At 63.5% G+C, this 46,131-nt stretch carries 44 protein-coding genes and 1 pseudogene; 18 read left to right on the top strand and 27 right to left on the bottom strand.

The window, feature by feature from the left end:
- The 7 genes and pseudogenes from ABT23_RS05680 to cheZ all read left to right on the top strand — a co-directional run.
- Positions 1 to 265: pseudogene (locus ABT23_RS05680) on the top strand (hypothetical protein); the annotation flags it as partial.
- A gap of 55 nt (positions 266 to 320) precedes the next feature.
- Positions 321 to 1,985 carry a PAS domain-containing methyl-accepting chemotaxis protein gene (locus ABT23_RS05675; RefSeq protein ID WP_296632403.1) on the top strand — a complete coding sequence of 555 codons (1,665 nt, stop codon included), beginning with the start codon at positions 321 to 323 and terminating at the stop codon, positions 1,983 to 1,985.
- A gap of 143 nt (positions 1,986 to 2,128) precedes the next feature.
- A complete protein-coding gene (locus ABT23_RS05670) occupies positions 2,129 to 2,998 on the top strand; it encodes a CheR family methyltransferase (protein WP_296632400.1) in 870 nt (289 codons plus the stop codon).
- Positions 2,995 to 3,603 carry a chemoreceptor glutamine deamidase CheD gene (gene cheD / locus ABT23_RS05665; RefSeq protein WP_296632397.1) on the top strand — a complete coding sequence of 203 codons (609 nt, stop codon included), beginning with the start codon at positions 2,995 to 2,997 and terminating at the stop codon, positions 3,601 to 3,603. The genes ABT23_RS05670 and cheD overlap by 4 nt, the downstream gene beginning before the upstream one ends.
- A 31-nt stretch (positions 3,604 to 3,634) precedes the next feature.
- Positions 3,635 to 4,708, top strand: a complete 1,074-nt coding sequence (locus tag ABT23_RS05660; RefSeq protein ID WP_296632393.1) for a chemotaxis response regulator protein-glutamate methylesterase — start codon at positions 3,635 to 3,637, stop codon at positions 4,706 to 4,708.
- Between the two features lie 101 nt (positions 4,709 to 4,809).
- Entirely contained in the window at positions 4,810 to 5,208 is a 399-nt protein-coding gene (gene cheY, locus ABT23_RS05655) for a chemotaxis response regulator CheY (RefSeq protein ID WP_296632392.1), read from the top strand.
- Between the two features lies 1 nt (position 5,209).
- Entirely contained in the window at positions 5,210 to 5,884 is a 675-nt protein-coding gene (cheZ, locus tag ABT23_RS05650; RefSeq protein WP_296632389.1) for a protein phosphatase CheZ, read from the top strand.
- 83 nt (positions 5,885 to 5,967) lie between these two features.
- On the opposite strand, the gene fliR is transcribed toward cheZ, so the two are convergent.
- The 13 genes from fliR to fliF form a co-directional block, all read right to left on the bottom strand.
- Positions 5,968 to 6,753, bottom strand: a complete 786-nt coding sequence (fliR, locus tag ABT23_RS05645; protein WP_296632387.1) for a flagellar biosynthetic protein FliR — start codon at positions 6,751 to 6,753, stop codon at positions 5,968 to 5,970.
- Positions 6,754 to 6,769: 16 nt separating this feature from the next.
- A complete protein-coding gene (fliQ, locus tag ABT23_RS05640; RefSeq protein ID WP_296632384.1) occupies positions 6,770 to 7,039 on the bottom strand; it encodes a flagellar biosynthesis protein FliQ in 270 nt (89 codons plus the stop codon).
- Between the two features lie 22 nt (positions 7,040 to 7,061).
- The gene (gene fliP, locus ABT23_RS05635; protein ID WP_296632381.1) at positions 7,062 to 7,820 is read right to left on the bottom strand and encodes a flagellar type III secretion system pore protein FliP; all 759 of its coding nucleotides are present in this window, start codon (positions 7,818 to 7,820) and stop codon (positions 7,062 to 7,064) included.
- On the bottom strand, positions 7,810 to 8,229 hold the full coding sequence (fliO, locus tag ABT23_RS05630; RefSeq protein WP_296632380.1) for a flagellar biosynthetic protein FliO: 420 nt from the start codon (positions 8,227 to 8,229) through the stop codon (positions 7,810 to 7,812). Before fliO ends, fliP begins: the two co-directional genes overlap by 11 nt.
- Positions 8,226 to 8,627, bottom strand: a complete 402-nt coding sequence (gene fliN, locus ABT23_RS05625; RefSeq protein ID WP_296632378.1) for a flagellar motor switch protein FliN — start codon at positions 8,625 to 8,627, stop codon at positions 8,226 to 8,228. The genes fliO and fliN overlap by 4 nt, the downstream gene beginning before the upstream one ends.
- Positions 8,620 to 9,621, bottom strand: coding sequence for a flagellar motor switch protein FliM (fliM, locus tag ABT23_RS05620; RefSeq protein ID WP_296632375.1), 1,002 nt, complete (start codon positions 9,619 to 9,621; stop codon positions 8,620 to 8,622). Before fliM ends, fliN begins: the two co-directional genes overlap by 8 nt.
- 13 nt (positions 9,622 to 9,634) lie before the next feature.
- Positions 9,635 to 10,132, bottom strand: a complete 498-nt coding sequence (fliL, locus tag ABT23_RS05615; protein WP_296632373.1) for a flagellar basal body-associated protein FliL — start codon at positions 10,130 to 10,132, stop codon at positions 9,635 to 9,637.
- Positions 10,133 to 10,258: 126 nt separating this feature from the next.
- Positions 10,259 to 11,503, bottom strand: a complete 1,245-nt coding sequence (locus ABT23_RS05610; RefSeq protein WP_296632372.1) for a flagellar hook-length control protein FliK — start codon at positions 11,501 to 11,503, stop codon at positions 10,259 to 10,261.
- Positions 11,504 to 11,518: 15 nt separating this feature from the next.
- On the bottom strand, positions 11,519 to 11,968 hold the full coding sequence (gene fliJ, locus ABT23_RS05605) for a flagellar export protein FliJ (RefSeq protein ID WP_296632371.1): 450 nt from the start codon (positions 11,966 to 11,968) through the stop codon (positions 11,519 to 11,521).
- 26 nt (positions 11,969 to 11,994) lie between these two features.
- Positions 11,995 to 13,401 carry a flagellar protein export ATPase FliI gene (gene fliI / locus ABT23_RS05600; RefSeq protein WP_296632368.1) on the bottom strand — a complete coding sequence of 469 codons (1,407 nt, stop codon included), beginning with the start codon at positions 13,399 to 13,401 and terminating at the stop codon, positions 11,995 to 11,997.
- Positions 13,401 to 14,039 carry a flagellar assembly protein FliH gene (locus tag ABT23_RS05595; RefSeq protein WP_296632363.1) on the bottom strand — a complete coding sequence of 213 codons (639 nt, stop codon included), beginning with the start codon at positions 14,037 to 14,039 and terminating at the stop codon, positions 13,401 to 13,403. The genes fliI and ABT23_RS05595 overlap by 1 nt, the downstream gene beginning before the upstream one ends.
- Positions 14,032 to 15,030, bottom strand: a complete 999-nt coding sequence (fliG, locus tag ABT23_RS05590; protein ID WP_026240991.1) for a flagellar motor switch protein FliG — start codon at positions 15,028 to 15,030, stop codon at positions 14,032 to 14,034. Before fliG ends, ABT23_RS05595 begins: the two co-directional genes overlap by 8 nt.
- Complete coding sequence (gene fliF, locus ABT23_RS05585) at positions 15,023 to 16,660, bottom strand: flagellar basal-body MS-ring/collar protein FliF (RefSeq protein ID WP_296632407.1); 1,638 nt, start codon at positions 16,658 to 16,660, stop codon at positions 15,023 to 15,025. The genes fliG and fliF overlap by 8 nt, the downstream gene beginning before the upstream one ends.
- Positions 16,661 to 16,888: 228 nt before the next feature.
- Between fliF and fliE the strand changes: the two genes are divergently transcribed.
- Positions 16,889 to 17,248, top strand: a complete 360-nt coding sequence (gene fliE, locus ABT23_RS05580; RefSeq protein ID WP_296632360.1) for a flagellar hook-basal body complex protein FliE — start codon at positions 16,889 to 16,891, stop codon at positions 17,246 to 17,248.
- Positions 17,249 to 17,386: 138 nt separating this feature from the next.
- Here fliE and ABT23_RS05575 read toward each other — a convergent pair whose 3' ends face one another.
- The 12 genes from ABT23_RS05575 to ABT23_RS05520 form a co-directional block, all read right to left on the bottom strand.
- Positions 17,387 to 18,346, bottom strand: coding sequence for a chemotaxis protein (locus ABT23_RS05575; protein ID WP_296632358.1), 960 nt, complete (start codon positions 18,344 to 18,346; stop codon positions 17,387 to 17,389).
- A gap of 45 nt (positions 18,347 to 18,391) precedes the next feature.
- Positions 18,392 to 19,159 (bottom strand): flagellar brake protein, encoded by a 768-nt coding sequence (locus tag ABT23_RS05570; protein WP_296632356.1) that lies wholly within the window; start codon positions 19,157 to 19,159, stop codon positions 18,392 to 18,394.
- 5 nt (positions 19,160 to 19,164) lie between these two features.
- Positions 19,165 to 19,458 (bottom strand): EscU/YscU/HrcU family type III secretion system export apparatus switch protein, encoded by a 294-nt coding sequence (locus ABT23_RS05565; protein ID WP_296632354.1) that lies wholly within the window; start codon positions 19,456 to 19,458, stop codon positions 19,165 to 19,167.
- Positions 19,445 to 20,503: a flagellar hook-length control protein FliK gene (locus tag ABT23_RS05560; RefSeq protein ID WP_296632352.1), complete on the bottom strand. Its 1,059-nt coding sequence runs from the start codon at positions 20,501 to 20,503 to the stop codon at positions 19,445 to 19,447. Before ABT23_RS05560 ends, ABT23_RS05565 begins: the two co-directional genes overlap by 14 nt.
- A 28-nt stretch (positions 20,504 to 20,531) precedes the next feature.
- A complete protein-coding gene (locus ABT23_RS05555; RefSeq protein ID WP_296632350.1) occupies positions 20,532 to 20,861 on the bottom strand; it encodes a flagellar protein FliT in 330 nt (109 codons plus the stop codon).
- 13 nt (positions 20,862 to 20,874) lie between these two features.
- On the bottom strand, positions 20,875 to 21,309 hold the full coding sequence (fliS, locus tag ABT23_RS05550) for a flagellar export chaperone FliS (protein ID WP_296632348.1): 435 nt from the start codon (positions 21,307 to 21,309) through the stop codon (positions 20,875 to 20,877).
- A gap of 76 nt (positions 21,310 to 21,385) precedes the next feature.
- Entirely contained in the window at positions 21,386 to 22,807 is a 1,422-nt protein-coding gene (gene fliD / locus ABT23_RS05545) for a flagellar filament capping protein FliD (RefSeq protein WP_296632346.1), read from the bottom strand.
- 15 nt (positions 22,808 to 22,822) lie between these two features.
- Positions 22,823 to 23,191, bottom strand: coding sequence for a flagellar protein FlaG (locus ABT23_RS05540; RefSeq protein ID WP_296632344.1), 369 nt, complete (start codon positions 23,189 to 23,191; stop codon positions 22,823 to 22,825).
- A 53-nt stretch (positions 23,192 to 23,244) separates the two neighbouring features.
- A complete protein-coding gene (locus ABT23_RS05535) occupies positions 23,245 to 23,961 on the bottom strand; it encodes a flagellin (protein ID WP_296632341.1) in 717 nt (238 codons plus the stop codon).
- 167 nt (positions 23,962 to 24,128) lie between these two features.
- Positions 24,129 to 25,712 (bottom strand): GGDEF domain-containing protein, encoded by a 1,584-nt coding sequence (locus tag ABT23_RS05530; RefSeq protein ID WP_296632337.1) that lies wholly within the window; start codon positions 25,710 to 25,712, stop codon positions 24,129 to 24,131.
- 174 nt (positions 25,713 to 25,886) lie between these two features.
- The gene (locus tag ABT23_RS05525) at positions 25,887 to 26,534 is read right to left on the bottom strand and encodes a response regulator transcription factor (RefSeq protein ID WP_296632333.1); all 648 of its coding nucleotides are present in this window, start codon (positions 26,532 to 26,534) and stop codon (positions 25,887 to 25,889) included.
- A gap of 36 nt (positions 26,535 to 26,570) precedes the next feature.
- Positions 26,571 to 28,037 (bottom strand): PAS domain-containing sensor histidine kinase, encoded by a 1,467-nt coding sequence (locus ABT23_RS05520; protein WP_296632330.1) that lies wholly within the window; start codon positions 28,035 to 28,037, stop codon positions 26,571 to 26,573.
- 140 nt (positions 28,038 to 28,177) lie between these two features.
- Here ABT23_RS05520 and amrB point away from each other — a divergent pair, with 140 nt between their 5' ends.
- The 3 genes from amrB to ABT23_RS05505 all read left to right on the top strand — a co-directional run bounded on the left by amrB (position 28,178) and on the right by ABT23_RS05505 (position 31,369).
- Positions 28,178 to 29,545 (top strand): AmmeMemoRadiSam system protein B, encoded by a 1,368-nt coding sequence (amrB, locus tag ABT23_RS05515; protein WP_296632327.1) that lies wholly within the window; start codon positions 28,178 to 28,180, stop codon positions 29,543 to 29,545.
- 85 nt (positions 29,546 to 29,630) lie between these two features.
- Complete coding sequence (gene amrS, locus ABT23_RS05510; protein ID WP_296632324.1) at positions 29,631 to 30,725, top strand: AmmeMemoRadiSam system radical SAM enzyme; 1,095 nt, start codon at positions 29,631 to 29,633, stop codon at positions 30,723 to 30,725.
- Entirely contained in the window at positions 30,722 to 31,369 is a 648-nt protein-coding gene (locus ABT23_RS05505) for an alpha/beta family hydrolase (RefSeq protein ID WP_296632321.1), read from the top strand. Before amrS ends, ABT23_RS05505 begins: the two co-directional genes overlap by 4 nt.
- 38 nt (positions 31,370 to 31,407) lie before the next feature.
- On the opposite strand, the gene ABT23_RS05500 is transcribed toward ABT23_RS05505, so the two are convergent.
- Positions 31,408 to 33,198, bottom strand: a complete 1,791-nt coding sequence (locus tag ABT23_RS05500; protein WP_296632318.1) for an SLC13 family permease — start codon at positions 33,196 to 33,198, stop codon at positions 31,408 to 31,410.
- Positions 33,199 to 33,323: 125 nt separating this feature from the next.
- Here ABT23_RS05500 and ABT23_RS05495 point away from each other — a divergent pair, with 125 nt between their 5' ends.
- Genes ABT23_RS05495 through ABT23_RS05480 form a run of 4 tightly spaced genes read left to right on the top strand, consistent with a single transcriptional unit; the run spans position 33,324 to position 40,161 of the window.
- Positions 33,324 to 34,052 carry an ABC transporter ATP-binding protein gene (locus ABT23_RS05495; RefSeq protein ID WP_296632315.1) on the top strand — a complete coding sequence of 243 codons (729 nt, stop codon included), beginning with the start codon at positions 33,324 to 33,326 and terminating at the stop codon, positions 34,050 to 34,052.
- 3 nt (positions 34,053 to 34,055) lie between these two features.
- Positions 34,056 to 36,608, top strand: a complete 2,553-nt coding sequence (gene mgtA, locus ABT23_RS05490; protein ID WP_296632312.1) for a magnesium-translocating P-type ATPase — start codon at positions 34,056 to 34,058, stop codon at positions 36,606 to 36,608.
- Complete coding sequence (locus tag ABT23_RS05485) at positions 36,605 to 38,974, top strand: ABC transporter permease (protein WP_296632310.1); 2,370 nt, start codon at positions 36,605 to 36,607, stop codon at positions 38,972 to 38,974. Before mgtA ends, ABT23_RS05485 begins: the two co-directional genes overlap by 4 nt.
- A gap of 14 nt (positions 38,975 to 38,988) precedes the next feature.
- A complete protein-coding gene (locus tag ABT23_RS05480; RefSeq protein ID WP_296632308.1) occupies positions 38,989 to 40,161 on the top strand; it encodes an HlyD family efflux transporter periplasmic adaptor subunit in 1,173 nt (390 codons plus the stop codon).
- 3 nt (positions 40,162 to 40,164) lie between these two features.
- Here the strand turns inward: ABT23_RS05480 and ABT23_RS05475 are convergent, their stop codons facing one another.
- Positions 40,165 to 40,791, bottom strand: coding sequence for a phosphoribosyltransferase family protein (locus tag ABT23_RS05475; RefSeq protein ID WP_296632305.1), 627 nt, complete (start codon positions 40,789 to 40,791; stop codon positions 40,165 to 40,167).
- 291 nt (positions 40,792 to 41,082) lie between these two features.
- Between ABT23_RS05475 and ABT23_RS05470 the strand changes: the two genes are divergently transcribed.
- The 3 genes from ABT23_RS05470 to ABT23_RS05460 all read left to right on the top strand — a co-directional run.
- Complete coding sequence (locus tag ABT23_RS05470; RefSeq protein WP_296632302.1) at positions 41,083 to 41,952, top strand: efflux RND transporter periplasmic adaptor subunit; 870 nt, start codon at positions 41,083 to 41,085, stop codon at positions 41,950 to 41,952.
- Between the two features lie 40 nt (positions 41,953 to 41,992).
- The gene (locus ABT23_RS05465) at positions 41,993 to 43,102 is read left to right on the top strand and encodes an efflux RND transporter periplasmic adaptor subunit (protein WP_296632299.1); all 1,110 of its coding nucleotides are present in this window, start codon (positions 41,993 to 41,995) and stop codon (positions 43,100 to 43,102) included.
- A gap of 15 nt (positions 43,103 to 43,117) precedes the next feature.
- The coding region (locus tag ABT23_RS05460) for an efflux RND transporter permease subunit (protein WP_296632296.1) at positions 43,118 to 46,131 on the top strand (3,014 nt) is incomplete at its 3' end.

Genomic DNA, 46,131 nt, shown 5'->3' with positions numbered 1-46,131 from the left:
GCAGAACGCTGCTTTGGTCGAAGAGGCTGCGGCTGCGGCCGAGAGCCTGCAGGACCAGGCGGGCAAGCTGGCCGAGGCGGTGAGCGTGTTCAAGCTGGAATCCGCTGCGCAGGCCTACAGTCGGCCGGCCGAATTGCCGATATCGAATGGCAACGTGGCCAGGCTGCCGGCCGCCCAGAAACGCACGTCGCCCAAGGCGGTGCAGCTGGCGCGTCCGAAGAAGCTTGCAGCCGGCGGCGGCAATGACGAATGGGAAGAATTCTGAGCGGTGGAACGGGAGAGCGAAGCGCCGCGACCAAACCTAAAAAAGGAAAAAAGCAATGCGATCCAACCTGCCTGTCACCAATACCGAATACGTCCTGAAGGACCATGAGACGCCGACTTCGAAGACGGATACCCACGGCAGAATCACCTTTGTCAACCGGGATTTCGTCAATATCAGCGGCTTCAGCGAGGACGAGCTGATCGGCGCACCGCATAACATCGTGCGCCATCCCGATATGCCGGTCGAGGCGTTCGCCGATTTATGGAACACACTGCGGAGCGGCAAGGCTTGGACCGGGCTGGTGAAGAACCGGTGCAAGAATGGCGATCATTATTGGGTGGAAGCCAATGTGGCACCGATCGTCGAGAACGGCACGGTCGTCGGCTATACCTCCGTTCGCAGCAAACCCAGTCGTGATCAGGTGCAGGCAGCGGACAGCGCCTATCGTGCGATCCAGGCTGGCGATTCGACGCTCGAAATCCACGACGGCGAGGCAGTCAAGCGTTCCTTCGTCCAGCGCTGCCGCCTGCTGAAGAATCTGTCGCTGAAGACCATGCTGGCCATCGCCGCCGGGTCGGTCGGTGCCCTGTTTGCCGGGATCGGCATTCTGGCCTGGCTGGCGACGACCGGCGACGGCACGTCCTACCTGAACTGGCTGATGGCGATCTCGATACTGGGAGTGCCGCTGGCCGTGGTGTTCGGGGTGCTGTCCTATCGCAGCGTGGTGGTGCCGCTTGAGCATGTTCGAGAGGAAATCGACCGGATCAGTTCGAGCGATCTGACCGGACAGATCGAGGCCAAGGGGATCGTCGAGCTGGCCAGGCTGATGCAGTCGTTGCGCATCCTGCAGATCAACACCAAGTGGCTGGTCGGGCAGATCAGGGAAAGCACCGATCTGGTGAATTCGGGCGCAAGCGAAATTGCATCGGGCAATGCAGATTTGTCTGCGCGGACCGAATCGCAGGCCTCGAGCCTGGAAGAGACGGCCTCGTCGATGGAAGAGCTGACCAGCACTGTCAAGCAGAACGCCGAGAGTGCACATCATGCGAGCAAGCTGGTTTCCTCGACGGCGGAGATTGCGGTCAACGGTGGGGACGTCGTCGGCAAAGTCATCCACACCATGGGTTCGATCAAGGACAGCTCACGGAAGATTGCCGACATCATCGGCGTCATCGACGGCATTGCCTTCCAGACCAACATCCTCGCCTTGAACGCAGCGGTCGAAGCCGCGCGTGCGGGCGAACAAGGCCGCGGCTTTGCCGTCGTCGCCTCCGAAGTGAGAAACCTCGCCCAGCGTTCGGCCGGCGCGGCCAAGGAGATCAAATCCCTGATCGAGGATTCGGTTGAAAAGGTCGAGACCGGCAGGAAACTGGTGGACGAGGCTGGCGAGGCGATGGAAGATATCGTGACCTCGGTGCAGTTGGTGGCCGATATCATCGGCGGAACCGCGACGGCGAGCCAGGAACAGAGTGCCGGCATCGAGCAGATCAACCAGGCTGTCGGCCAGATGGACGAGATGACGCAGCAGAACGCTGCACTGGTCGAAGAAGCTGCGGCTGCGGCCGAGAGTTTGCAGGATCAGTCGATGAAGCTTGCCGAACTGGTCAAGACCTTCAAGCTGGTCCGGGCAGGACAGCGGTCAAATGGCGGCCGCCAAGCCCCAGCAGCCATGGGACAATCCCGTCCCCAGCCCGCCGCGGCAGAAAGCCTGGCAGCGTAGACGGATAGACGGTTGGATGACACCCGTTGGATGCGTCCGACGGGCGTGGCGTGTGACGGAATGGTCCAGAACAGGGAAATCGGGCTTGATTTGATTCGTGCGTTCAGCCTGGAACGCAATATAGATTGGACGCGCATTTCGACATGAAGCCTGTATTGAAGACTCCGCCTGACAGCGCCAAGGTATTTTCATTCACTCCGCGCGATTTCTCCCGGATACGGGCGTTGATCTACCGGCAGGCCGGAATTGCGCTCACCGACAGCAAGCAGGAGATGGTCTATAGCCGCCTGGCGCGCCGCCTCCGGGCCAAGGGGCTGAACTCCTTCGAGGAGTATCTCGACGAACTGGAAAACGGGCGCGACAGCGACGAATGGGAGGCGTTCACCAATGCGCTGACGACCAACCTGACCTCGTTCTTCCGCGAGGCGCATCACTTTCCGATTCTCGCCGAGCATATGCTCGGCATGAAAGCGCCGCTTTCGATCTGGTGTTCGGCCAGTTCGACCGGCGAAGAGCCGTATTCGATCGCCATGACGGTATGCGAGGCATTCGGAACGCTCACGCCGCCGGTCAGCATCGTGGCCACCGACATCGATACCAATGTGCTCGAGACGGCGGCGAACGGCGTGTATCCGATCGATCGCATCGACAAGATGGCGCAGGAGCGGATCAAACGCTTCTTCCAGCGCGGCAAGGGCGAACGTTCGGGTCTGGTGCGGGTGCGCCCCGAACTTCGCCAGCTGATCACGTTCAAACCTCTCAATCTGCTGGCCAGCAGCTGGCCGGTCAGCGGGCCGTTCGACGTGATTTTCTGCCGCAATGTGATGATTTATTTCGACAAGCCGACACAGAGCCGGATTCTGGAGCGCTTCGTCCCGCTGATGAAGCCGGAAGGGCTGCTGTTCGCGGGGCATTCCGAAAACTTCATGTACGCGTCCGACGCCTTCAAACTGCGCGGCAAGACGGTGTATGAACTGAATTCCCGCCATGCCGGCGCCAGGAAACACGCATGAATCCTGCCATCGAAGAGCAGCTTGCGACCAATCTGTATTACGACCGGACCTTCGATTGCGAAGCCGCCAAGATATTGCCTGGCGAGTATTACTTCACCAATCGTCCCATGCTGATCGTTACCGTGCTCGGCTCCTGCGTCGCGGCGTGCATCCGGGACAAGGTGTCGGGAATCGGCGGCATGAATCACTTCATGCTGCCGGACGGGGGCGGCGATGCCGGCACTCCGATGTCGGCATCGATGCGCTATGGCGCATATGCCATGGAGGTGCTGATCAACCAGCTGCTCAAGGCAGGCGCCCGTCGCGACAATCTCGAGGCCAAGGTGTTCGGCGGCGGCAACGTCCTTCGCGGCTTCACCAGCATGAACGTGGGCGAACGCAATGCCCAGTTCGTACGCGATTTCCTGAAGGCGGAAAATATCCGTGTGGTGGCGGAGGACCTGAACGACGTGCACCCGCGCAAGGTGTATTTCTTTCCGCAGACCGGCAAGGTCCTCGTGAAGAAACTCAAGCAACTCAACAATTACACGCTGGTGAAACGCGAGCAGGACTACGCGAGCCGGCTTAAGACCAATGAGGTGGTCGGCGAGATCGATTTGTTCTGACCGCCGACAGGGATGAGACCCGGAATTTAGCATGACGAAAATCAAGGTTCTGATCGTGGATGACTCGGCGCTGATCCGCGGCGTGATGAAGGAGATCATCAACAGCCAGCCGGACATGGAGGTCGTGGGCGTGGCCCCCGATCCGCTGGCGGCGCGCGATCTGATCAAGCAGACCAACCCGGACGTCCTGACGCTGGATGTCGAAATGCCGAAGATGGACGGTCTGGAGTTTCTCGAGAAGCTGATGCGCTTGCGCCCGATGCCCGTGCTCATGGTGTCGACGCTGACCGAACGCGGCTCCGAAATCACCATGCGGGCGCTGGAACTGGGAGCGGTGGATTTCGTCACCAAGCCCAAGATCTCGATCCAGAGCGGCATGCTGGAATACACCGACCTGATCGCGGAGAAGATCCGCATCACGTCGCGGGCCCGGATCAAGCAACGCACCCCAGGCTCCGCCCCGACGCATGCAGCGGGACCGCTGGCGCCGTTGCGCAATCCGCTGACCAGCAGCGAGAAACTGATCATCATTGGCGCCTCCACCGGCGGTACCGAAGCCATCAAGGATTTCCTGATCCAGCTGCCCTCCGATTGCCCGGGCATCCTGATCACCCAGCACATGCCGGAAGGTTTTACCCGTTCGTTCGCCAACCGGCTCGACAAGCTGTGCAAGATTTCTGTCAAGGAAGCCGAGGGCGGGGAACGGGTGCTGCCCGGCCACGCCTACCTCGCGCCAGGGCATTCCCATCTGACGCTGGTGCGCAGCGGCGCCAACTACATGACCAAGCTCGACCAGGGGCCGCCGGTCAATCGCCATCGTCCCTCTGTCGACGTCCTGTTCCATTCGGCGGCCGTCAGCGCGGGCAAGAATGCGGTCGGCGTCATCCTCACCGGGATGGGCAAGGACGGCGCAGCGGGGATGCTGGAAATGAAAAAGGCCGGGGCCTACAACCTGGCGCAGGACGAGGCGTCGTGCGTGGTGTTCGGCATGCCCAAGGAAGCCATTGCCAGCGGCGCCACGCACGAGGTGGCCCCGCTGCACGAATTGCCGGGCCGGGTGATGGAATTTTTTGCGGCGCATGGCAACCGCGCGATGCGGGTGTAAACGTCCGTTTATACCCGTTGCGCAGGCGGATTTCGCGCTTAAGTTTGACGCCGCAATGCCGATTAATCCAGTAACAATGAACTGCACCAATGGAGTACTGCATGGCCGATCCGAACACGAAATTCCTGGTTGTCGACGATTTTTCCACGATGCGCCGCATCGTGCGTAATCTGCTCAAGGAACTGGGATACTCCAACGTTGAAGAAGCGGAAGACGGTGCCGACGGCCTGGCCAAGCTGCGTGCCGGAAATTTCGATTTCGTCGTGTCCGACTGGAACATGCCGAACATGGATGGCCTGACCATGCTGCAGAACATCCGTGCCGATGCCGCCCTGTCCAAGCTGCCGGTCCTGATGGTGACGGCCGAGGCCAAGAAGGAAAACATCATCGCTGCGGCGCAGGCCGGCGCCAGCGGCTACGTCGTCAAACCTTTCACCGCGGCCACACTCGACGAGAAGCTCTCGAAGATATTCGAAAAACTCGACAAAGCGGGAGCCTGACGTGGAAACGCAATTCGTCGGCTCCGCTGTAGCCGTGACCGTGCCGCACGCCGCGAGTCCCGAGGGTTGCGAGTCGGAGGAAATGCTGGCGCGGGTTGGGCAGATTACCCGCACCCTGCACGACAGCCTGCGCGAGCTTGGCCTGGACAAGGTACTGGAAAAGGCGACGACGGACATTCCCGACGTACGGGAACGCCTCAACTACGTGGCGCGCATGACCGAACAGGCAGCACAGCGTGTGCTCAACGCCACGGATGCGGCCATTCCCATGCAGGAACGCATCGATGCGGGCGCCGACGAAATCCTGAACGGCTGGCAGGCCGCCTTCAAGGCGCCATTCTCGGAAGCCAATTACCGCGACATGGCGACCATGACCATGCAATGCCTGGCGGACATGCGCAACGACACCAGTGCAACCAAGCAGCAGTTGCTGGACATCATGATGGCGCAGGATTTCCAGGATCTGACCGGGCAGGTGATCCGCAAGGTGACCGACCTTGCGCACAACCTGGAACGGCAACTGGTGCAACTGCTGATCGACTATGCGCCAGCCGAAGTGAAACGGGAATCCAGCAGCGGCCTGCTCAACGGACCGCAGATCGATCCCACGAACAAGAGCGATGTGGTAGCCGACCAGAGCCAGGTCGACGATCTGCTCGACAGTCTCGGTTTCTAAAACCTTTCGGAGTTTCCGGATTCAAGCGCCGGTCTGCAGGGAATCCCTGCAGACCGGCGTTTCCGTTTCGCCCACCCTGCCTGCTAGGGATGAAGCGCCCGGATGACTGCCGTCGTAGCCGCGAAGCCGTTCCGGAACATGTGCTCGAACTGGGGCGTGAAGTAGGGCAGGGTGATGTCCAGCGCAATCAACCCCACTCCCAGGGTGATGGGAAAACCGATCGCAAAGATATTGAGCTGGGGCGCCGAGCGCGTGAGGATGCCGAGCGCCAGGTTGGTCATCAACAGGATGGCGATCAGCGGCAGCGCCAGTTGCAGGCCGACGGAAAACACGACGGAGCCATAGTTGGCGACGCTGTAGAAACCTGCTGTCGAGAGCGGCTGCGGACTGATAGGCAGGCTCTTGAAGCTCTCGACGAGAATGCCCAGCAGCAGCAGATGCGCATTGACCGCGAGAAACAGCAGCGAAGCCAGGAGATTGAAGAACTGGGAAATCACGATCGTCTGGCCCGCGCTTTGCGGATCGAAGAAAGACGCAAACCCCAGGCCCATCTGCAGTCCGACGATTTCGCCTGCCGCCTCGACCGCGGCGAACACGATGCGCATGATGAAGCCGATCGCCATGCCGATGAGCAGCTGCTGGATCAGGATGAACAGGCCGTGCCAGGAGCCGAGTCCAACATCGGGCATGGGCGGCAGGGTGGGAGCGATGATCAGCGCGATGAATACGCCCAGGCCGATCTTGACGCGTCGCGGTACCGAGCTGTGGCCGAATACCGGCGCCACCATGATCAGGCCCAGGATGCGGGTGAGGGGCCAGATGAAGCTGATCAGCCAGGCGTTGAGCTGGGCATCGGTGAGGCTGATCATGGATTTCTGCGGGAGGTCAGCCGATGAGACTGGGAAGGTCAGTCAATACCCGTCGCATATAGTCGGTCATGACCGTCAGCATCCACGGGCCAGCAATGGCGAAGGTCGCGAGTACGGCGATGACCTTGGGAATGAACGAGAGGCTGGCGTCGTTGATCTGCGTGGCAGCCTGGAAGACGCTGACGATCAGGCCGACTACCAGGGTGACCAGCAGGACAGGGGACGCCACCAGGATGGTCATTTCCAGTGCGGTGCGGCCCAGGGTCATTACGCTTTCGGGTGTCATGGCGTGTCTCGTCGGGATCGGGTTAATAGAAGCTCTGCGCCAGCGAGCCCAGCAACAGATTCCAGCCGTCCACCAGGACGAACAGGATGATCTTGAAGGGCAGCGAAACGATGGCGGGCGACACCATCATCATGCCCATCGCCATCAGGATGCTGGCGACGACCATGTCGATGATGAGGAAGGGAATGAACACGGCGAAGCCGATCTGGAAGGCGGTCTTGAGTTCGCTGGTGATGTAGGCCGGGATCAGCACGCGCATCGGCACGTCGGCAGCGGTTTTCGGCGCCGCCGTGCCCGACATCTTCACGAACAGGGCGAGATCGGTTTCGCGCGTCTGCTTCATCATGAATGCGCGCAGCGGCACGGCGCCCTTGTCGAGCGCCTCGCCCATCTGGATACGGTTCTCGGAAAGCGGCTGATAGGCTTCGGTGTAAATCTTGTCCAGGGTCGGCCCCATCACGAACAGGGTCAGGAACAGCGCCAGGCCGATCATCACCTGGTTGGGCGGCGACGACTGGGTGCCCAGCGCATGGCGCAGCAGCGACAGCACGATGATGATGCGGGTGAAGCTGGTCATCATCAGCAGCGCGGCCGGCAGGAAGGACAGCGAGGTGAGCAGCAGCAGGGTCTGCAGACTCAGCGTGTAGGTCTGGCCGCCGCCGCTGGGGGTGCTGGTGAAGGCGGGCAGTCCTGCGCTCTGCGCCAGTGCCAGCGAGGGCAGCAACAAGGCGAACAGCATGAGCAGTGCATGCATCGTGCGGCGATGCAACTTATTTTCCACGACGTTTCTCGATCAGATGCTGCAGGCCTGCCGCAAAGCTGGTGTTGAGGGACGGGGCGGCCGCGGGTTGGATTTCGCCGCGGGGCAGGGTCATCAGGGCATTGACGCTGCCCGGTGCCACGCCGACCACGAGCCACGATTCGCCGACTTCGACCACCACGACCCGTTCACGCGCGCCGACGGAGGCGCTGCTGATGACGTGCAGTACGTTGGATGCCCCGCCGCGGGTGACGCCGAAACGCTTGGCGACCCAGGCCGTGGCGGCAATCAGGAGCAATACGGCGACGAGGCCGATGAATACCTGGAGCAGGCTGCCGGCGGCCGAGACCGCAGGCGCCGGCGCGACGGCATCGGCGGCATGCGCCAGGATCGGCAGGCTCGACACGACGCTTGCGGCGAAACGCTTCATTTGTTGAGTTTCCGGATCCGCTCGGCCGGTGTGATGATGTCGGTGAGACGCACGCCGAACTTGTCGTTGACCACCACCACTTCGCCCTGCGCGATCAGGCAACCGTTGACCAGCACGTCCATCGGCTCGCCGGCCAGTCCGTCGAGTTCGACCACCGACCCCTGTGCCAGCTGAAGCAGGTTCTTGATCGCGATCTTGGTCCGCCCCAGTTCCACCGTCAGAAGGACCGGGATGTCCAGGATGAAATCGATATCCTTGGCCAGTCCGCCCGCAGCGGCGTTGCCCGACAGTTCCGGAAAGATTTCAGGACTCGACTGCACGGCCGCAGGCGTGGCCTGTTCGGCCATGGCGGCCGCCCAGTCGTCTTCAGCGATGGTTTGGGTGATGTCTTCAGACATGTTGATCTCCTGTTTGCGGGTCGTTCGTGCTGGTCGACAACAGTTTCTCGACCCGCAGAGTGTATTGACCGTTGAACTTTCCGTATGCGCATTCCATGACCGGGACGCCGTCCACCTTGGCTTCGATCGTTTCGGGGATGTTGAGCGGGATGATGTCGCCCACTTTCATGTCGACGATGTCGCGCAGGCTGATAGCGGCCGTGCCCAGGTCGGCGACGATCTCGACTTCCGCCATCTGGATCTGCTGCCGCATGAGGCGGATCCAGCGCTTGTCGACTTCCAGGTTTTCGGCCTGCAGGCTGCTGGTGAGCAGATCCTTGATCGGTTCGATCATCGAATAGGGCATGCAGATATGCATTTCGCCGCTGATCTGGCCGAGCTCGATGGCGAAAGTGACCGCCACCACCACTTCGTTCGGGGTGGCGATGTTGGCGAACTGGGTGTTCATTTCCGAGCGGATGAATTCGAACTCGATCGGGTAGACCGGCTCCCAGGATTTCGAATAGGCCTCGAACACGATGTTCAGGATGCGCTGGATGATGCGGTGTTCGGTCTGGGTGAAGTCGCGTCCTTCGACGCGGGTGTGGAAACGCCCGTCGCCGCCAAACAGGTTGTCGACCATGAGGAAGACCAGGTCGGGGTTGAAGATCATCAGGGCCGTGCCGCGCAGCGGCTTGAATTGCACCAGGTTGAGATTGGTGGGCACGACCAGGTTGCGGATGAACTCGCTGTACTTGGATACCCGCACCGGACCGACCGAGATCTCCACGCCGCGCCGCAGGAAATTGTAGAGGCCGATCCGCAACTGGCGTGCAAACCGTTCGTTGATGATCTCGAGCGTCGGCATCCGGCCGCGCACGATGCGTTCCTGCGTGGCGAGATTGTAGGGACGCGCGCCCGAATGCTCCTCTTCGACCGGCGCCTCGTCGACTTCGCCGGTCACGCCTTTCAGCAGCGCGTCGACTTCGTCCTGCGAAAGAAAGTTGTCGGCCATGGATGGGGTCTTCTTACTGGATCACGAACGTGGTGAACAGGACGTCGTCCACCTGTTGCGGTTTGCCGTTGGGGTCGAACGGCAGCTTCATCTGCGCCAGGATTTCCTGCGCCAGCTTTTTCTTGTCGTCCGGCGTGACCAGCTCGTCGGCCTGCTTGCTGGAGAGCAGCGTCAGCAGACGGCTGCGGACGCGCGGCATATGCAGCTTGATGTCCTCGACCTGGGCCGGATCGGCCACCTGCAGCGTGATATCGGTCTGCAGATACTGTTCGCCTCCCTGGAGATTGACGGTGAAGGTTTCGAGCGGCAGATACACCGGGGGTTTGGCCGGCTCGGCAGCCTTTTCCTTGGTGTCATGCGCACCATGCATGAAGAACCACGCGCCAGCACCGCCGCCGCCCAGCAGGACCACGAGGGCGCCTGCGATGATGAACAGCTTTTTCTTCGATTTCCTGACCGGAACGGCTTCCTCGGCTTCGGATGATTCGACAGGTACGGCGGGTGCGGCCATTGTTGCTTTCCTCTACATGTGCAATGGGGGGCAGATGTTTGTCATTATGAAAAGGAACATGCGTCTTCGATTCGGTAAAAAGAGGGGGAAAAGGGACGCATATCGTGTGATGTCGCGCCTGTCCGGTCAGGCGAAGGTATCGACCAGACCGCGCCCGGATTGACGGATCGGCGTCTGAACGGCCTGGAGGCCGGCCGATGCGGCATGGTCGGCGCCGGAGAACGGAAGCGCGATGCGTTGCGGCTGACGGTCGGGCGTACTGTTTTGCTGCGGCGTATCCGCGCTGACCGTCGCCTGCCCAAGCTGGATGCCGGCGTCGTTCATCATTTCGCGCAGCCGCGGGAAGGCGGATTCCAGCGCCTGGCGTACTTCGGGCTGGGCCGAGAAAAAGCTGGCCGTGGCCTGGTCGTTGGTGACGTGCACCACAATCTGCAGCGGCCCGAGGTTGGGCGGGTTGAGCGTGAGCGAGGCGGTTTGCTGGGCGCCCGATGCCATCCACACCAGTTTTTCGCCCAGCGCCTGGCCCCAGGCCGTCGTTCCGACGGAGGGGGCCAGGCGGGAGGACGCGTCGGCTGGTGCGAGCTGGGTGTCGATCGATGCGTGCGGAGTCGTCCGCAGTGCAGGATTGCTGACGATATCCGGCAGTAGGTCGCCCGTCTTCACGGCGTCGGCGTGCCGGGCTGCCGCCAGCTGTCCCTGGAACGCGGCGGCTGCATCAGTCGGAGTGGCCGTCCGTGCGGCCCCGGCTGCAGCATGTGTGTCTTCCTGGCCGACAAGACGCGGGTCGAGTTTCTGCGTGCCGCGTTCGCTGCCGGCCTGGCGGGCATCGTGTTGCGCGGCTTGTTGCACGGTCTGCGTGAGCGGAATGGCGCGGCCCTTGCGGGCATCCTGGGCGGATATGCCCGGTGCGCCCAGGGCAGGGACGGCCGACGCACCGCGGTCGGATGCCGTTTCCGGAACGGCGCCTTCCGCGGCGGCGGCCTTTGTCCCGACGGGGACCACCGTCGGCTTGAATACGTCCGGGCTGATCGGCAGACCAAGCAGGGTTTCCGGTGCGACCGTGGCCGCCTCGGCAGCGTCCGTCTCACCTTTCTTGTCATGGTCACGTTCGGTTTTCCCGTCCGCCTTGGCCGTCTGCGTGGAATCGGTCTTGCCTTCGGCCGCTCCGGCAGGGCGGGAAGCGGCCGGATCCGGCTTCGCGTCGGCATGGCTGCTTTCCTGGGGCGCGTCGCTTTTGCGGGTCTGGGCGATCTCGCTGGACAGCACCTGGCTGAATGGAACGTCCGGCGTACTGGCGTCTGCCGATTTTCCGGCCTGTGGCGCGGGCTGAACGGCATTGCCGGACGTGGGATTCATGGGGGTCGCATTCATGGTGTCGGTCCTGCCTCAGGAAGGGGTTCTTTTGTGTTGCGAGCGCCGGGCGGCATGCTCGTCGTTCTGCTTCTGGTCGCGCCACAGCTCGCGGCGTGACTGTTCCTTGTTCGCGCGTTCGGCCAGCGTGACGAAGGACATTTTCTTCTGCTCGCAGGCCTGCCAGGCGGCACGCGCCTGGGCAATCCGCAGTTGGGTGTCGTTGACGACCTTCTGCTGGCCCGAGATGGCATGGTCGAGCTTCTGCATGAACATCTGGAAGTTGTTGAAATGCGTCGTACTGATCCCGCTCGTCAGGTTGCTCTGACAACGCTCCGCATAGTCGTTGCGGTACTGCAGCAGCAGATCGAGCTTTTGCACCGCTTCGTCGCCGACGCGCAGGGCGAGGCCCAGCTGCTTGGCGGCCTCGTCGGTTTCCTTGTGTGCCAGGTCGATCAGGGTGTTGAGAGCGGAAGGAGACGCCATTCAGTGTGCTCGATTCGTCGGAAGGGTTATTGGAACAGGGCGGCGAGATCGGCCAGGCTTTCCTGGACGTCGGCGCGTTCGTGGATGGCCTGCTGCAGAAAGGCCTCCATGCCGGTTTGCAGCCGGATGGCCTCGTCCAGCAGCGGGTCGGTGCCGGCCGCGTAGGCGCCGACGTTGATCAGGTCGCGGCTGCGCTCGTAGCGCGAATAGAGCTTCTTCAGGCGGCGTGCGAGCTGCTGCTGTTCCAGCGTCGTGATGCTGTGCATGGCGCGGCTGATCGACTGCTCGATGTTGATGGCCGGGTAGTGCCCGCTCTCGGCCAGCGAGCGATCCAGCACGATGTGGCCGTCGAGAATGGCGCGTGCGGCGTCGGCGATCGGATCCTGCTGGTCGTCGCCTTCGGTGAGCACGGTATAGAAGGCCGTGATCGAGCCGCCGCCCGGCTTGCCGTTGCCGGCACGCTCGACCAGCGCCGGCAGCTTGGCGAATACCGATGGCGGATAGCCCTTGGTCGCGGGCGGCTCGCCGATCGCCAAAGCGATCTCGCGCTGCGCCATGGCATAGCGGGTGAGCGAATCCATGATCAGCAGCACGTTCTTGCCCTGGTCACGGAAATGCTCGGCGATCGAGGTGGCGTACGCTGCGCCCTGTAATCTCATGAGCGGCGGCGTGTCGGCCGGCGCGGCCACGACCACGGCGCGCGCCAGGCCTTCCTCGCCGAGAATCTGCTCGATGAATTCCTTGACCTCGCGGCCGCGTTCGCCGATCAGGCCGACCACAATCACGTCCGCGCTGGTGTAGCGCGCCATCATGCCGAGCAGGACGCTCTTGCCGACGCCGGAGCCGGCGAAGAGGCCCATGCGCTGGCCACGGCCGACGGTCAGCATGCTGTTGATGGCGCGTACGCCGACATCGAGGATGTCGGTGATGGGGGCGCGCGCCAGCGGGTTGGCGGCGCGATTGTTGAGCGGCGCGGTAGCCGAGGCGTGGACGGGGCCGAGACCGTCGAGCGGACGGCCGCCGCTGTCGAGCACGCGTCCCAGCAACCCCTCGCCGACCGGCAGATGGCGGGTACGGTCGCTGGGCCGCCGGCGCGGATGATTGACCTGGCCGGCACGGGGCAGGGTGGGAATGACCTCCACCGGGAACACGCGTGCGCCGGGCACGATGCCCTCGACGTCGCTTTGCGGCATGAGGAACACATGATCTCCCGCGAATCCCACCACCTCGGCCTCGAGTTGCGAACCATTGGGCAGCGGCACGGTGCAGGCGCTGCCGACCGGCAGTTTCAGTCCGACGGCTTCCATCACCAGCCCGGCCACCCGGGTGACGCGGCCGGATATCTGCATGGGTTCAGCGATCGCCAGCAGTTCCCCGCAGTCCTGCAGGTAGGCCTTCCAGCGGGTGCTGTGGGCATGCATGTCCCTATCCATCAGGCGGCAAGCCAGTCCGAATTCTTGCTGAGCGCTGCGGTCAGACGCTGCCAGCGGGTGGGCAGCGAGGCATCGATCTGGTTGCTGGCCGTTTCCACGCGGCAGCCGCCAGGTTCGAGCTGCCCGTCGTCGGCAAGTTGCCAGCCCATTTTTTCGAGTTCGTCGCCGATCCGCTCCTTGACCAGCAAGGCATCGGCCGGATTCAGGAACAGCAGGGCCGGTTGGTGCAGAACCGGCAGGTAGCGTACCGCTTCCTTGACGATGGGAATGACCAGCTCGGGGCGGATCGCCAGCGCCGATTTCAACAATGCACGGGCCAGATCGATCGACAGGTCGAGAATTTGCTGGGAGATGATTTCATCAGCCTGGGCGACCTCGGTCGAGAAGGTGTTGGCCAGATCGTGCAAACGGGCCGCTTCGCGGGCGGCCTCCTCGCGCCCGGCGGCGAGCCCTTCGGCATGGCCAGCCTGATAGCCTTCCTGTCTCGCCTGTTCCTGGATGGCGGTGATCTGTTCGATCGTCGGCAGGACGACGGCGGTGTGGCCGGCCTGCTTGGCCGGATGCAGGTGGGCATCGAAGCTGGTCATCTCCCAGGGCTGGCAGGCGGCCTGATCGACGCTGGACAACACGCTAGACATACTGTTCCTCTCCCTTGGCGCCCAGCGAGATCTGGCCTTCGTCGGCCAGGCGGCGGACGATCATTAGGATTTCCTTCTGCTGCGCCTCGACCTCGGACAGGCGCACCGGACCCTTGGATTCCAGGTCTTCCCGCATCATTTCAGCGGCACGTTGCGACATGTTCTTGAAGATTTTCTCGCGCATTTCTTCCGACGCGCCCTTGAGCGCGATGATGAGCGAGTCGGACTGAACTTCGCGCAACAGCAACTGCACGCCGCGATCCTCGATGTCCATGATGTTCTCGAACACGAACATCTCGTCCATGATCTTCTGCGCCATGTCGGGGTCGTAGCTCTTCAGGTACTCCATGGCGGACTGCTCGTTGTCGCCGCTCATGAAGTTGAGGATGTCGGCCGCCGCGCGCGTGCCGCCCATCGGCTGTTTCTTCAACACGTCGCTGCCGGACAGCAGCTTGGTCAGGACGTCGTTCAGTTCGCGCAGGGCGGCAGGCTGCACGCCGGAAAGCGTGGCAATGCGCAGCAGCACGTCGTTGCGCAGGCGCTCGGTGAAGCAGCCCAGCACTTCGCAGGCCTGGTCGCGTTCCAGGTGAACGAGGATGGTCGCGATGGTCTGCGGGTGTTCGCTGTGGATGAGATCGGCCACCGATTCGGCGTCCATCCACTTCAGGCTTTCGATGCCGCTGGCATCGCCGCCGCCGCCGAGGATGCGGTTGAGCAGCGAGTTCGCCTTGTCGTCGCCCAGTGCCTTCTTCAGTACGCTGCGGATATAGTCGTCCGAGTCCAGGCCCAGCGAGGAATTCTGGTCCGCCACGTTGTTGAAGTCGTGCAGCACGGTCTCGACCTCTTCCTGCGGAATGGCCTTCATGCTGGTCATTGCCTCGCCCAGCTTCTGCACTTCGCGCGGGCCGAGGTATTTCATGACTTCCGACGCGCCTTCCTCGCCCAGTGCGAGCATCAGGATTGCGCCCTTTGTAATGCCGTTGTCACTCATGGCTGCCTACCCAGGTTTTGACGATGTTGGCGACGACGCGCGGGTCTTCGCTGGCCAGTTTCTGCGCGCGCGCAAGGTTTTCCTGGTAATTGCGCTGACCGGGCAGCGCCATCATGTCGCCGCTGCCGCCACCGTGATGCAGATGGGCATCGTGGCCGGGTGCAGGCAGGGCGGGGGCCTCGGCGATCTTTTTCAGCATCGGCTTGAGCATGCGCAGATACAGCAGCAGCAGCGCCACGGCCATCAGCAGGTATTTTCCCGTCTGCAGGGCCAGGTCGATGGTCTGGGGCTGCTTCCACAGCGGTACTTCGGGGATGATTTCCGGCGGCTGGCTTGCAAAGGAACTGTTCACCACGTTGAGGGTGTCGCCGCGTTCCTGGTTGTAGCCCATGGCTTCCTTGACCAGATTGGTGATCTGGGTGATCTCGGCCGGGCTCAGCGGCTTCATGGCGACCTTGCCGTTCTTGTCGACGGTTTTCCGGTAGTTGACGACCACGGCGACCGACAGACGCTTCAGTCCGCCGCCCGCCTTCTGCACGTACTGGATGGTCTTGTCGACTTCATAGTTGACGGTGGAGTCCTTGTGCGTGTTGGTGGCCGGGGCGGCCGGCACGGCTGCGGCAGGCGCCTTCTGGCCGGGCACCGTGATCGGGGCGGTGGCCGGGGCCGGCGGCTGGTTGGTCAGCGCGCCCGGTACGCCGGCGGGACTGGTGCTGCCATTCTGCGATTCGCTGGTCTGCTGGCTGCGGATGGCCATGGCATCGGGCGTCTGGTTCGGCTTGTAGGACTCGACTGCTTGTTCGCTGCGCGAGAAGTCCATGTCGGCCGTCGCTTCGGCCCGCACGTTTTCCGCGCCGACGATGGGGGAGATGATGGATTCGATCCGTTTGGCGACGTTCTGCTGGTAGTCCTGTACGTACTTGATCTGGCTCGGGTCCATGCCGTTGGCGCTGGCTGCCTTGCTGGTGTCGGACAGCAGGTTGCCGTTCTGGTCGACGATGGTCACGTTCTTCGGCGAGAGTTCGGGAACGCTGCTGGCGACCAGGTGCACGATGGCGCTGACCTGCTGGGCGTCCAGCACGCGGCCGGGGTGCAGGTTGAGCAGCACCGAGGCGGTGGGCTGTTTTTGTTCGGAGACGAAGACCGAGTCCTTGGGCATGGCCAGGTGCACGCGCGCGGCCTGCACCGCCGAGAGGGATTCGATCGAACGGGCCAGTTCGCCTTCCATGGCGCGCTGGAAATTGACCTGCTCGAGGAACTGCGAGGCGCCCAGCTTCTGGTTCTCCATCAGTTCGAAGCCGACATTGCCGCCCTTGGGCAAGCCTTGCGCAGCCAGTTTCAGGCGTGCATCGTGGACGCGGTCGGCCGGCACCAGCAGGGCGCCGCCGCCTTCGGCGTACTTGTAGGGGATGTTCATTTTCTCGAGCTCGGCGACGATCGCTCCGCCGTCACGGTCGCTGAAGTTCGCGAACAGGACGCGATAAGAAGGCTGCTGCCCCCATAGCCAGACGGCTGCCATGATCGCGATGACCGCAGCTGCGCCCAGCATCAGCATGATTTTTCGTCCGCCGGCCGTCCGTGTGAAATCCATGACGTTGGCCGGAACCACCATTTCACCTGCACCCGCCATCATTCTGCCCCTATCGTTCTGGCGTCATGGTGCGCCTTGTTTTCGATTGCCGTGTTCATGCCGTGTGATCCCATGAGGATGTCGCTATGTGAACGAATTATCGGCAGTGCAACGGTTTTCAATCGGGAGAATAGAAGCCGGTTTCAGGCGCTTATCGCGCTTATGGCTTGTGACCGGGCTGGTAAGGTGAGCACGTGGAAAACCGCCTGAGCAGGCAAGGAGGGCACAATGAGCGTAGGCATGATCGATACCAGCAGGATCGAGGCGATGGTGGCGCAGCTGAAGGCTGCTGCGGCCCGCGCCACGCCCGGAGGGGCCAATCCGATAGGCGAGGGCGCCCTTCAAGCCAAGCCGGCTACCGGCGCGGTCGATTTCCAGTCGGCTCTGAAATCCTCGCTCGACCAGGTCAACGAGGTCCAGTTGCAATCGAAGAAGCTGGCCGACCGTTTCGAGATGGGGGATCCCAGTGTCAGCCTCTCCGACGCGATGATTTCATTGCAGAAATCCAGTATTGCCTTCCAGCAGACCGTGCAGGTCCGCAACAAGCTGGTATCCGCCTATCAAGAAATCATGAACATGGGCATCTAAAACAGAGCGCCCCCGCGATGCGAGGGCTTCAAGTTGCAAGATTCAAGGTACAAGGTTCACGCGGCGCCCAGGTTTCAGCCCTGGGCCTAAGATTTCTTGCAACTTGCAACTTGCAACTTGCATCTTGCAACTTGCTTTTCAATGCACGGTGCTCAGTGCCTGGCGTAAGGCATTTGCCAGGTCCTCGGCGACGAATTTCGCGACATAGGCATCTGCGCCGACCTTCCTGACGTGCGCCTCGTTGGTCGATCCGGTCAGTGACGAGTGGATCACCACGGGAATGGCGCTGAAGCGCGGGTCCTGCTTGATGTTGCGGGTCAGCGTGAAGCCATCCATCTCGGGCATCTCCAGATCGGTCAGCACCAGGGCGACCCGGTCGTGGACGGTTTTGCCTTCTTCCTGCGCCTTGGCGGAGAAGGCCTGCAACTGGTCCCAGGCCTCCTTCCCGGTCTTGCACATGATGTAGGGCAGGCCCATGGCCTCGAGCCCCTGCTCGATCATGGTGCGCGCGATCAGCGAGTCGTCGGCCGCCAGGATGACGGTGCCCGGTTTGAGATCGACATGCGGGCCGATATTCTCGGGATCGATTTCCAGTTCGGTCGACGGCATGACCTGGCGCAGGATCGTTTCCACGTCGAGCACCTGGGCCAGCCGATCACTGTTCTCGCCGTCCAGGCGGGCGATGCTGGTGACCATGCCGCTCGCGCCATTGCCTTCGGCAGACAGCACCTGGCGCCAGTCGAGCCGTACGATGTCCTCGACCGATTCGACGGCAAAGGCTTGCGTACTACGGGCGTATTCGGTGATCAGCAGGATGTTCAGCCCCGTTTTCGGGGTGCAGCCCGCCACGGCCGGCAGGTCGATGACCGGCAGGATCTGGCCGCGCAGATCGACCACGCCCATCATGTGGGGCGGCGATCCGGCGACGGCCGTGATGGTCGGCATGGGGATGATTTCGCGAATCTTGAATACGTTGATGCCGAACAGCTCGTTGCGGTCGAGACCGGGGTCATCGCCCAGACGAAACAACAGCAGTTCCAGTTTGTTGGAACTGGTCAGATTGGTCCGTTCGTCAATTTCCTGCTGGATCGTTTGCATGGCGGGATCTCCTTGAAGCATTCATGTAGGGGGTGGGCGTGCGTTCTAAAGGCTGTTTCGCCGCGCACGCTCGATATCCATGACAAAGCGCTGCAGCTTGGCCGCCATGTCGTTGGGTAGATCGATGAACTTGCAGCCCAGGCGCGTCTGGAACGCACCGTTCTGCAAGCGTATCTGGGCCGAATTGCGGACCTCGAGGGTGGTCACGATCGCTTCCGTCTCGGGCAGCAGCAGCTTGCAATCGGGCATGATGCGGCCGGCTGCATTGCCGAGGCGTCCGCTGGTGTCGGCCAGCGCCACGCCGCCGCAGCCGATATCCACGATGTGCGCGGAGATCGGTTCGTTATCCTCCGTCGAGAGGGCGGGAACAATGCACCTGACCGGGTTGGCGATGGGCATCGGCACCCTGAAATGCTCGCGCCGTTGCAGGCGGATGATCGCGCGTGGCAGGGCGATGCGCAGCGCCGGCAGCTTCTCGTATTCGCACAAGGTCACCGGGCCGGTCGCAAAGGTGATCGACACCCCGTCGAGCTGGGTGACGAACTCCGCCCCCTTGCCGGACAGCAATTCGTGGTTGAGCGCGTCGCCACGGGCACTGTCGAGGATCAGGGTGTTGCTGGATTCGTTCACCTTGAGCACCGAGGTGACGATGATCTGCCGGCTGCCCGGCAGATCGAGATTGACCAGCAGCTTGCGTTTCTGGATCGCACGCAGCAGGAAGAGTATCTCTGTGCGCGAATGCAGGGTAAAGCGTGCCAGCTGGCCTTCGTGTTCGGAGGAATGGGGGTCGTGTTGCTCGGGTGAAGAAGCCATTCTGATCAAGTGTTGTTATGTGGCAATGCCTGTTTATCGGATTCTTCCATGTGGTAAAGCCAGGCCAGCAACTCGGCCACCGCAATATAGAGTTGCGGCGGAATGTGGCTGTCGAGGTCGATCTGCATCAGCAGCGCCAGCAACTCGCGCGATTCGTGGACGTATACGCCTGACGCGCGTGCTCTCTCGATAATAGTATCGGCAAGAATGCCCCGACCCTTAGCGACCACACGCGGCGCCGCATCGCCGGTCCGGTAGGCGAGCGCCGCCGCGGCCCGCTGTTTGTCAGGTGCCGTCATCGTGTTGCACCGTCAGGCTGTGGAGCGCGCAGCCGGCGTCGGCCAGCCGCTTCGCCAGCTGTCCCCGGTTTTGCTGCAGCAGGGTCTCGGATTCGGGCTGTTCCGGCACCATCCGGATGCTGAATGCCTGGTGAGCATCGAGCTTGATGTGCACGGTCAGGTTGCCGAGTTGTGGCAGGCTCAGTTTGAGATGCGATTCCCAGCCTGTTCCGGCGTCGTTGGCAGCATCGGCGTGCGCCTGCCCCTGCTCGGTATCGGTTTCCTGGCGCAGATGCCATTCCAGTGGCTGGCCCGGCCATACTTCCCCGCGCCAGACGAATTGCGGGGACTCCAGCACCTGCAATTGCTGCGACAGCAGGGCGTGCATGGGATTGAGCGGCTTGTCGCCGGCCGCTTCGGCGGTATTGGGCAGGGCGAGCGTACCGGCGGGGTTGGCAGCAGCGCGCGCGGTTTCCGTCGCGACGAGTCGATTCTGCGGCTCCTGCATCAGGCCGTCCAGACTGTCCTGGCCAACCGCCCAGTTGGCGAGGTGGGATTCATAAAACAGGCCGCTGCGGACCAGCGCGGTACGCAGCGCAAGCGCCATCACCGCCGGGTTTGCGTTCGGCTGGTCGAGCAGAGGACCGTTCGGGGTGACCGTGGGCAAGGCATTGTGTCCCGGCAGGTGCTGCATCAAGTCGCTCAGCATGCGTGCCGTCTGGCTCAACTGCGGGGTGTCGCTGGCGGCAGCTTGCGGGGTGGCGAGCAGAAATACGGGTTGCGGCATGTGGCCGGCGAAGCGCAGACGTAGCGTATCGCCCGGCGCCGTTTCGGGCGGCAGCCGCATCGCAACGGTTTGTCCGTCGATCTCGACCAGCGCCAGGCCCTTGCTCAGGCTCTTGACCAGGCCGGTCAGCGTCTGCCCCAGAGCCAGGTGTTCGAAGGTGGGACGCGGGGTGGTCTGGTCGCGTTCGGTGGCGTTCAGAACCGCCTGTACAGGCACCAGTCCGGACACGGGCCGCGGCGTGGTGTCCCGCGAGAGCGGGGCATCCATCATGCGAGCCATGAACTGAACCGGGAACATGGGAGAGGCGTCAGGTTCGCTGCGCGTTGTAGGCCTTGACGCTGCGCTGGCTCGCGCGCGACAGGCTCAGGCGCTGCTGCAATTCGTGCAGGCGCGGTTCGGCCAGTGCACGGATCTGGGCATCATTCTGCAGGATGGTACGGATGATCGCGACCTTGGTGCGTTGTTCGCTTTCGTTCAGGCGAACCCGATCGGTTTGCATCAGGCTGCCGACATAGGCCTGGCAGCGTTGCTCCAGCACGGCCAGATCATCCCATTCGCCCTGGCGGGCGGCATTCAGCATGCTGCCGGTCAGTTCGGAGAGCGATTCATAGGTGGTGAGGATTTCGTGGCTGGTCATGAAAGTCTCCGGTTCAAGCGGCGATGGGATGTTGGAGGGGGACGGCGTGGGATTGGCCGGTGACGCCGATCTGTTTCCAGGCGTCATGCAGTTCACGCAACAACCCCAGCACTTCTTCCAGGGGCTCGGTCTGGTTGTTGAGATGAGCGAGCATCAGGCGCTTGCCCATGTAGTCGTACAGGGCGTCGAGCTGCATCGCGAGTTTGCCCCCCTGGCGGGTATCGAGTGCAGTGCGCAGGCCTTCCAGAATGATGGTGCTGGCCTTGGTGATGGCGGCCGATTTCTTGACCAGATCGCCTTCATTCATGTGCCGGATTGCCATCCGCACCGAAAGTTCGGCCCCCTCATACAGCATGATGATGAGCTGGTGCGGATTGGCGGCCACCACGCCGGTTTCGAGACCGACGTTGGCGTAGGCGTTGGCGGCAACTCTGGATTGTGTGTACACGTCTTCCTCCTGGTTTATTGATGCGGACGGCCGGCGGGGCAGTCACGTGGCGCGTTCGGAACGATGCAGACGGCGCTCATTTGGACGAGGTGCTGCTCAGCTGCTGGGTCAGATACGTGCTGGTGGAATTCATGCGGCTCAGCAGAAGGTTCAGGTTGGTATATTCGGCCGTGTATTTCTTCTGCAGGGCCGTCATCTGGTTCTCCAGCCGGTCGATTTCGTCGTTGCGGTCCTGGACGTATTTGTTGAGACTCTGGGTGCGCGTATCGATCAGGCCGCCGGGATCGAGCGTGGACTGGGCCCAGTCGGCCAGCCGGGTAGCGAAGCCCGTCGACGACGAGAACAAATTGGTCACATCGCTGAAATTGGCCGAGATGGCGCTGTTGAGCTTGCTGCTGTCCAGGCTCAGCGAACCGTCCTTCTGGAAGGCGATGCCGACCTCGGCAAGCGAAGTCAGGGTGCCGCCACTGGCGGGCGTATTGAAAATGCTGCGCAGCTGGTCCTGCATGACGCGCAAGGTGCCGTCCCCCGCCAGGGCGCCCCCTGCCGAGCCGTTGGTGGCGTAGGCGGAACGGGATTTGATCTGGCCGGCCAGGGCGTTGTAGGCGTCGACAAACCCGGATGCCGCGGTGTTGATTGCCGTGGTGTCGCGCGCGACCGTCAGGCTGGCTGGCGCGGCGGTGGTGTTCGTGAGCGTCAGCGTGACACCCTGGATGGCCTCGCTCACCGTGTTGGAAGCGCTGGTGATCGCGATCCCGTTCACCGTGAGATCGGCATTCTGGGCGGCGATGGTCTGGGTCAGATTCTGCGTGCCGGCCGGATCGTAAGCCAGCAGGCTGTCGATGGAGCCGTCGCCGCCGCTGGTGGTGATTTTCATGCTGTTGCTGGCACCGGAACTGCCTGAGGTCAGCGCCAGGCGGTAGGGCGTGCCCGACCCGTCGTTGACGATGGTCGCGGTCACGCCCATGGCGGCGGAGTTGATCGCGTCACGTATGCCTTCCAGGGTGTTGTTGGTGCTGTCGATGGTGATGCTGGCGGTGCCGTTGCCGTTCGACGTGAAGGCCGCGCCGCTGTATACCCCGTTGGTCAGGGTGCCGCCGCCGATGGTGCCGAAGTCGAACGTGACCGTGGTGGCGGTGCCGTTGCCGATGGCGGCCGTGCTGCTGGCCTGTCCTGCGGCAACCAGGCTCTGCGACTGCGCCAGCTTGCTCACCTCGACCGTGTAGTTGCCGGGCACGGCGGTGCTGCCCGCGGTGGCGGAAAAGACGCTGGGATCGGAGGGCGTGGCGGCGAGTTTCTGCAGGGTGGTGCCCAGATTCTGGGCTGCGGTCTGGAAACTCGAGACCAGGCCGCTCAGCGTGCCGAAGGAAGAAATCTTGGTCTGGTAGCTGGTGATCTGGGTGTTGAGCGTGTCGATCGGACGTCGCTCGACGGCCATCAGCTGCGAGACGAGAGTGGGAACATCGAGTGCGGTCGTGGTCGACGAAGTAATGGCCATGATGGACCTCCTGACTCAAGCCTTTTGTTTCAGCAGCAGACCTTGCTGGAATTGTTCGATACCTCGCGAAATCGCAAGGGTTTCTTCGGACGGAAATTGGCGAATCAGTTGACCCGTACTGGTGTCCACCATCTTGACCACGACTTTTTTCGTGTCGGTGTCCACGCTGAACTCGAGGTTCTGGTTCGATTGCTGCATGGCTTTGTTGAGCATTTCCACGGCGTTTTTCAGTTCTGCCGCGGAAGGCTGTTGGGGAACATTATGGGCCGGGGTGTTGGCGACGACCTTGGATTCGGTATGGGCGGCGCCATGGGCGCGCGCGGCCGGGAGCGCGGCCTGATTCATGAGGGGGGTGTTCTGGATAATCATCGCGATATCCTTCATGTCAAATCCCCAACCGACTGCTCCGGTTGGGGGTGTCTCCTATCAAAAACCGCTTAACGCAGCAGGGTCAGCACGGTTTGCGGCGTCTGGTTGGCCTGCGCCAGGACCGCGGTACCGGCCTGTTGCAGGATGTTGTTCTTGGCCTGGGCCGCGGTTTCGGCAGCGTAGTCGGTATCCATGACGCGGCTGTAGGAAGCCGAGTAGTTCACCGAAGCGGTCTGCAGCGTGGCCACGGCGGAAGCCAGCGACGACATGTCGGCGCCGAACTTGGCACGGGCGGTGCCGATGGCGGTCAACTCGGTGTCGAATGCAGCCAGGTTGGAGTAGGACGTCGCAGCGGTGAAGGTGCCGCCCGTGCCGCCGGCCGTGCCGCCGCTTTCGTCCACCGTCACCGCAGTGCTGGCGGTAACCAGGCCGTCGATACGCGCGTTTTCAGCGAGGAGGGCGGTTGCCTCCTGGTTGGAGACCGCACCGGTCTGCACATAGATTTCGCGCAGGCGCTGGGTGTTTTCCGTGATCTGGGCCAGGTAGCCGTCGGAGATCTGGGCCTTGGAAATGCCGTCGTTGGCATTGCGGATCTGCATGTTCGCGCCGCGGATCTTCGAATCGTAGGTGGTGGCGATGCCCAGGCCGGTCGCGTCATCCGCGGCGCTGTTGATGCGCAGGCCGGAGGACAGGCGTTGCTGGGCGGTTTGCAAAGCGATCGCCGATTTGTTCAGTGCAGCGCCAGCGAAGAGAGCGCCTACGTTGGTGTTGATTACTTGTGCCATTTGTTTCTCCTTAAGTGGGTCGATGGTTCCGGCTTCTATGCCCCAAAGGGTGCTCTGGTGCCGTCAACGTTGGTCTGCCCGTTGGGGCTACATGAACCGCCGTTGTGTGAGGAATCGTCGGGGGTTGGAGAAAGTTAAGGCCGCTGTTTCAAAAATCTGCATGATCTTCATTCCCCGGCCTTGACAGGCGCGTCCGAAGCCAGACAGACGCGGTTCTTGCCGCTGTGCTTGGCTAGGTACATGGCGCTGTCGGCCCGGGCGATGGAGGCTTCCTGCGATTCGCCAGGCACGCGCTGGGCGACGCCGGCGCTGAAGGTGATCAATACTTTTTCGTTGTTGTCGAGGAAATATTTCTTGGTGAGGCTGCGCTGCAGGCGGGTGATGATGCGCGCGGCCTCATCGAGCGGAGTGTTGGGCAGAATGATCAGGAATTCCTCGCCGCCCATCCGCGCGATATGGTCGGTGATGCGCAGTTCTTCCTTTGCCACCTTGACCAGGTGGATCAGCGCCTCGTCGCCGGTCTGGTGGCCGCGCTTGTCGTTCAGCGCCTTGAAATTGTCGACGTCGAGCACGGCGATGCTGAAGGGCGTGTCGTAACGGTCGGCACGCGATGCCTCGCGCGCAAATTCGTCGTCCAGCCCGCGCCGGTTGAGACTGCGGGTCATCGGATCTTCGCGCACCAGGGCGCTCATCTGGGCGAGTTCGGTTTCCAGTTGCTTGATGCGGCTCTCCGCCTGCACGGCGGCATCGCGCTCCCCGATCAGTTGCTCGTGGGCGCGCCGGGTGTCGGCCTGCGCGCTGCGCGTTTCGTCCAGCAGGTTCTCGAGAATGCGGTTCAGTTCCAGTACGTCCTCGGTATTGCGGATGCGCTCGATGTGGGTGGCGATCTTGCCCTGGTATTCGTCGTTGGCCGCCACGGCGTCCCGCATGCGGCTGACGAAGGTGGTCATGGTGGCTTTCAGCGTGGCGGTGGCCTCGCGCAGGCCGTGCTTGACCATGCTCTGCTTGTAGATGACTTCCTTGAGCCGCTTCTCCGCTTCCTGCAGAGACTGGATCTGGAGCGGGCCTGCGATGACTTCCTCGACCATGTCGAGCTGGCCGCGCAGCCAGGTGTCATCGTCCAGCAGTTCGCCGATGTTTTCGACCAGCAGCAGCAGGATGCGCTTGAGCATCTCCTGCTGCTGCTGGAGATCCGGGGCCTGCATTTCGATGCCGACCCACAGGGATTTCAGTCCGGACGTGACGCTGCGCAAGGCCGATGCGCTGTTGGCGTCGCGCACCGCGGCGGCGAGATGCTGGGCTTTCTCGGCCAGGCGCGGACTGTGCGACAGCTGGGTGACGACGCCGAATTCCAGGGTTTTGGCCAGCAGGTCGCGCAGCAAGGCCAGGTTTTCCCCGCCGCCTCCGCTGCTTTCGCCCTGTTGCTTGAGCTGCAGGGTGATCTGGCCCAGTTGCTTGCGGCATTGCGTCCAGTCGTTCTTGCGGATGGCCTGGTTCAGCGTTTCCACGGGCGCAGCCAGTTCGGGATGATGCAGGTTGAGGTCCATCACCAGGCCGGACAGGGCGCTGGCGGCCGTGGCTGCATTCGAGGGAATAGCGGACTGGGCGCTCGGCCCGCCCACGATTTCCTCGTACAGCGTCTGGTAATTGTCCGGGGTCGGCGCGATCCGCCGCAGGGCCAGGCGGCGCAGGGTTTCGCGCGCGACTTCGGTCGGATTGGCAAGATTGATTTTGTCGTTCGGCTCAGCCATGTCGGCACTCAGGCCCGGGAAGGGCATTGACTATGCCTCGCATGGTAGGGCTGGCCCCGGCAGGATGAAGTCCGGATTAAGGCGGGAAAACCCCGGTATTTCTGAAGACAGCTGCACGTTTCAAGTTACAAATTACAAGGAAAAACTTGAAACGTGCTGCGTGTGACTTGCAACTCAGTCCAGCAGCCCGTGCTTGATGGCGTAATGCGTCAGTTCGGCGTTGTTTTTCAACTGCATTTTCTGCAGCAGGCGGGCCCGGTACATGCTGATGGTCTTGACCGACAGGGCGAGCTTGTCGGCGATGGCGGAGACGGTCAGCCCCGAGGCGATCATGCACAGGGTCTGGTATTCGCGGTTGGACAGGGCCTCGTGCGGCAGGCCGGCGCGTTCGCCGCTGACCTGGCTGGCGAGTTCCTGGGCGACTTCGGCGCTGATGTATTTCTTGCCCGAGGCGACCAGGCGGATGGCATCGACCAGCTGGTCGGGCGCGCTCTGCTTGTTGAGATAGCCCGCCGCGCCGGATTTCAGCGCCCGCACCGCATATTGGGTCTCCCGGTACATGGAGAGCATCAGCACCTTGATGCCGGGATGCTCCTTTTTCATGAGTTCCAGCGTTTCCAGACCATTGCGGTCGGGCATGGAGATGTCCATCAGTACCATGTCCCACGGTTCCAGCCGTGCCATCTGCAGGGCGCGGCTGGAACAGTCGGCCTCGCCGGCCACTACGATGTCTTCGACGTCGGCCAGGATCAGCTTGAGTCCCTCGCGAACGATGGCGTGGTCGTCGACGATGAGGATGCGATAGGGTTTTGCGGCTGCCACGAGCGTTCTCTGCTTGGTATGGGGACGATTATGCCGTCATTCCGCCGGATCGGGCACAGCGACGGCCAGGGGAATGCGCAGGCTGACCTGGGTGCCCTTCCGTTTGGCGGGCTGTACAGTGAGTTCGCCGCCCAGTGCGGCTGCGCGCTCGATCATGCCGAGTATGCCGAAGCCATGCCCGTTTCCCGGCGCGGGCTGGAGGCCGCGGCCATTGTCGGTCAGCGTGATCCGCAGGCTGTCCGGTTCCCGCACCAGCCTGAGTTTCACCCGCGTGGCGCGGGCGTGCTTGGCGACGTTGGTCAGCGCTTCCTGCACGATGCGGAACGCGGCGATCTCCGCATCGGGGCCGAGCGGGATGGCATCCTCGGGCGCACTGAATTCATGGGGAATATCGGTGTTGCGGGTAAAACGCTGCAGCTGCCAGGCGATGGCGGGAACGATGCCGAAATCGAGCGCTGCCGGCCGCAGGTTGGAGGCGATCCGGTGCGCGGCCTCGAAGGTCTGGTCGACCACGTTGTCCAGGTAGGCCGTGCGCTGGATCAGCAGCGGCTGGTCGGACGGGAGGTGCCGCATCAGCCAGGATAGCCCGATCTTGATGGTGGTGAGGTTGCCGCCCAGGTCGTCGTGCACCTCGCGGGCCAGGTGCAGGCGCTCCTGTTCCTTGACCGCTTCGACGTGTGCGGCCAGTGCGCTCAACTGGGCCCGCGACCGCAGGAGTTCGGCCTCGGCCTGCTTGCTGTGCGTCATGTTCAGCATGATGCCGTCCCAGATCGTGCTGTCCTCGTCCTTGCGCTGGCTGACGCGTATCGCGACCCATTTCACGTCCTTCCAGGCTTTCATCCAGATGCGGCCCTCCCAGTTGAAGGTCATGTGGCCGCCGTCGGCTTGCGCCAGCTGGGCCAGATAGTCGGGCCGGTCCTCCTCCAGGATCAGCTTGTAGAAGCGCTCGGGCTTGCCATGCAAGGCGGACGCCTTGATGCCGAGCAGCTGGGCGGATTGTTCGCTCACGTAGCGCAGCGTGGGCGGGGCATCGTGCCGGCGCTGGATCTGGAACGCCATGCCCGGGATATGCGCCACGATCGCGTGCATGTCCGATACCGAATGCGCCAGGGCCTGCCGTGTGGCCTCGCGCTGGCTGACGTCATTGGCGATCCAGATGAAAACCGGTTTTTCGTGGTCGGCCGAGTACAGCATCCGGACCTCGACGGGATACAGGGTCCCATCCCGGCGGCGGCAGTGCACGCTGAGCGCGGTGCGGCGCTTTTTCCCGTGTCTGAGCAGGGTGAGCAGGGTATGGAAGGCCTGCCTGTCCTCGGGAGGCAGAAAATCCAGCGGTGTCAGTTTCTGCAGGGCTCGGGGCTGGTATTGCAGATTCTTGGCCGCCGCCGGATTGGCCTGGACGATCCGCAGGGTGTCGGCGTCGAACACCATCACCTCGGTTGCCGATTCCTGCAGGATGGCCTTGAGCAGGGTGCCTTCGTCGGCCGCTCTGGATGAAGCCATAAATCTCCTCGATATTGGAATGAGGGCGATCCGGTCGCCTCGGGCACATTATTATCGGCGCAAACGCGGATCCGGCCAGGCATCACTTGAAAGCGGACAAATCCCCCAGATTTACTAGGCTGATTAATGAGGAATGCCGTATGTCCACCATCCGCCCCGCTGCCGTTGCGGGATTGTTCTACCCGGACAACCCGATTGAGCTCAAGCGCACCGTCGCCGACCTGCTGGCCCACGCCGGGGCAGGCGCTGCCCGGCCTGCCCCGAAGGCCCTGATCGTACCGCATGCCGGCTATATCTATTCCGGTGCCATTGCCGCCAGCGCCTATTCGGCATTGGCCGATCTGCGCGGCCGCATCCGCCGGGTGGTGCTGCTCGGTCCCACCCACCGTGTCCCGGTCCGCGGGCTGGCGCTGCCCGAGGCGGAGCGTTTTGCCACGCCGCTTGGCGACGTCCCGCTGGACTGCGCGGGCATGCAGGCGCTCGCCGGACTGCCGCAGGTGGTGCTCAGCGCGGCGGCCCACCAGATGGAGCATTCGCTGGAAGTGCAGTTGCCCTTCCTGCAGCAGGTGCTGGGCGACTTCCAGTTGCTGCCGCTGGCAGTGGGCGACGCCAGCGCCGCCGAGGTGGCCGAGGTGCTGGAGCAGGTGTGGGGCGGCGACGAGACGCTGATCGTGATCAGTTCCGATCTGTCGCATTTCCTGCCCGACGCGCTCGCCCGCCAGGTGGACGGCGAGACCGTCAAGGCCATCCTGGCGCTGAATCCGCATCTCAACCACGAGCAGGCCTGCGGCGCGACGCCGGTCAACGGTCTGCTGTTGGCCGCTAAACGGCACGGCTTGCACCCGGTCGCGCTGGACGTGCGCAACTCCAGCGACACCGCAGGTGACCCCGAGCGGGTGGTCGGCTACGCCGCCTTCGCTTTCCAGCCGGCGGCCGACAGCGACCGGCCGGATGCGGAGAAGGGCGAGACCCTGCTGAAGCTGGCGCGCACGGAAATCGCCTCGAAGCTGGGCCACCCGGGCGCGGCATCCGCGCAGTCCGATTGGCTGGCCGAACCGGGTGCGACCTTCGTCACCCTGACCCGGCAGGGCAAGCTGCGCGGCTGCATCGGCACGCTGGAGGCGCATCGCCCGCTCAGTGTCGACGTGCGCGAGAACGCAGTGGCGGCGGCGTTCCGCGACCCGCGCTTCATGCCGCTGTCCCAGACCGAGTTCGACGAGATCCGGGTCGAGGTGTCGCTGCTGTCGTCGACCGAGCCGCTGACGGCGGCTGATGAAGCGGCGGCGCTCGCTGTGTTGCGCCCGCACATCGACGGCGTGGTGTTCGAGTATGGCCACTACCGCAGCACTTTCCTGCCGCAGGTATGGGAACAACTGCCGGAGCCGGCTGAGTTTCTGGCCCACCTGAAACGCAAGGCCGGACTGCCCGCGGATTTCTGGGCGGAGCAGGTGAAGCTGTCGCGCTACACGGTGAGCAAGTGGAAAGAGGAGGGGCCGCATGAGCAGTGAGCCTCGGCACGTGCGAACGACCGCGAATGTGGCCGCCACCGACGCGCTATCCAATGCCCCTACGTCCTTTTGAAGAGGTGGCCGCATGAGCATCCCCGAATCGCACACCCCCGCGCGCTGGTGGCATACGCTGCCCGACGGTCGCATCCAGTGCGATCTCTGTCCCCGCGACTGCAAGCTGCACGAGGGCCAGCGCGGCTTGTGCTTCGTGCGCAAGATGGAAGGTGGCCGGATGGTGCTCACGACCTATGGCCGCTCATCCGGCTTCTGCGTCGACCCCATCGAGAAGAAGCCGCTCAACCACTTCTACCCCGGATCGTCGGTGTTCTCCTTCGGCACGGCCGGCTGCAACCTGGCGTGCAAGTTCTGCCAGAACTGGGACATCTCCAAGTCGCGCGAGACCGATACGCTGATGGACCAGGCCGCGCCGGACGAGATCGCCATCGCGGCGGAACGCGCCGGCTGCAGGAGCGTGGCCTTCACCTACAACGACCCGGTGATCTTTGCCGAATATGCGATGGACGTCGCCGACGCCTGCCATGCGCGCGGCCTCAAGACGGTGGCGGTGACCGCCGGCTACATCCACGATGAACCGCGCCGCGCGTTCTACGCGAAGATGGACGCGGCCAACGTCGACCTCAAGGCCTTCACCGACGACTTCTACGTCAAGCTGACCGGTGCGCATCTGCAGCCGGTGCTCGACACGCTGGTGTATCTCAAGCGCGAGACCGACGTCTGGTTCGAGATCACCACGCTGCTGATTCCCGGCCACAACGATTCCGACGCCGAGCTTGAGGCGATGAGCCAGTGGATCCTGCGCGAACTCGGCCCCGAGGTACCGCTCCATTTCTCGGCCTTCCACCCCGACTGGAAAATGCAGGACGTGCCTCCCACGCCTGCCTCGACGCTGAGCCGTGCGCGCGACATCGCGTTGAAGGCCGGACTGCATTACGTCTACACCGGCAACGTGCACGACACCACCGGCGGTACCACCGCCTGCCCAGCCTGCCATGAAGCCCTGATCGTGCGCGACTGGTATCGCATCGAGCATTACAGTGTCACGCCCGACGGCCATTGCCCGCATTGCGGTCATGCCATCGCAGGCCGCTTCGGCACGTTCAGCCACCCCTTCGGCAATCGCCGCATTCCGATTTCCATGCACCGGGAGGACCGCGCATGAACACGTCCACCCTGGTCCACATCCCTGCCGGCAACGTCACCGTCGAGGGCATGCTGGAGATTCCCGACGGCGCCATCGGGTTGGTGCTGTTCGCCCATGGCAGCGGCTCGTCGCGTCATTCTCCCCGCAACAACTACGTTGCCGGCGAGCTGCGCGCAGCCGGCGTAGGCACGTTGCTGATGGACCTGCTGACGCCGGAGGAGGATCGCGATTACGCCCGGCGCTTCGACATCGGGCTGTTGACGCAGCGTCTGCTGGATGCAGTGCGCTGGGTCCGCGTACAGGCCGCCACCCGGAACCTCCCGCTTGGATTGTTTGGCGCCAGTACCGGCGCCGCGGCTGCACTCGAGGCCGCGGCCGAACTGGGCGGCGAAGTCCGCGCGGTGGTCTCGCGCGGCGGTCGCCCCGACCTCGCCAGCGAGCAGGCACTGCTGCGGGTGAGCGCGCCCACGCTTTTATTGGTTGGCGGCCATGACGACGGCGTGATCGACCTCAACCAGCTGGCCTACGATCAGCTGAATTGCGAGAAGGACATGGTGATCGTTCCTGGCGCCACCCACCTGTTCGAGGAACCCGGCACGCTGGAAGCCGTGGCCAGGCAGGCCGCAGCCTGGTTTGTCCGTCACCTGCACCCCGCAGCCTAGGGCTTGCCGCACAAACCCGGGCCGGCCGGCGTGGCAGGTCACACGTGGAACAGGTAGATGTAGCCCACGGCAATGCCCAGGAACAGGAGGGTCATGCCGCCGCCCGCCCGCAGGTAATCCGCATTCCGGTATCCGCCCGGGCCCATCAGGAGCGCATTCACCTGGTGCGTGGGCAGGATGAACGAGTTCGACGCCGACACCCCCACCAGCAGTGCTGCCCCGCGGGGGTCGATCCCGGCGAGTTCCGACAATTCGATGACCAGCGGTACCAGCAGGACGGTGGCCGCGACGTTGGACATGAACAGGGAGAACAGGGTGGTCAGGGTGGCGATGGCCAGCAGGATGAGGAGCGTATGGCCGTCGGTCAGCACCCGCATCATCTGATGCGCGACATAGCTGGCGGCGCCCGTCGACTCCATCGCCACGCCAAGGGGGATCAGTCCGGCAAGCAGGAAAACCGTGCGCCAATCGACCGAGCGATAGGCGTCGTCGATGCTGATCACACGCAGCAGGATCATGGCCAGCGCGCCGCTCATCAATGCAATCGACAAGGTCGTCCCGCTCAAGGCCAGACCGATGGCGCCGGCAAAGCACAGGCCGGCGACCCAGGCCTTGGATTCGTCGATGTCTTCCGCCTCGACCGGGGCGGCGACCACGAAGTCCCGATCATGGGCCAGCGTCTTCAGTTCGCTCCAGCGGCCGTGGACGACGATGGCGTCGCCGGGTCGCAGAGGACGGTCGGAGAAATCGCCGCGCTCGGCCTGCCCCTCGCTCAGCAGCAACAGGGGCTCGACCCGGTAAGACCGGCGAAAGCTGATGTCGCGGATGCTCTTGCCCGCAAGCGAGGAACGCGGCGCCAGGATGAGTTCCGCATACCCTGCCGCAGTGGGATTCTGCAGCGCCTCGAACCGCTCCACGGTTTCGCTCAGATCAAGCGCCCATTCAGCGGCGAAACGCTCCGCCTCGTGCCGCTCGCCGATCAAGGCCAGCACCTGCCCGGCGGCAAAGTGGGCATGCCGCCAGGGCGCATAGAGGATTTCATCCCCGTCCGCCAGCGCGATCAGGTGCAGCTGATAAGCCGTCTCCATGTGAGCGTCCTCGCGGGTCTTGCCGATGAGCGGGCTGGCCGCGGGAACGCGTAGTTCGTGGAGGTGGGTAGGGAGCTGCCATGATTCGATCAGCTCGCGCTGTTGCTTCCCGCTGGTGTCCTCCCCGGTTTTCGCAGGCAGCACGTATTTTCCGGCGAGCATGAAATAGACAATCCCTGCGCCAAGCAGGACCAGACCCAACGGGGTCACGCTGAACAGGCCAAATTTTTCCTGTCCTCCAGCCTGCATCAGGTCGTTGAGGATGATCAGCGGGCTCGAGCCGACCATGCTCAGCGTACCGCCGAGAATTGCCGCGAAGCCCATCGGCATCAGCAGGCGTGAAACCGGGATATGGGTCCGCTTGGCGATCCGCAGCATCGCCGGAAGGAACAGCGCTGCCGCGCCGACGTTTTGCATGAAGGCGGATATGCCGCCGACGACCCCGGAAACGGTGCCGATCAGGCGGGGTTCGCTTCTGCCCGCAAAGCGCATGATCGGCTTGATCACGCGGTTCATGAGGCCGGAACGATCGACCCCATAGCCGAGAATCATGACCGCGATGATCGATACGACGGCGTTGCTGGCCAGGCCGGAGAAGGCCTGCTGCGGCGTCACCAGTTGCAGCCAGCCCAAAGCCAGCATGATGAGGATCGCAATGACATCGACGCGCAGCGCCTCGGTTACGAAGAGGAAAACGGTGACGGCCAGCACGGCGAGTACCAGGGCGATTTCAGGGGTCATGTCCGCTCTCTTTTTGTATTCAAACTACCTCAGGCCAGTATAACGTGCGTCTGTGCGAGCCGGTTCGGGCCTTGCCCGGCTTTCGGCCATGCCGGGGACATGGCATGATCCGAGGGAACCCGCGGATGAACATGGAAAGCATTGCCGAAACCTCGCCCGTCTTCGTTGCCCGCAACCTCGCCAAGGTCTACCGCATGGGCGAGGTCGAGGTTCAGGCCTTGCGCGGCATCGACCTCACGCTCTATCGCGGCGAGCTGGTGGTGCTGCTCGGCCCGTCGGGCAGCGGCAAGTCCACGCTGCTCAACATCCTCGGCGGGCTCGACGCGCCGAGCAGTGGCGAGGTTTATTACCTCGACCACAAGCTGACCGGCGCGACCGAGGCGGAGCTCACGCGCTTCCGCCGCGAGCATGTCGGCTTCGTGTTCCAGTTCTACAACCTGATTCCCAGCCTCACCGCGCGCGAGAACGTCGCCGCGGTGACCGAGATTTCCGAGTCCCCGATGCGGCCGGAGGATGCGCTCGGTCTGGTGGGGCTGGGCAACCGCCTCGACCATTTTCCGGCGCAGCTCTCCGGCGGCGAGCAGCAGCGCGTCGCGATCGCGCGCGCCGTCGCCAAGAACCCGGCGGTGCTGCTGTGCGACGAGCCGACCGGCGCGCTCGATTCGGCCACCGGCGTGGTGGTGCTCGAGGTGCTGGAGAAGGTCAACCGCGAGCTCGGCACGCTGACCGTGCTGATCACCCACAACGCCGGCATTGCCGACATGGCCGACCGCGTGATCCGGCTGTCCGACGGCCGCATCGCCGATATCCACGAAAACGCCACCAAGAAGCCGGCGTGCGAACTGGCCTGGTGAAACATGTCCTCGCCCGAGCCGCTTCCTGCAAGTTTCTGGCAGCCGGCACTGGCGGACCTACAGGCGCAGCTGGGCAGTTCGCCTGAGGGCCTGAGCGAGGCGGAAGCCGAAGCGCGGCGCCGTATTTTCGGCTCCAACCAGCTGCGCCCGCATGCCGAACGGGCATGGGTGCAGCAGTTTCTGGCCCACTTCAAGAATCCGCTGGTGCTGGTGCTGCTGGCCGCCAGCGCGATTGCCGGGATGCTCGGCGACATGAATAGCTTCATCGTCATCAGCGTCATCGTGCTGATGAGCGTGACCCTGGATTTCTTCCAGGAGTTTCGCGCCAGCCGTGCCGTCGAGAAGCTGCGGCATTCGGTGGCCTTGCGTGCCAGGGTGGTCCGTGGCGGCCAGACGCGCGAGATCCCGGTCGCCGAACTGGTGCCTGGCGACGTGGTCCTGCTCGCGGCAGGCGACCTGGCGCCGGCGGACGGGCGCGTGCTCGATGCGCGCGACCTGTTCGTCAACCAGGCCCTGCTGACCGGAGAATCCTACCCGGTGGAAAAGCATGCACAGGATGCGCTTCCCGACGCCGACATGGCCAGCGCGACGAATGCCCTGTTCCTCGGCACCTCCGTCATCAGCGGGGCCGGACGCCTGCTCATCGTCCGCACCGGTTCCGCGACGGCCCTGGGGCAGATCGCCGACACCCTGGTGCAACGCCCGCAGGCCACCGCCTTCGAGCGTGGCACGCAGGCCTTCGGCGCGCTCATCCTGCGCCTTACCGTGATCCTGGTGCTGGCGGTGCTGCTGATCAACGCCGCGTTCCACCGCCCGCTGTTCGAGTCCTTCCTGTTCGCGGTGGCGCTGGCGGTGGGCCTGACGCCGGAACTGCTGCCGATGGTGCTGTCGGTCACGCTGTCGCAGGGCGCGATGCGGCTGGCGCGGCGCCGCGTCATCGTCAAGCGGCTGTCGGCGGTGCAGGAGCTGGGTGGCATCGACGTGCTGTGCACCGACAAGACCGGCACGCTGACCGAGGGTCATATCCGGCTGGAGCGCCATGTCGACGCCCTCGGCCGCGACAGCGAGCGCGTGCTGGAACTCGCCTACCTCAACAGCCAGTTCGAGACCGGTATCAGGAGCCCGCTCGACGAGGCGATCCTGGCGCACACCCACATCGACGTCGGCGCCTGGCGCAAGGTCGACGAGGTGCCGTTCGACTTCGAGCGGCGGCGGGTCTCGGTGCTGCTCGAGCGGGGCGGGGCGCGCAGCCTGTTCGTCAAAGGCTCGCCCGAGGACGTGCTGCGGCTGTGCACCCGGTACGAAGACGCCGAGGCACAGCCGTCCCTCGACGACGCCGCGCGCGAACGCATCCTGGCCCTCTTCGAGGAACTGAGCCGCGACGGCTTCCGGGTGCTCGGCATCGCCTGGCGCCAGGCCCCGCCGCATCAGGCTCACGCCGTGGTCACCGACGAGAGCGAACTGGTGTTCTGCGGTTTCGCGGCCTTTCTCGACCCGCCGAAAGCCAGCGCGGCGCCGGCGCTCGCCGCGCTGGCGGCCGGCGGCGTGGCGGTGAAGATCGTCAGCGGCGACAACGAACTGGTCGCGCGCTACATCTGCGACAAGCTGGGCGTGCCGATCACCGGCGTGCTCAACGGCAGCGACATCCAGGCCATGAGCGACCCCGCCCTGCACGCGCAGGTGGAGCGGGTGACCCTGTTCTGCCGCGTCACGCCCGCGCAGAAGACGCGCATCCTCAACGCCTTGCGGGCGCGCGGCCACGTGGTGGGCTTTCTCGGCGACGGCATCAACGATGCGCCGGCGCTGCATGCGGCGAACGTCGGCATCTCGGTCGACAGCGCGGTCGACGTCGCCAAGGAGGCGGCGGACCTGGTACTGCTGGAACACGACCTGAACGTGCTGCAGGAGGGCGTGCGCGAAGGCCGGCGCACCTTCGGCAACGTCACCAAGTACATCATGATGGGCACCAGCTCCAACTTCGGCAACATGTTCAGCATGGCCGGCGGCACGCTGTTCCTGCCTTTCCTGCCGATGTTGCCGATCCAGATCCTGCTCAACAACTTCCTCTACGACCTGTCGGAGATCGCCATCCCGCTCGACCGCGTCGACGAGGACACGCTGGCCCGCCCGCGGGTGTGGGACATGCACTTCATCCGCAATTTCATGCTGGCGCTCGGCCCGGTGAGTTCGGTGTTCGACTTCCTGACCTTCTTCGTGATGCTGAAGGTGTTCCAGGCGAATGAGGCGCTGTTCCACACCGGCTGGTTCATCGAGTCCATCGCCACCCAGGTGCTGGTCATCTTCATCATCCGCACCCGCGGCAGTCCGTTCGCCAGCCGACCGAATGTCTGGCTGGTGGCGCTGTCGCTCGCGGTGGTGGCGGTGGCCGCGCTGCTGCCCTGGCTGCCGTTCGCCGGCGAGTTGGGCTTCGTCGCGCCGCCGCCCGCCTTGTATGCGGCGCTGGCCGGCATCGTCGCCGCCTATCTCGCGGTCATGTTCTGGGCCAAGCGGATGTTCTACCGGCGCTGGGAACGGCGCAGCGGGAGGGCGCGATGAAGGCGCTCGACCGCAAGCTGTTCCGCGACCTCTGGCACCTGCGCGGCCAGGTGCTGGCGATCGCCGCGGTGATCATGGGCGGCGTCGCTACCCTGGTGATGTCGCTCTCCACCTACGATTCGCTGGTCACCACGCGCGACCGTTTCTACAGCGAATACCGCCTGGCCGACGTCTTCGCCAGCCTCAAGCGTGCCCCCGAACCGGTCGCCGAACGGCTCGCCGCGATCCCTGGGGTCGAGCGACTCGAAACGCGGGTGAAGGCCGGGGTCAAGCTGGAAGTGGCGGGCTTCTCCGACCCCATCACCGGCCAGATCCTGTCCCTGCCGGATGTCGGCGAGGCGCAGCTCAACCGGCTCTACTTCAAGCGCGGCCGCAGTGTGCAGCCGTGGAGCAGCGACGAGGTGGTATTGTCCGACACCTTCGCCGATGCCCACCATCTGCAGCCGGGCGACACGCTCGCCGCCATCATCCACGGCAAGCGCAAGACGCTTACCGTGGTCGGCGTCGCGGTGTCGCCCGAGTATGTCTACCAGATCGCGCCCGGCTCCATGTTTCCCGACTTCAAGCGCTACGGCGTGCTGTGGATGGGGCGCAACGCGCTCGCCACCGCCTACGACATGAAGGGGGCCTTCAACCAGGTCAGCCTGACGCTGGCGCGCGATGCCAACGAGCAGGACGTGATCGACCGCGTCGACGCGATCCTGGCCGACTACGGCGGCACCGGCGCCTACGGACGCCGCGACCAGTTCTCCAACCGTTTCCTGAGCGAGGAACTGAAGCAGCTGCGGACCATGGCCACCATTTTCCCGGCCATCTTCCTCGGCGTCGCCGCCTTCCTGCTCAACGTGGTGCTGAGCCGGCTGATTGCCCTGCAGCGCGAGCAGATCGCCATCCTCAAGGCCTTCGGCTACAGCTATGCGGTGATCGGCATGCACTACGTCAAGATGGTGCTGCTGATGGCGCTGCTCGGCGTGGCGGCCGGGGTGGCGCTCGGCACCTGGTTCGGCCAGGGGCTGTCGCACGTCTACAGCGAAACGACCTTCCGCTTTCCCTATCTGGATTACCGGCTTCGCCCCGGGGTGATCCTGATCGCACTGGGAATCAGCAGCTTCGCGGCGGTCAGCGGCACGCTGGTTTCGGTCATGCGCGCCGTGCGGCTGCCGCCGGCCGAGGGCATGCGCCCCGAGATGCCGACACGTTACCGTACCAGCCTGGTCGAGCGCCTCGGCCTGCAGCGCTGGCTCGCCGCGCCGTCGCGGATGATCCTGCGCCACATCGGGCGGCGCCCGCTGAAGTCGCTGCTGACCGTGCTCGGCATCGCCTGCGCCTGCGGGCTGATGATGGTGGGCAACTACCAGAAGGGGGCGATCGATTTCATGGTCGACGTGCAGTTCCGCCAGGCCTCGCGCGAGGATCTGGCGCTCGCCTTCATCGATCCGACTTCCGGCCGTGCCCTGCACGAGCTTGCCGCGCTGCCCGGCGTCGAATACGTCGAGGGCTATCGCGACGTGCCGGCGATCCTGCGCTTCGGCCAGTACCGCCATCGCGCCGCGCTGTTCGGCATCCAGCCGGAAGGCCAACTGCACCGCTCGCTCGACAGCCGGCTGAAGCCGGTGGCGGTACCGCCGGGCGGCGTGGTACTCACCGATTACCTGGCGAACGACATCCTGCACGTGAAGCCGGGCGACATGCTGACCGTGGAGGTGCTGGAAGGCAGCCGGCCGGTGCGGCAGGTGCCGGTGCTCGGCATCACCCAGCAGTATCTGGGCGTGTCGGCCTACATGCAGAAGGACTCGGTGAATGCCCTGATGCGCGAGGGCAATACGGTGACCGGCGCCTATCTGGCGGTGGAACCGGGCAGCGAGGCGGAACTGTACGCCAGGCTGCACGACCGTCCGCGCGTGCTCGGCATGGTCGCCAACAAGACGGCGGTGCAGAGCTTCTACGCCACCATCGGCGAGTTCATCCTGTTCTACAACCTGGTGGCCACCGTGCTCGCCGGCGCCATCGGCTTCGGCGTGGTCTACAACAGTGCGCGCATCGCCTTGTCGGAGCGCGGGCGTGAGCTCGCCAGCCTGCGCGTGCTGGGCTTCACCCGCGGCGAGATCGCCTATATTCTGCTGGGAGAACTGGCGCTCTTGACACTGGCGGCGATTCCGGTCGGTTTCCTGGTCGGTATCGGTCTGGTCAGCATCCTGGTGGTGGCGTTCCAGAGCGAGCTCTACCGGCTGCCGCTGATCCTGACGCCGGAAAACTACGCCATGGGGGCAAGCGTCGTCATCGTCTCGGCGCTGCTGTCCGGGCTGCTGCTATGGCGACGCCTGGGCCGGTTGGATCTGGTGGCGGTGTTGAAAACACGCGAATAGGACAACAACGGAACATGCGTCTACGCGCAAAAATCGGAATGCTCGCCACGGCCGCACTGGTGGTGGTTGGCCTCGCGATCGGCTTCATGCCGCGTGCGGTGCCGGTCGACGTCGCCGAGGTGAAACGGGCGCCGCTCACGGTGACGGTGGAGGAGGAGGGCAAGACCCGTGTGCGCGAGCGCTACCTGGTGTCGGCGCCCGTGGCCGGCTACGCGCGGCGCATCGACCTCAAGGCCGGCGATGCGGTGGCGGCCGGCCAGGTGCTCGCGGTGATCGAGCCGGCGCGTCCGGTGGCGCTTGATCCGCGCACCCGCGTGCAGGCCCAGGCGCAGGTGAGCGCCGCGCAGGAAAATGCGCGTGCCGCCGCGGCCGCGGCGCAACTGGCACAGCAGGAACGCGTGCGTGCCGAGTCGCTGCGGCAGTCGAATTTCGTGTCCGCCCAGGCGCTCGATGCGGCCCGCACCGCAGAAACCCGCGCCCGCGCCGCGGAACAGGCTGCGCAGTACGCGGTCAGGGTGGCGCGTTTCGATCTGGAGACGGCGCGCGCGGCGGCCGCCAGCGCTGCGCAGCTGCAGCGCGGCGGCACGGCCGAGGCACTGCAGGTGCAGGCACCGGTGGCCGCGCGCGTGCTCAGGGTGCAGCATGAAAGCGAAGGCCCGGTGGCGGCCGGCCAGTCCTTGCTCGAGATCGGTAATCCCGAAAGCCTGGAAGCCGAGGTGGAGGTGCTGTCCACCGATGCGGTGAAGATCGCAACCGGCTCGAAGGTGGTTCTGGACCGCTGGGGCGGCAACCCGCCGATCGAGGGCAGGGTGCGCGTCGTCGAACCGGGCGGCTTCACCAAGATCTCCGCGCTCGGCGTCGAGGAGCAGCGGGTGCGCGTCATCGTCGATTTCACCTCGCCGCGTGAGGCGTGGGCGCGGCTCGGCGACGGCTATCGCGTGGAAGCGCGCTTCGTGCTGTGGCAAGGCAAGGACGTGCTGCAGCTGCCGAGCAGCGCGCTGTTCCGCAACGGCGAGGGCTGGGCGGCGTTTCGGCTGGAGGGCAGTCGCGCCCGCCTGACGCCGGTCGAAATCGGCCAGCGCGCCGGGCTGGCGACCCAGGTGCTGTCAGGACTCAAGGCCGGCGACCGGGTGGTGGCCCATCCGGACGAAACGATCCGTGAGGGTGTGCGCGTGAAGCCGCGCTGACGCTCAAGCCTGCTTGAGGATGGCCTCGACTTCGGCGTCGTCCACCTGCGGAAAGTCCGTATAGAACTGCCCCACTGCCTGGAAAGACATTGGCGTCGACAGGCACACCACCTCGTCCGCATAGGGGCGGATCTTCTCCACCGTGTCGGCCGGTGCCACCGGTACCGCGCAGATCAGGCGTGCCGGTTTCTTGTCGCGCAGCGCATGCAGCGCGGAAATCATCGTTGCACCCGTCGCCAGCCCGTCATCGACCACGATGACGATGCGTCCGGCGGGGTCGATCGGTGGGCGCAACGGCGTGTACTGCACGCGTCGTTTCCTGATGACGTCGAGCTGGGCTTGTCTTTCTTGCGCGAGATAGGCAGGCGTGCCGCCGACCGACTCCGCGTAGTCGGCCACATACGTCCAGCCCGATTCGTCGATCGAGCCAATGGCGAATTCAGGATTGAAGGGGGCGCGCAGCTTGCGCACCAGTACTACATCGAGCTCGCCTTCGAGGGCCCGCGCGAGTTGCTGCCCCATCGGTACGGCGCCGCGCGGGATGGCAAGAATCAGGGGGTGCTGGCCTTTGTACGAGGCCAAGGCTGTCGCGAGACGCTCGGCTGCCTGATGGCGGTTGGCGAAAACCATGGCTAATCCCTATTCGATTTAATGTCTTTATCTTAGTTGCAATAACGACGAGCACGCGATGCCATGGGCCATTTTATGTATGGGCGGGAAGCCGGAACATTTCCTTGCCTGCGTGCCGGGACTGTTCCAGAGAACGCGGGTCAAGCCATTGGTGTTCCGTATTGAAACATCATGAAACGCCGATTGGGGGAATGAGGGCTCACTACGGCGCGTATGCGGGGGTGAGGATAGTGGCACAGTCATTGCTGACGGGTTGGGAGGTACATTCTGGAACGGCTGCCCATACTGATCATGCTGCCCGCCATCATTGGTTGCACTGCGTTGTTTTGTCTATTGACTGGTCTGCAACAGCAGGCATGGGCGCATTCCGATTCGTCCATGTTTAGCGCGCCTGCCGCAGCCCATCATCATGACGATGAAGAGACGGAGGCGGAGCCGGCGAAGCTTTATCCGGCCAAGGTATCGATCGATCCCCGTCATATGGTGAGTGTGGTAATCAAGATCAACGCTCGCATGGCCAATCTCCGCAACGTGTACGTCGGGAAAAGAGTGAGCCGGGGCGAGGTGCTGGGCGAGATAGAAAGCGCCGAACTGGAGACAGTGCAGGCTACCTATCTGGGCTTGTTTGCCAACATGGATGCTGTCCGGGCATTTTCCATGACCAGCGAAGAGAAGATGGTCGATGCGCGCATGAATCTGCTCTGGCGCGGTATGTCGGAGGAGGATATCAAACGTCTGGAAGCAACGCGCCAGCCGCTCAAGCTGATCAAGATCAAGGCCCCGATCTCAGGCTACCTGTATAGCCTGAATGTGGTCAATAACCAGATCCTCAATGCCGGAACACAGGGCGGCCAATACGCGACCAGTGGCACCACGATCGCCACGATCGCTCAGCCTGGCGCAATCGTGGTGGAAGCGAGTTTGCCGGTAAGTGAGGCTTCGGCGGTCAAGCCGGGACAGTCAGCGACGGTCTACGTGAACGATCCAGCCAAGGGGCGGATAGCGGTGGCCGCGAAGGTGCAGCGTGTGTATGCCTTTGTGAACCCGGTCAATCAGAGGCAGTGGGTGCGGTTACAGGTTTTCAGAGAGCCTGAGCATCTGGGGCTGCTGAATGGGGGGGTGGCTACGGTCAGTTTTTCGGGGGACGCGCATGTTCATTAAGGTGGTATTGGCGCTTCCCATTGTTTTGCTTGCGCTGAGTATGCCCGCCCTGGTTCATGCGCACGGCGACTCTGGGGTATTCGAACAGATCATTGAACGCAGCCGTGAAGCCAGCGAGGTCAGGCTGCCCTCGGGCGTGCGTGACATTGGAGACGTTATCACGCTCGCAGCGGTCAGGGCCGATGCCCCTGCCAAGCGGCTGCAGACTTACGGCCAGGTCGTGCCCAATGCCGAGGCAGTTCTGGATGTCAATACTGTCGTCAGCGGCCAGATTGTTCAGGTCTTCGTGCGCCCCGGCGACAGCGTGAGAAAGGGGCAGCCGATGGTGTCCATTTTCAATCCCGAGTTCATCACGACCCAGAAGGGGTATCTGCAATTCCTGCAAAACGAGGAGCGGCTTCAGGTTCTTCGCGAGGAGGGGCGGCTGCCCAATTACCTCAAGGACGCCAAGGAAAACCTGCGCTGGTGGGGGATGACCGATCCGCAGATCGCCGCGTTGATCGACAAGGGAACGGTGGTGGAACACCTCATCCTGGAGGCGCCCACTGACGGATTCGTTACCGACCTGTTCGTGCAGCCCGGATCGCTGGTCAATGCAGGCGACCGCACCATGAAGCAGTTCGTGGTGATAGGAAAGTCGGTGGCGCGCATGGTATCCAGCAAGCAGTCATTGTGGGTGGAAGGCTATGTCTATGCCGGCCAGGAGACCCTGCTTCGGCCTGGCATCAAGGTCGAGGTCGCCTTGCCTGGCGGCGTGAAGATGCAGCGTCCGATAGCCGAGGTGGTGCCGGGTATCGATCCCCGGACGCAGCGTGCCCGTTTCCTGTTGGATCTGGGGCGCAGCGTGCCTGGGCTGGCCACCGGCCAGACGGTGGAGCTTGTGCTTGTCCTGGATGGACAGGTGGGAACTTGGGTGCCGCGCCAATCGGTTCTGGGTCAGAAGCTGGATCCGGTCGTGTACGTGCAAGCTGCACCCGGACGCTATCTGCGCAAGCCGGTGGCGGTATTGAGTGAAACGGAGAGTTGGCTCCAGGTGGCGGGTGTCGACCCGCGCGACCGGGTGGTGGTCGACGGCAAGATGATTCTGGAAGGGGTGTACCGCATGTCCGGCAATCATGCCAGCGTAGCAGACAGCGACCACCATCACTGAGACGGATGAACGAAGATGTTTGATTGGGCAATCAAGTGGTCCCTCAAGAACCGGCTGGCCGTGGTGTTGCTTTATGTGCTGATGGCCGGCGCGTCGATCTTTGCCGCACTGCACATGGCGGTAGATGTATTCCCGGAATTTGCGCCGCCGCAGGTGCAGATCCAGACCGAAGTGCCGGGATACTCGACGAAAGACGTTGAAGGGCTGGTCACCCGGCCGATCGAGATCGTCCTGCAGGGAGCCCCGTATATCGATCAAATCCGATCCAACTCGTCGGTTGGCCTGTCGCGCATCACGATCACATTCAAATGGGGTGTCGATATTTACCGTGCCCGCCAGATCATTCAGGAACGTTTGCAACTGGTGCAGGGCCAACTGCCCGAGTCGGCCCAAGCGCCCCAATTGATGCCGGTCACGTCAGCAGTGAGCTGGCTGCTCAAGTTCGCCTTGGTCGACTGGTCTGGCGAGAACCGCGAACATGAGTTGCGCACGCTGGCGGACTGGGATATTCGCAACAGGGTGCTGGCCCAACCGGGGGTTGCGTCCGTGGTGGCCGTGGGTGGCGGGGTGAAGCAGTACCAGGTGATGCTTGATCCCATTCGCATGCGCAAGTACGACGTATCCAGCGAAGACGTGATGCAGGCCCTGCGTCGCGCCAATCTGGTGGCGCCCGGAGGGTTTGTCTATCCCACCAGCGAGGAGGAATATTTCATTCGTGTCAATGGCCGGGTGCAGAGCCTCCGTGATGTGGCGGAGACACTGATTGCCATGCGCGAAGGACAGCCGATCCGGGTCGAGGATGTGGGGGAAGTGCGCTTTGGGAGCGAGGTCAAACGAGGCGATGGCCAGATCTTCGGTGGCCCGGCCGTGATCGGAACCGTCTCCAAGCTGTGGGGCGCGGACACGCTGGAAACCACACACAACGTCGAGAAGGCACTGGCCAATCTGGCGCGCAGCCTGCCCGCGGATATTCAGTTGATTCCCGATGTATTCCGCCAGGCAAGTTTCATCGAGACCGCCATCGCCAATCTGCGAGGCGCATTGCTCGACGCCTCCCTTATCGTGGCGTTGGTGCTGCTGCTGTTCCTGTTCCGTTGGCGTCCCACTGCGATCAGCCTGATTGCCATTCCCGTTTCCCTGATGGCCGGTGTGCTGGTGCTGTGGCTCTTTGGCATCGGAATCAACGCCCTGACTCTGGGGGGGCTGGTGTTCGCCATTGGCGAAGTCGTAGACGATGCCATCATCGACGTCGAGAATATTCTGCGCCGCTTGCGTGAAAACAAGCAGGCGGCGGAGCCGTTGCCTGCACTGGAGATTGTTTACGAAGGTTCGCGTGAGATCCGCAATTCGGTGGTGTTCGCCACCTTCGTGATTGTCGTGGCTTTCATCCCAATCTTTTTCCTCCAGGGCATCGAAGGCCGTATCTTCCGACCGCTGGCGATCTCCTACTTGGCGGCCATCGCCAGCTCTCTTGTGGTTGCCATCACGCTCGTGCCGGTGTTGAGTTACTACCTCATGGGGCGGCGGCCGCAATATCAGAGCTATGGCTTGAGCCCCATTTCCGACATGCTGCTCAGCCGTTATGAGAAGGTATTGAAACCCTGTCTGGATCGGCCCTTGCCGACGGCCGCGATGTCCGCATTGATCCTGGTCGCGGCGATCCTGGTGATTCCGTCCCTTGGCCGATCCTTTATTCCCGCCTTCCACGAGGGAAACCTGGTGATCGCGACCACGCTGATGCCGGGTACGTCACTGGAGGAAAATTTGCGTGTGGGCCGCAAGATCGAGCAATTGATCGGCGATATGCCGGAGATTGCCAGCCTTGCCCAGCGTGCCGGACGCTCGCGTCTGGACGAGGATGCCCAGCCAGTGAATTTCAGCGAGTTCGATATTGCGCTCAAGCCGGGTACCCGCAACGTGCCCGAGGTGATGCAGCGCATCCGTGACAAGCTGGCGCAGATTCCAGGCATGTCGGTCAATGTGTCCCAGTTCATCACCCACCGTATGTCGGAGATCCTGTCCGGGGTGCGTGCCCAGGTTGCAGTGAAGATCTATGGCCAGGATTTCGAGGTGCTGCAGCAGAAGCAACAGGAAGTCTATCAAGCGGTGAAGGGCGTGACGGGCGTCGTGGATTTGCAGATGGAGCCGATGGTTTTGGTACCGGGTGTCGATATCCGGGTCAATCGGGCCGTCGCAGCCGCCTATGGATTCACCCCGGGTGCGGTCGTTACCCAGGTGAGTGCCGCGTTCAATGGGGTGGCGGTATCCAAAGTTCTGGAACAGGACCGTACCTTCGATATTTTCATGCGTGTGAACGAAGCAGCCCGCAGCGATATCCAGACTCTGGGCGAAATGCCGCTGATGTCACCTGGCGGTGCAGTCATTCCATTGCGTGAAGTGGCCGAGCTGAAATCGGTGCAGGAGCCTTACATGATCAACCGCGATGGGGCCGCACGCCGCGCCGTGGTGCAATGGAACACCGAAGGACGCGATCTTGACGGGGTGGTACGGGAAGCCCAGGACCGCATTCGCGACAAGGTTACGTTGCCGCCTGGCTACAGTATTGAATTTGGCGGCGACTACGAGGGTCAGCAACGTGCATCCCGCACTCTGCTGGTGACGTCCGCCGCCGCAATACTGTTGATGTCGGTCGTCATGTATCAGGCGTTCCGGAGCTGGTCGTTGGTATCGCTGGTCATGCTCAATTTGCCTTTGGCCCTGATCGGCGGTGTATTCGCACTCGCACTGGCCGGAGAGACCCTCAACGTATCCTCGCTGATCGGCATGGTGGCCCTGTTCGGCGTAGCCACCCGCAATAGCCTGCTACTGATATCCCGCTATCAGTCCCTGCTTCGCATGCACCCAGACCTCAATGCCAGAGAAATCGCCTTGAAAGGGTCGGTGGACCGCCTGGTCCCTATTTTGATGACGGCATTTACAGCCGCACTGGCTGTGATTCCCCTGATTCTGGGCGACCCCACTGGAAAGGAATTGCAACGGCCGCTGGCCATTGTTTTGCTGGGCGGCAT

Source organism: Thiobacillus sp. SCN 63-57, from assembly GCF_001725555.1.
GTDB lineage: Bacteria > Pseudomonadota > Gammaproteobacteria > Burkholderiales > Thiobacillaceae > Thiobacillus.
Note: the sequence above shows the minus strand (reverse complement) of the source record. Positions and strands in the feature narration are given on the sequence as shown.

Bases quoted from the DNA above. Each gene is read 5' to 3' on its own strand.
- ABT23_RS05675 (WP_296632403.1), top strand. From the start codon at position 321: ATGCGATCCAACCTGCCTGTCACCAATACCGAATACGTCCTGAAGGAC.
- ABT23_RS05670 (WP_296632400.1), top strand. From the start codon at position 2,129: ATGAAGCCTGTATTGAAGACTCCGCCTGACAGCGCCAAGGTATTTTCA.
- cheD (WP_296632397.1), top strand. From the start codon at position 2,995: ATGAATCCTGCCATCGAAGAGCAGCTTGCGACCAATCTGTATTACGAC.
- ABT23_RS05660 (WP_296632393.1), top strand. From the start codon at position 3,635: ATGACGAAAATCAAGGTTCTGATCGTGGATGACTCGGCGCTGATCCGC.
- cheY (WP_296632392.1), top strand. From the start codon at position 4,810: ATGGCCGATCCGAACACGAAATTCCTGGTTGTCGACGATTTTTCCACG.
- fliR (WP_296632387.1), bottom strand. From the start codon at position 6,753: ATGATCAGCCTCACCGATGCCCAGCTCAACGCCTGGCTGATCAGCTTC.
- fliQ (WP_296632384.1), bottom strand. From the start codon at position 7,039: ATGACACCCGAAAGCGTAATGACCCTGGGCCGCACCGCACTGGAAATG.
- fliO (WP_296632380.1), bottom strand. From the start codon at position 8,229: ATGAAGCGTTTCGCCGCAAGCGTCGTGTCGAGCCTGCCGATCCTGGCG.
- fliN (WP_296632378.1), bottom strand. From the start codon at position 8,627: ATGTCTGAAGACATCACCCAAACCATCGCTGAAGACGACTGGGCGGCC.
- fliM (WP_296632375.1), bottom strand. From the start codon at position 9,621: ATGGCCGACAACTTTCTTTCGCAGGACGAAGTCGACGCGCTGCTGAAA.
- fliL (WP_296632373.1), bottom strand. From the start codon at position 10,132: ATGGCCGCACCCGCCGTACCTGTCGAATCATCCGAAGCCGAGGAAGCC.
- ABT23_RS05610 (WP_296632372.1), bottom strand. From the start codon at position 11,503: ATGAATGCGACCCCCATGAATCCCACGTCCGGCAATGCCGTTCAGCCC.
- fliJ (WP_296632371.1), bottom strand. From the start codon at position 11,968: ATGGCGTCTCCTTCCGCTCTCAACACCCTGATCGACCTGGCACACAAG.
- fliI (WP_296632368.1), bottom strand. From the start codon at position 13,401: ATGGATAGGGACATGCATGCCCACAGCACCCGCTGGAAGGCCTACCTG.
- ABT23_RS05595 (WP_296632363.1), bottom strand. From the start codon at position 14,039: ATGTCTAGCGTGTTGTCCAGCGTCGATCAGGCCGCCTGCCAGCCCTGG.
- fliG (WP_026240991.1), bottom strand. From the start codon at position 15,030: ATGAGTGACAACGGCATTACAAAGGGCGCAATCCTGATGCTCGCACTG.
- fliF (WP_296632407.1), bottom strand. From the start codon at position 16,660: ATGGCGGGTGCAGGTGAAATGGTGGTTCCGGCCAACGTCATGGATTTC.
- fliE (WP_296632360.1), top strand. From the start codon at position 16,889: ATGAGCGTAGGCATGATCGATACCAGCAGGATCGAGGCGATGGTGGCG.
- ABT23_RS05575 (WP_296632358.1), bottom strand. From the start codon at position 18,346: ATGCAAACGATCCAGCAGGAAATTGACGAACGGACCAATCTGACCAGT.
- ABT23_RS05570 (WP_296632356.1), bottom strand. From the start codon at position 19,159: ATGGCTTCTTCACCCGAGCAACACGACCCCCATTCCTCCGAACACGAA.
- ABT23_RS05565 (WP_296632354.1), bottom strand. From the start codon at position 19,458: ATGACGGCACCTGACAAACAGCGGGCCGCGGCGGCGCTCGCCTACCGG.
- ABT23_RS05560 (WP_296632352.1), bottom strand. From the start codon at position 20,503: ATGGCTCGCATGATGGATGCCCCGCTCTCGCGGGACACCACGCCGCGG.
- ABT23_RS05555 (WP_296632350.1), bottom strand. From the start codon at position 20,861: ATGACCAGCCACGAAATCCTCACCACCTATGAATCGCTCTCCGAACTG.
- fliD (WP_296632346.1), bottom strand. From the start codon at position 22,807: ATGGCCATTACTTCGTCGACCACGACCGCACTCGATGTTCCCACTCTC.
- ABT23_RS05540 (WP_296632344.1), bottom strand. From the start codon at position 23,191: ATGAAGGATATCGCGATGATTATCCAGAACACCCCCCTCATGAATCAG.
- ABT23_RS05535 (WP_296632341.1), bottom strand. From the start codon at position 23,961: ATGGCACAAGTAATCAACACCAACGTAGGCGCTCTCTTCGCTGGCGCT.
- ABT23_RS05530 (WP_296632337.1), bottom strand. From the start codon at position 25,712: ATGGCTGAGCCGAACGACAAAATCAATCTTGCCAATCCGACCGAAGTC.
- ABT23_RS05520 (WP_296632330.1), bottom strand. From the start codon at position 28,037: ATGGCTTCATCCAGAGCGGCCGACGAAGGCACCCTGCTCAAGGCCATC.
- amrB (WP_296632327.1), top strand. From the start codon at position 28,178: ATGTCCACCATCCGCCCCGCTGCCGTTGCGGGATTGTTCTACCCGGAC.
- amrS (WP_296632324.1), top strand. From the start codon at position 29,631: ATGAGCATCCCCGAATCGCACACCCCCGCGCGCTGGTGGCATACGCTG.
- ABT23_RS05505 (WP_296632321.1), top strand. From the start codon at position 30,722: ATGAACACGTCCACCCTGGTCCACATCCCTGCCGGCAACGTCACCGTC.
- ABT23_RS05500 (WP_296632318.1), bottom strand. From the start codon at position 33,198: ATGACCCCTGAAATCGCCCTGGTACTCGCCGTGCTGGCCGTCACCGTT.
- ABT23_RS05495 (WP_296632315.1), top strand. From the start codon at position 33,324: ATGAACATGGAAAGCATTGCCGAAACCTCGCCCGTCTTCGTTGCCCGC.
- mgtA (WP_296632312.1), top strand. From the start codon at position 34,056: ATGTCCTCGCCCGAGCCGCTTCCTGCAAGTTTCTGGCAGCCGGCACTG.
- ABT23_RS05485 (WP_296632310.1), top strand. From the start codon at position 36,605: ATGAAGGCGCTCGACCGCAAGCTGTTCCGCGACCTCTGGCACCTGCGC.
- ABT23_RS05480 (WP_296632308.1), top strand. From the start codon at position 38,989: ATGCGTCTACGCGCAAAAATCGGAATGCTCGCCACGGCCGCACTGGTG.
- ABT23_RS05475 (WP_296632305.1), bottom strand. From the start codon at position 40,791: ATGGTTTTCGCCAACCGCCATCAGGCAGCCGAGCGTCTCGCGACAGCC.
- ABT23_RS05470 (WP_296632302.1), top strand. From the start codon at position 41,083: ATGCTGCCCGCCATCATTGGTTGCACTGCGTTGTTTTGTCTATTGACT.
- ABT23_RS05465 (WP_296632299.1), top strand. From the start codon at position 41,993: ATGCCCGCCCTGGTTCATGCGCACGGCGACTCTGGGGTATTCGAACAG.